This is a genomic window from Mechercharimyces mesophilus, from assembly GCF_059818345.1.
Genome location: NZ_JCBAPH010000003.1, coordinates 240,880 through 298,550, shown reverse-complemented (window position 1 = coordinate 298,550; position 57,671 = coordinate 240,880). Strand labels below are relative to the sequence as shown.

Annotated in this window: 50 protein-coding genes and 1 riboswitch (2 of these 51 only partly in view); of the genes, 15 read left to right on the top strand and 35 right to left on the bottom strand. The window is 44.9% G+C overall.

Annotated elements, in window-relative coordinates; all coding sequences use genetic code 11:
• The 5 genes from AC6RGY_RS11250 to AC6RGY_RS11230 form a co-directional block, all read right to left on the bottom strand.
• Nucleotides 1-85 carry the 5' portion of a hypothetical protein gene (locus AC6RGY_RS11250; RefSeq protein ID WP_499863049.1) on the bottom strand. Its footprint begins 125 nt before the window's first position, so 85 of the gene's 210 nt are visible here — the first part of the coding sequence; it begins with the start codon at nucleotides 83-85; its stop codon lies beyond the left edge, outside the window.
• A complete protein-coding gene (locus AC6RGY_RS11245; protein ID WP_499863045.1) occupies nucleotides 42-314 on the bottom strand; it encodes a hypothetical protein in 273 nt (90 codons plus the stop codon). Before AC6RGY_RS11245 ends, AC6RGY_RS11250 begins: the two co-directional genes overlap by 44 nt.
• Nucleotides 311-1,123 (bottom strand): hypothetical protein, encoded by an 813-nt coding sequence (locus AC6RGY_RS11240; protein WP_499863043.1) that lies wholly within the window; start codon nucleotides 1,121-1,123, stop codon nucleotides 311-313. Before AC6RGY_RS11240 ends, AC6RGY_RS11245 begins: the two co-directional genes overlap by 4 nt.
• Before the next feature lie 139 nt (nucleotides 1,124-1,262).
• Entirely contained in the window at nucleotides 1,263-1,520 is a 258-nt protein-coding gene (locus AC6RGY_RS11235) for a hypothetical protein (protein ID WP_499863040.1), read from the bottom strand.
• Complete coding sequence (locus tag AC6RGY_RS11230) at nucleotides 1,517-1,771, bottom strand: hypothetical protein (protein WP_499863038.1); 255 nt, start codon at nucleotides 1,769-1,771, stop codon at nucleotides 1,517-1,519. Before AC6RGY_RS11230 ends, AC6RGY_RS11235 begins: the two co-directional genes overlap by 4 nt.
• Nucleotides 1,772-1,851: 80 nt before the next feature.
• Here AC6RGY_RS11230 and AC6RGY_RS11225 point away from each other — a divergent pair, with 80 nt between their 5' ends.
• On the top strand, nucleotides 1,852-2,208 hold the full coding sequence (locus tag AC6RGY_RS11225; protein ID WP_499863036.1) for a hypothetical protein: 357 nt from the start codon (nucleotides 1,852-1,854) through the stop codon (nucleotides 2,206-2,208).
• Between the two features lie 93 nt (nucleotides 2,209-2,301).
• Here the strand turns inward: AC6RGY_RS11225 and AC6RGY_RS11220 are convergent, their stop codons facing one another.
• The 7 genes from AC6RGY_RS11220 to AC6RGY_RS11190 form a co-directional block, all read right to left on the bottom strand.
• Nucleotides 2,302-2,469, bottom strand: coding sequence for a hypothetical protein (locus tag AC6RGY_RS11220; protein ID WP_499863034.1), 168 nt, complete (start codon nucleotides 2,467-2,469; stop codon nucleotides 2,302-2,304).
• A gap of 15 nt (nucleotides 2,470-2,484) precedes the next feature.
• Nucleotides 2,485-2,748, bottom strand: a complete 264-nt coding sequence (locus tag AC6RGY_RS11215; protein WP_499863032.1) for a hypothetical protein — start codon at nucleotides 2,746-2,748, stop codon at nucleotides 2,485-2,487.
• An 11-nt stretch (nucleotides 2,749-2,759) separates the two neighbouring features.
• Entirely contained in the window at nucleotides 2,760-3,515 is a 756-nt protein-coding gene (locus tag AC6RGY_RS11210) for an antA/AntB antirepressor family protein (RefSeq protein WP_499863030.1), read from the bottom strand.
• Between the two features lie 15 nt (nucleotides 3,516-3,530).
• Complete coding sequence (locus AC6RGY_RS11205) at nucleotides 3,531-3,839, bottom strand: hypothetical protein (RefSeq protein ID WP_499863028.1); 309 nt, start codon at nucleotides 3,837-3,839, stop codon at nucleotides 3,531-3,533.
• A gap of 57 nt (nucleotides 3,840-3,896) precedes the next feature.
• Nucleotides 3,897-4,109, bottom strand: a complete 213-nt coding sequence (locus AC6RGY_RS11200) for a hypothetical protein (RefSeq protein WP_499863026.1) — start codon at nucleotides 4,107-4,109, stop codon at nucleotides 3,897-3,899.
• Nucleotides 4,110-4,124: 15 nt separating this feature from the next.
• Nucleotides 4,125-4,430: a helix-turn-helix domain-containing protein gene (locus tag AC6RGY_RS11195; RefSeq protein WP_499863024.1), complete on the bottom strand. Its 306-nt coding sequence runs from the start codon at nucleotides 4,428-4,430 to the stop codon at nucleotides 4,125-4,127.
• Nucleotides 4,431-4,494: 64 nt separating this feature from the next.
• On the bottom strand, nucleotides 4,495-4,779 hold the full coding sequence (locus tag AC6RGY_RS11190; RefSeq protein ID WP_499863022.1) for a helix-turn-helix domain-containing protein: 285 nt from the start codon (nucleotides 4,777-4,779) through the stop codon (nucleotides 4,495-4,497).
• A 199-nt stretch (nucleotides 4,780-4,978) separates the two neighbouring features.
• On the opposite strand from AC6RGY_RS11190, the gene AC6RGY_RS11185 reads away from it, so the two are divergent.
• Complete coding sequence (locus AC6RGY_RS11185) at nucleotides 4,979-5,359, top strand: helix-turn-helix domain-containing protein (protein WP_499863019.1); 381 nt, start codon at nucleotides 4,979-4,981, stop codon at nucleotides 5,357-5,359.
• Here AC6RGY_RS11185 and AC6RGY_RS11180 read toward each other — a convergent pair.
• The gene (locus AC6RGY_RS11180) at nucleotides 5,354-5,542 is read right to left on the bottom strand and encodes a hypothetical protein (RefSeq protein WP_499863017.1); all 189 of its coding nucleotides are present in this window, start codon (nucleotides 5,540-5,542) and stop codon (nucleotides 5,354-5,356) included. The two genes, AC6RGY_RS11185 and AC6RGY_RS11180, sit on opposite strands and share 6 nt — an antisense overlap.
• A 352-nt stretch (nucleotides 5,543-5,894) precedes the next feature.
• Here AC6RGY_RS11180 and AC6RGY_RS11175 point away from each other — a divergent pair, with 352 nt between their 5' ends.
• The 3 genes from AC6RGY_RS11175 (at nucleotide 5,895) to AC6RGY_RS11165 (ending at nucleotide 8,929) form a co-directional block, all read left to right on the top strand.
• On the top strand, nucleotides 5,895-7,211 hold the full coding sequence (locus AC6RGY_RS11175) for a tetratricopeptide repeat protein (RefSeq protein ID WP_499863016.1): 1,317 nt from the start codon (nucleotides 5,895-5,897) through the stop codon (nucleotides 7,209-7,211).
• 213 nt (nucleotides 7,212-7,424) lie between these two features.
• Complete coding sequence (locus AC6RGY_RS11170) at nucleotides 7,425-8,567, top strand: site-specific integrase (protein WP_499863014.1); 1,143 nt, start codon at nucleotides 7,425-7,427, stop codon at nucleotides 8,565-8,567.
• An 89-nt stretch (nucleotides 8,568-8,656) separates the two neighbouring features.
• Nucleotides 8,657-8,929 (top strand): four-helix bundle copper-binding protein, encoded by a 273-nt coding sequence (locus AC6RGY_RS11165; RefSeq protein ID WP_499863012.1) that lies wholly within the window; start codon nucleotides 8,657-8,659, stop codon nucleotides 8,927-8,929.
• A gap of 175 nt (nucleotides 8,930-9,104) precedes the next feature.
• Here AC6RGY_RS11165 and AC6RGY_RS11160 read toward each other — a convergent pair whose 3' ends face one another.
• From AC6RGY_RS11160 to AC6RGY_RS11150, 3 genes are all read right to left on the bottom strand, one after another.
• Complete coding sequence (locus AC6RGY_RS11160; RefSeq protein WP_499863009.1) at nucleotides 9,105-9,746, bottom strand: response regulator; 642 nt, start codon at nucleotides 9,744-9,746, stop codon at nucleotides 9,105-9,107.
• Nucleotides 9,747-9,839: 93 nt separating this feature from the next.
• Nucleotides 9,840-11,468, bottom strand: coding sequence for a GAF domain-containing sensor histidine kinase (locus tag AC6RGY_RS11155; RefSeq protein WP_499863006.1), 1,629 nt, complete (start codon nucleotides 11,466-11,468; stop codon nucleotides 9,840-9,842).
• Between the two features lie 150 nt (nucleotides 11,469-11,618).
• Nucleotides 11,619-12,536, bottom strand: a complete 918-nt coding sequence (locus AC6RGY_RS11150) for a DUF4349 domain-containing protein (protein ID WP_499863004.1) — start codon at nucleotides 12,534-12,536, stop codon at nucleotides 11,619-11,621.
• A 165-nt stretch (nucleotides 12,537-12,701) separates the two neighbouring features.
• Nucleotides 12,702-12,878, top strand: a riboswitch (Lysine riboswitch).
• A gap of 104 nt (nucleotides 12,879-12,982) precedes the next feature.
• Here AC6RGY_RS11150 and lysA point away from each other — a divergent pair.
• Together lysA and cshA are read left to right on the top strand one after the other, a co-directional pair.
• The gene (gene lysA / locus AC6RGY_RS11145; protein WP_499863002.1) at nucleotides 12,983-14,320 is read left to right on the top strand and encodes a diaminopimelate decarboxylase; all 1,338 of its coding nucleotides are present in this window, start codon (nucleotides 12,983-12,985) and stop codon (nucleotides 14,318-14,320) included.
• Between the two features lie 725 nt (nucleotides 14,321-15,045).
• Nucleotides 15,046-16,509 carry a degradosome RNA helicase CshA gene (gene cshA / locus AC6RGY_RS11140; RefSeq protein ID WP_499863000.1) on the top strand — a complete coding sequence of 488 codons (1,464 nt, stop codon included), beginning with the start codon at nucleotides 15,046-15,048 and terminating at the stop codon, nucleotides 16,507-16,509.
• 101 nt (nucleotides 16,510-16,610) lie between these two features.
• On the opposite strand, the gene AC6RGY_RS11135 is transcribed toward cshA, so the two are convergent.
• The 5 genes from AC6RGY_RS11135 to AC6RGY_RS11115 form a co-directional block, all read right to left on the bottom strand.
• On the bottom strand, nucleotides 16,611-18,737 hold the full coding sequence (locus AC6RGY_RS11135; protein ID WP_499862997.1) for a CocE/NonD family hydrolase: 2,127 nt from the start codon (nucleotides 18,735-18,737) through the stop codon (nucleotides 16,611-16,613).
• Nucleotides 18,738-18,777: 40 nt separating this feature from the next.
• Nucleotides 18,778-19,941: a dipeptidase gene (locus AC6RGY_RS11130; protein WP_499862995.1), complete on the bottom strand. Its 1,164-nt coding sequence runs from the start codon at nucleotides 19,939-19,941 to the stop codon at nucleotides 18,778-18,780.
• 25 nt (nucleotides 19,942-19,966) lie between these two features.
• Nucleotides 19,967-20,923, bottom strand: a complete 957-nt coding sequence (locus AC6RGY_RS11125; RefSeq protein ID WP_499862993.1) for an ornithine cyclodeaminase family protein — start codon at nucleotides 20,921-20,923, stop codon at nucleotides 19,967-19,969.
• A gap of 176 nt (nucleotides 20,924-21,099) precedes the next feature.
• Nucleotides 21,100-24,117, bottom strand: a complete 3,018-nt coding sequence (locus AC6RGY_RS11120) for an efflux RND transporter permease subunit (RefSeq protein ID WP_499862991.1) — start codon at nucleotides 24,115-24,117, stop codon at nucleotides 21,100-21,102.
• A gap of 167 nt (nucleotides 24,118-24,284) precedes the next feature.
• Nucleotides 24,285-25,103, bottom strand: a complete 819-nt coding sequence (locus tag AC6RGY_RS11115) for an MBL fold metallo-hydrolase (protein ID WP_499862989.1) — start codon at nucleotides 25,101-25,103, stop codon at nucleotides 24,285-24,287.
• 342 nt (nucleotides 25,104-25,445) lie between these two features.
• On the opposite strand from AC6RGY_RS11115, the gene AC6RGY_RS11110 reads away from it, so the two are divergent.
• The gene (locus AC6RGY_RS11110) at nucleotides 25,446-26,765 is read left to right on the top strand and encodes a DUF2254 domain-containing protein (protein ID WP_499862987.1); all 1,320 of its coding nucleotides are present in this window, start codon (nucleotides 25,446-25,448) and stop codon (nucleotides 26,763-26,765) included.
• Nucleotides 26,766-26,817: 52 nt separating this feature from the next.
• On the opposite strand, the gene AC6RGY_RS11105 is transcribed toward AC6RGY_RS11110, so the two are convergent.
• The 4 genes from AC6RGY_RS11105 to AC6RGY_RS11090 all read right to left on the bottom strand — a co-directional run bounded on the left by AC6RGY_RS11105 (nucleotide 26,818) and on the right by AC6RGY_RS11090 (nucleotide 36,454).
• A complete protein-coding gene (locus AC6RGY_RS11105) occupies nucleotides 26,818-27,135 on the bottom strand; it encodes an antibiotic biosynthesis monooxygenase family protein (protein WP_499862985.1) in 318 nt (105 codons plus the stop codon).
• Nucleotides 27,136-27,187: 52 nt separating this feature from the next.
• Nucleotides 27,188-27,628: a hypothetical protein gene (locus AC6RGY_RS11100; protein ID WP_499862984.1), complete on the bottom strand. Its 441-nt coding sequence runs from the start codon at nucleotides 27,626-27,628 to the stop codon at nucleotides 27,188-27,190.
• Nucleotides 27,629-27,633: 5 nt separating this feature from the next.
• Nucleotides 27,634-28,137, bottom strand: coding sequence for a hypothetical protein (locus tag AC6RGY_RS11095; RefSeq protein ID WP_499862982.1), 504 nt, complete (start codon nucleotides 28,135-28,137; stop codon nucleotides 27,634-27,636).
• A 103-nt stretch (nucleotides 28,138-28,240) separates the two neighbouring features.
• Nucleotides 28,241-36,454 (bottom strand): DNRLRE domain-containing protein, encoded by an 8,214-nt coding sequence (locus AC6RGY_RS11090; protein ID WP_499862980.1) that lies wholly within the window; start codon nucleotides 36,452-36,454, stop codon nucleotides 28,241-28,243.
• Between the two features lie 273 nt (nucleotides 36,455-36,727).
• Here AC6RGY_RS11090 and AC6RGY_RS11085 point away from each other — a divergent pair, with 273 nt between their 5' ends.
• A complete protein-coding gene (locus AC6RGY_RS11085; protein WP_499862978.1) occupies nucleotides 36,728-37,201 on the top strand; it encodes a hypothetical protein in 474 nt (157 codons plus the stop codon).
• 73 nt (nucleotides 37,202-37,274) lie between these two features.
• On the opposite strand, the gene AC6RGY_RS11080 is transcribed toward AC6RGY_RS11085, so the two are convergent.
• Nucleotides 37,275-37,703, bottom strand: coding sequence for a hypothetical protein (locus AC6RGY_RS11080; protein WP_499862976.1), 429 nt, complete (start codon nucleotides 37,701-37,703; stop codon nucleotides 37,275-37,277).
• Between the two features lie 21 nt (nucleotides 37,704-37,724).
• Entirely contained in the window at nucleotides 37,725-38,060 is a 336-nt protein-coding gene (locus AC6RGY_RS11075; RefSeq protein ID WP_499862974.1) for a deaminase domain-containing protein, read from the bottom strand.
• A gap of 662 nt (nucleotides 38,061-38,722) precedes the next feature.
• Between AC6RGY_RS11075 and dapD the strand changes: the two genes are divergently transcribed.
• Both dapD and AC6RGY_RS11065 read left to right on the top strand, forming a co-directional pair.
• Nucleotides 38,723-39,433, top strand: coding sequence for a 2,3,4,5-tetrahydropyridine-2,6-dicarboxylate N-acetyltransferase (dapD, locus tag AC6RGY_RS11070; protein ID WP_499862972.1), 711 nt, complete (start codon nucleotides 38,723-38,725; stop codon nucleotides 39,431-39,433).
• Between the two features lie 87 nt (nucleotides 39,434-39,520).
• Nucleotides 39,521-40,651: an N-acetyldiaminopimelate deacetylase gene (locus tag AC6RGY_RS11065; RefSeq protein WP_499862970.1), complete on the top strand. Its 1,131-nt coding sequence runs from the start codon at nucleotides 39,521-39,523 to the stop codon at nucleotides 40,649-40,651.
• Nucleotides 40,652-40,728: 77 nt separating this feature from the next.
• On the opposite strand, the gene AC6RGY_RS11060 is transcribed toward AC6RGY_RS11065, so the two are convergent.
• A complete protein-coding gene (locus tag AC6RGY_RS11060; protein ID WP_499862968.1) occupies nucleotides 40,729-41,190 on the bottom strand; it encodes a GyrI-like domain-containing protein in 462 nt (153 codons plus the stop codon).
• A 413-nt stretch (nucleotides 41,191-41,603) separates the two neighbouring features.
• On the opposite strand from AC6RGY_RS11060, the gene AC6RGY_RS11055 reads away from it, so the two are divergent.
• The 3 genes from AC6RGY_RS11055 (at nucleotide 41,604) to AC6RGY_RS11045 (ending at nucleotide 48,702) form a co-directional block, all read left to right on the top strand.
• A complete protein-coding gene (locus tag AC6RGY_RS11055) occupies nucleotides 41,604-43,859 on the top strand; it encodes an immune inhibitor A domain-containing protein (RefSeq protein WP_499862965.1) in 2,256 nt (751 codons plus the stop codon).
• 173 nt (nucleotides 43,860-44,032) lie between these two features.
• Nucleotides 44,033-46,282: an immune inhibitor A domain-containing protein gene (locus AC6RGY_RS11050; protein WP_499862963.1), complete on the top strand. Its 2,250-nt coding sequence runs from the start codon at nucleotides 44,033-44,035 to the stop codon at nucleotides 46,280-46,282.
• A 173-nt stretch (nucleotides 46,283-46,455) separates the two neighbouring features.
• Nucleotides 46,456-48,702 (top strand): immune inhibitor A domain-containing protein, encoded by a 2,247-nt coding sequence (locus AC6RGY_RS11045; protein ID WP_499862960.1) that lies wholly within the window; start codon nucleotides 46,456-46,458, stop codon nucleotides 48,700-48,702.
• A gap of 137 nt (nucleotides 48,703-48,839) precedes the next feature.
• Here the strand turns inward: AC6RGY_RS11045 and sufB are convergent, their stop codons facing one another.
• Genes sufB through sufC form a run of 5 tightly spaced genes read right to left on the bottom strand, consistent with a single transcriptional unit; the run spans nucleotide 48,840 to nucleotide 54,038 of the window.
• Entirely contained in the window at nucleotides 48,840-50,264 is a 1,425-nt protein-coding gene (sufB, locus tag AC6RGY_RS11040; RefSeq protein WP_499862956.1) for a Fe-S cluster assembly protein SufB, read from the bottom strand.
• 25 nt (nucleotides 50,265-50,289) lie between these two features.
• Nucleotides 50,290-50,727 carry a Fe-S cluster assembly sulfur transfer protein SufU gene (sufU, locus tag AC6RGY_RS11035; protein ID WP_499862954.1) on the bottom strand — a complete coding sequence of 146 codons (438 nt, stop codon included), beginning with the start codon at nucleotides 50,725-50,727 and terminating at the stop codon, nucleotides 50,290-50,292.
• Entirely contained in the window at nucleotides 50,714-51,934 is a 1,221-nt protein-coding gene (locus AC6RGY_RS11030) for a cysteine desulfurase (RefSeq protein WP_499862952.1), read from the bottom strand. Before AC6RGY_RS11030 ends, sufU begins: the two co-directional genes overlap by 14 nt.
• Nucleotides 51,934-53,235: a Fe-S cluster assembly protein SufD gene (sufD, locus tag AC6RGY_RS11025; RefSeq protein ID WP_499862950.1), complete on the bottom strand. Its 1,302-nt coding sequence runs from the start codon at nucleotides 53,233-53,235 to the stop codon at nucleotides 51,934-51,936. The genes AC6RGY_RS11030 and sufD overlap by 1 nt, the downstream gene beginning before the upstream one ends.
• 14 nt (nucleotides 53,236-53,249) lie before the next feature.
• On the bottom strand, nucleotides 53,250-54,038 hold the full coding sequence (sufC, locus tag AC6RGY_RS11020) for a Fe-S cluster assembly ATPase SufC (RefSeq protein WP_499862948.1): 789 nt from the start codon (nucleotides 54,036-54,038) through the stop codon (nucleotides 53,250-53,252).
• A gap of 254 nt (nucleotides 54,039-54,292) precedes the next feature.
• Between sufC and AC6RGY_RS11015 the strand changes: the two genes are divergently transcribed.
• Nucleotides 54,293-54,817 carry a type 1 glutamine amidotransferase domain-containing protein gene (locus tag AC6RGY_RS11015; protein WP_499862946.1) on the top strand — a complete coding sequence of 175 codons (525 nt, stop codon included), beginning with the start codon at nucleotides 54,293-54,295 and terminating at the stop codon, nucleotides 54,815-54,817.
• Nucleotides 54,818-55,100: 283 nt separating this feature from the next.
• On the opposite strand, the gene AC6RGY_RS11010 is transcribed toward AC6RGY_RS11015, so the two are convergent.
• Nucleotides 55,101-56,612 (bottom strand): glycine betaine uptake BCCT transporter, encoded by a 1,512-nt coding sequence (locus tag AC6RGY_RS11010; protein ID WP_499862944.1) that lies wholly within the window; start codon nucleotides 56,610-56,612, stop codon nucleotides 55,101-55,103.
• 264 nt (nucleotides 56,613-56,876) lie between these two features.
• Nucleotides 56,877-57,671 carry the 3' portion of a M3 family oligoendopeptidase gene (locus tag AC6RGY_RS11005; RefSeq protein ID WP_499862942.1) on the bottom strand. The gene runs 999 nt beyond the window's last position, so the window shows 795 of its 1,794 coding nt (coding positions 1,000-1,794); its start codon lies off the right edge, out of view — the gene reads right to left on this strand; the stop codon is at nucleotides 56,877-56,879.

Genomic DNA, 57,671 nt, shown 5'->3' with positions numbered 1-57,671 from the left:
CGAAGTCTTGCTTTAAACTCCGATAGTAGTGCTCTCTCCGTTCATCCCGTGGTGTAGGCTCCAATACGGTTGTCTTCGCATTCAAGTTGTCCCACCTCCCATAACGTCTCTCTCGCTGCCTTCATGGCTTCTTTCCGTTTCATGCCTTTGTACAAGAGCCGATACTTGCCTTGATAGTGGTTGTGCACCTCCCACCGATCCTTCCCTTCGCGGATCATGGTCATGTTCTCAACCTGTTCGCCCTCAATCAGTTGATAGAAAAGCATCAGTCCATCCATCGTGCTGTGCACCTCATGGGTTCGAATCCGCTTCACCTGATCCCCAGCTCCTTTTCTAACTTGTCATCTTCAGGATCACTCACGTTCACTACCTCGGCTTCCTTCGCTTCTGTTTCATCCTCTTCTTCGGGCGGTGGCTCAATTAGCTCCGTCAGCTCTTCTTTTGTGTTGTCTCTGATATATTTGATTAGCTCGTCCATCTCTGCTACAGTCGGCTCTCTATCTCCAGGATCTATGATCACTTTCAGAAGCTGAACGATCTGTTCATCTGTGAGCCCCTTTTTGCGACCAGCTTGGAGCACTTCTTTTTTCTTCAGGATGTATGGATCTTGTTTCGGCTGTTGTTGTGGTCTCTGCTGTTGGTGCTGATACTCTTGATGGTTGATCTCCTCGGCGGATACTTCACCGAATCCCACTAGATCGAGAATGGCGCGGTTCTTTGCCCTTGTGATAGCGTGGGCTCTTATGTTGTGAATGGTTTGTTGCTTCTTCCCTTTCTCATCAAATCCACACGACCCGTCAGCTTCCTGGTACGCCCCTGTCGCTTGATGAATCGCTCTCACTTTCGCCAGCCACGCCACCGTTTTGCCGTCCTCTTTCAAAGGTTCGTCTTGAACAATCTCGCATGACAGGTTGAAAAACCTCTGAACTTTACGGACGAATGACTTCATGGGATGGTATTTTTCTCCGATCTTTTGAAAGTCCTCAGGTTGCCCAATACGTTTCTTCAGATCTTGGTAGAGCTTGAACTGGAGCATCGTCTCTTCAACTGAGCCCGCCGGAGTAATCATTCCAGCGGATTGTTGCTGTTGCTCAACGACTTGGAGATTGTTCCTCTCGCTCATTTGACCTCGCCTCCAGTGGCTTTGCACAATAGTTCGTCCAAACAATCGTCACAAATGAAAAGCACCTCACCGACTTGCAACAGATTCCGGTCATCTTCGCAGAAATGACATCCGTTCATACTTGCCACCCCTCCCATGATTAATCGCACGTCTCCCATGACCGCCACGTGACGATGTATTGGTCATCCTTCACCCTCTCAACAACCACACACCACTGTCCGTAGCCACACGGATCATGGATGGTTACGCACGCTACGTCATACGCGAAATCATCTATGGACTGCTTGTCCTCTCCAATGTCTTCATGCGTCTTCGCATGTGCTACGTGTTGTAGGAACCCACCGTGTCTAGCAGGTTTCTTCTCATGATGGGTGACTTCGAATGTGACTGTTTTCATGAGAGAATCCCCTCCGCTGTGTAACAGCCTTCAATCATCCATGCGACCACTTCATCAAAGGAATTGAACTCCTCTGTATAAATCGGGTCTGACCCAATGTATCGATGGATGCAATACCATCCGTCATGAATGACCTCGATATCAGTGCTCTCGTCAAATCGTTCAAATGGACGAAGAATCGTGATCTCCTGTTCCCCCTGAGCGATAAGCCGTTTCAACTTGTCGTGGATCTCTTTGCTCTCTCTGTTCATTTGTGATTCCTCCCATTCTCTTACTTCCGACCCACAGAATATGATTGATATACTAGATACTAGAAAAGGAGTTGATATAATTGCTGGACAGACAGTCGGAAAAGATATTGAAAAAGTTGTGCAAGTTGAACAAACAAGGAGAAGGATACTTCCAAAACACCGAAGAGTTATACAAGAAGCACTTCCCCAAAATGGAGTTTGATGACGTCGAAGGTTCTCTCTCTAAGCTGAATGAACAGGGTTACATCAGTGGTCAGTGGGCTGATGATACTCTCGTAGACATCTCCCTCACTTATGAAGGGAAGACATACAAGGAGAAGAATCAGAAAAGATCCAAAAGGTTCATCTATGAAAAATTGTTTATCCCCATTGTTCTTGTTATACTAAGTGCGATTATCACATCGTATGTGAAAGACTGGATCAACGGCTGTCTCTAAGCCACTGGACCAGCACTAACAGCGCAAACGCAATAACCATGTTGAGTCCGATGAAATCCCATCCACATCCCATGAGTTGAGCCTCCTCTTGTCCTACCACTTCCTATGTGGTAGGCTATTGGTAGCTGATATATGAAAGCCCAAGTTTCCGCTACCGCTGACTCGGTGGCGGTTTTTCATTTGTTCGAAGCTCTTTCGACGGAGCAGTTGCATTTGTTGACTCCAATTGAGCTTGCGCCACTCGCCCACTTTGATGTTCATGCTTGTCACCTCCCTTCACGGTTGATATAGAATCGAATGTTCGTTCCACTGCTGCTTCGACTGCTCCAGTTCCGCAATTTCCTTTCGATTCTTTTCAATCTTCCGCTTCGCACAGTCATCGCTACACAAATGGTAAGCCTCCTGATACGTTCCATAGTCGTCCCAACACACAGCCTCCATAGAGACCTCTAACCAAGGCTTTGGTTTCCTTTCACTCTGACCATAAAATTTGTATAATTCTCCACACATGTCGCATTCGTAATACGTCCCCATTGCCATGTGATAACCTCCTATTTGATTTTTTCGATTGCATTCATTGATAGATCCAACCGCTTGCAAATGTAGTTCTCTCCCTTAGCTGTCACCAGTGTGGTTCCTTTGTTGACCACCTTGTCGCCCATCGTCACTGGTGTTTCCTTCACTTTGAAGTAGCCTTGCTCGATGTAATTCTGATATGGGAGGTTGCGACGATCGCCACTAGACATAAGTATTTTCTCTTCCCTCAATCTTCGGAATAGAATATTCGGTCCGATCCCCAATGCCTTCGCTACAGAGCTGACCGACTTTGCGTTTGATCCACTTAGGAAGGTGTCATACGACTGTGCTTTCGGAAGCATTATTTTGTTTTCTGCTGACAGTTGGTCGTTTTTCTCGGCCAGGTCTGCTGCCAAGCGAAGTGCATCGGGTAGAGATTGAGGTATGTTGAATTGCGTTTGCTGTGCTTTGTGTCGCTTCTCAATGTCAATGAAGTATAACCTTGCTTCTCGTCCTCGTTCGTTGTTCTCAACCATTGCTATTTCCTTTGCTGTGTCGAGCTTCAAGTAAAATTCCGTGGATGGTCTGCCACCTGTACTTTTTGATAAAGTTGTCATAAAGTCCGTTCCCTCTACAAAGCGGTACTTTTTAATCCGATTTTTGATCCAGTGAGCGAATTCTTGCCCACTCTCCAGAAATTCGTGTAGCTCCCTCGCATTCACCAACCGATCCTCACTGTCACTTTCGTATACCGGAACTAATTGATTCTCGATCACTTTGAGCTTGTCCATTTCATTCATCCTTCCTTAGCCGAAGATGTAATCTTGAAATTCGTATCCGATCTGTTCAAGAATCGCTAGTGCAACTGATAGAGATATAGGCAAGCTGTGGATAAGAGAATAAATGCTTTTTATATCGATAACACTGGGTGGCAACTCGTCTATGGGCTTATGACGACTTAGATAGTAACTTACACGATCAATTACATAGATCAGATCTTCAAAGTTGTCCGCCTTGGAGATAACTGCCTCACGCACCTTCCAGTACTCCTCCTGATACAACCACTCCCCTTGGATCGTCTTCAAAGTCTTTGATTGGTCGGTGTAGGTTCTCATTTACATAACGCCCCCTTGTAAGGTAAAGCTCGTCCACTCTGCCGGGACTAAGCCCGGTCATACTGCTCTGCTGCATGACACTTTCTCATACAACTCCATCACCTCTGAAGAGATGCGCTCGTTCTTCTCAGGAAACATCACCGAGATGCGAAACGTCTGCTCCATGTCGGTCATGAGGTTTGCGAGGGCAATGTCACGGTGGCTAGTGTCGAAGTAGGCTCTGTTCATGATCGTGTGATACTGTTGCTCGAACGTTGTTGTGGTGTTCATTTTGGGTCGGCTCCTTTATGGTTGGTCGCTTTCCAAGGCAGTGCTGTTTAGCCAGTTCTCAAAGGCTTTTCGTGGAATACACCAGACATGACCAACACGAATCTTCGGAAAATCTTTTCTATGCAGAATGTGAGCCCTAAAACTCGACTCGCTGATCTTCAACATCTCCACCACCTCATGTATTCGGTATGTAACCGGTTGGTTACGGACTTCCTTCGCTTCGTCGACCAATTCAGCGACATCAGTCAGTAGACGCATCAGTTGTGTAAACTGCTCATCATTTTCTGACACTGAATGGATGTTTCTGACCTTATCATTCATTTGATCACCCCTATTGATCATGCTATGCAAGTGGGACTGTAGTACAGGCTAGTAAATAAATGATTCATTTTGATTCTTTTTTATCATTATATGAATCATTAGGAATCTTGTCAACGTTAATTTTCATATTGTTCAATATTAGATTCAAATCGAATCTTTCTTGAGTAAAAAAAAGAACCCAATCAAATCCTAAAACTGCTGCAATACGCTTGGCAACTTTGACACTGGGATTGCGGTTTCCGTTTTCGATACTTCTTAAAGATTCAGGTCGGATACCTACCCGCTCTGCTACATCTCGATACTTAAGACCCTTCCCTTTTCTCATTTGCCTCAACCACATGCGCTCCATAGTACCAACTCCTTTATGAAGTGAAAAGTTTTCATATTTTAATAATATGATTCATTACGATTCTTGTCAACACAATTATCACTCAAGAACATAATTTCCCTTTACCTGAATCAATTTGAATCATATAATTGATTACAGTGCAATGATAAGTGCCAAATACAAAATATTGTAAAGCAAATAACACTGGAGGTAGTATTAGATGGAGTTGCACAAAAGACTAAAAGAACTGAGGACTCAAAAAGGTTGGTCACAAGAGGAGGTCGCTGGTAAGATAGGTGTTCATCGAGTTACCTATGGTCAATACGAAAGAGGAGTACGGAAGCCTGATTATAAGCAGTTAGTTAAAATTACTGACCTATACGATATTTCTCTAGACTCCCTACATGGGAGGAACAGTGAGGAAAGAAATGTACGAGAAATGATAAATCAAAATGACCTTCATTGGGATGGGGTCCCTCTTACAGGTGAGGATCTACGAAAACTAGAAGACTTTTTATCATGGGTCATACGGGAGAGGCTTCCCCAATGGGAAGAAATACAAAAAGAAAAAAAACCATCCAATGATAAAAAGGACCTATAGCAGTTTATTGAGGTCTGAAGCTGAAATCAAACCAACATTCACCATATGCTCGCATAATGTATGTACGTTCTTATTTTGTTTTTTAACGCCAATGGAAGTCGCTATCTCTTCAAAATGCTTTATGGCTTCTTCCTTGTGGAATTTTTCATCGTCACTATTCTTCGGACTCAATCCTTTACTCAATTGTGAACTCCCCTTACCATATATTTTTATATTATATTAAATCATCATTGAATAAACCTCAGACTTTGTTATACATTCAGAAAAAATGAGAGACAGCGTATTGATGTTTCACTATTGATACTATTAGTTTATGTCTCATATAACAGCGAATCAATACCCAATTATTCACGATAGGAAATGAACATCCACTAATAGGAAATAAGCGGATCATTTAAATTTATACTATTTGATAATTCTAAGTTGTTGATTGTTCATATTTTTTTTAATAAACACTTGAACAAACCTAGTATGGAATGTATTATTGATAATGAAGTGAACTATTTAACAAATTTGTTAGGATGGTGAAATCAAGATGGTCAAATCTATTTTGGATAACCTCTCCCCTCGCGAAGCCGGCGAAATTGTGAAAGTTCATCGAAAAAGGAATGGTCTATCAATGGATAACCTCAAAAGGCCGAACCTTTCAAAAGGGACAATACATAACATTGAAGCTGGACTCCCAAGCCATCGGACTCATGAATACTATGACGCATTAGAGAAAGAAACCAACCTAACAGCTAACGATATAGCCTTATTACAAGCAGAAAGAGCGTGTGTAAGAAGCAAAATCATGGTCATTGAATCTATGATCGATTCATCCCTGTTACCGGATGCATTTGGAATGCTTTCATCCATTGAGGGCGAATTTTACGAAGACAAAGTAATATTCTTAAAAGGGAAGTGCTTTCATGGGATGAAGAAGTATAATGATGCTGAAAAAGCCTTTAGGAAAGTAGAAGCCGCGAATAGTTCCAGTCAAGATTTAAAAGCCCTCTGCCTAAATTACCTGTGTCTTGGAAGTTATGCAAAGAACGATTTAAGACAAGCTTTAGTTTTTTTGGATTCAGCAATCGAGTACTTTAATGGACAAGAATACCCAGATTACGATCTTAAATTATTTCGTAACAAAGCCGTTCTATTAAACAGATTGAATAGACAACATGAAGCCATGAGAATTATACTGAGTGTGTGGGATAGAGCCTCTAAATGCAAATTCATCGACACACTCCTCAATTTGTATGAGCTTCGAGTGGACATATTGATAAGCAGAGGCGATTTTAGTGAAGCAATAAGAATTGCGGAGGAAGGCATTGAAATTTCTAAGGAGAACAGAAATATAGATCGGTTAATCGGTCTACTTTCCGATATCGGTCTCATTTCTCTAAAATCAAATGATCATGCTCAAGCAGAACTTTTCCTCTCCACTGCTCTGAACCTGGAGGAACAATCAATAGAACGTCGCGTGCTCGTTCAAACGTACATCTATTTGTCACTTCTTTCCTCTAAACAAAACAAGCGCAAGGAGGAAATTTCCTATCTTGATCGAGCAGTTGAAATAGGAGAGAATGAAGGGGACTTATTCAGACTCTGTGATGCATTGGTTGCAAAAGGTGACCAGACAATAAAAGATGATCCCAACCAAGCAATAAACTTATACAAGAGAGCCCAACAAATCGCATTTGAGAATCGGTACACCGACAAAGAGCGCAATGCAATAATTCGTTTGTCTGCCACTGCTAAAAAGTCGGGAAAAACAAATGATTACCATTCGTTCACTTCTCGACTGTTTGAACTTTCCAGAGAAACTGATAATGAAATGGAGGAAATTCTATGCGAAAATGGATTATAGTCATAATCTGTATTTTTGCTGTATTGATCTCTGATACCGCTACTATCGATTTTAGTTCACCCGATTCTTACAGCGCAGTCAAGACTCCTCCTATCCAAAAAGATCCCCAACCCGGAGGATAAAATGGACTATCTCTCCCACCTAATGGGTGGGGTTTCTTATTGCCCCCATCCTATTTATAGTATATGGTTATACTAATTAGGAGGTGATTTCATGAAAGGGCACGTTCGCAAAAGAGGAAAAAAATGGTGTTTTGTCCTTGATGTTGGACAAGATCCTGAAACAGGAAAGAGAAAACAAAAGTGGTTCAGTGGTTTCGCAACAAAAAAAGAAGCTGAACGTGGTATGATAGACAAGATTGCAGAGATCAACAAAGGCGATTATGTTGAGCCCTCAAAAATGAGTTGTAAAGAGCTTTTCGAAGCATGGTTAGATGGTTATGCAAAGCACCAAGTAACACCGAAGGCTTTTATCAACTATAAACAAGCTCTTCATTCTTATATCATTCCACGAATTGGTAACGTTGAGATTGAAAAGATTACTTCTATACAATTACAAACATTATTTTCTGACCTACTTGAAAACGGGAGACTTAATGGAAATGGAGGATTGTCCCCTAGCTATGTCCAGACAATATTCCACCCTTGTCGGGCCGCCTTCACTTGGGCTATTAAAATGAAAATCCTGAGCAAAAATCCCTTCGATTCCGTTGTTCCACCTAAGAAGCGAAAAAAAGAAATAACAACATGGTCAAAAGAAGAGGTCGATCAGTTCCTTGCAGGAATTAAAGACCATCGGCTATATGCTTTCTTTTATCTCGCAATAAGTACAGGTATGAGAAAAGGGGAGCTATTAGGTATAAAATGGGGAGATATAGACTTCAGTCAAAGAAATCTAAGCATCAGACGCACTGTCCAACGAAGGACAGGACATTCGATTGAAGTAAAAGAAGGAGGAAAAACAGCCTCCAGCATCAGATCCATTCGATTATCAGAAGGAACTATTCAAGTGTTGAAAACTCATCGTACAAAACTGGTACAAGACATGTTCATGCTGGGAATTCGAGATATTGAATGGGTTTTCCCAAACTCTCTAGGGAAGCTCCTTGAACCGGTAAGTGTAAACAGTCAATTTGAAAGAATGATTAAGAGGACAGGAGTTCCGAAAATTAGATTCCATGATCTACGCCATACACACGCAACACTTCTCCTCCAGCAAGGTGTCCATCCAAAAATAGTTAGTGACCGGCTTGGTCACTCTAAAATAAGCATGACACTGGACACTTACTCTCATGTCATCCCCAACATGCAACAAGAAGCCGCAGATATGTTTGATGCCATGTTCAAAACGACTTGATTATATTCGTTTGCATTTCGTTTGCAAAAGTGTCAGGGAAATATATAAAAACCTTTTATTATCAACGATCGTAGCTTTCTATTGAACAAATGAGTTATATGATCTATCAGATGCCCGATCTGGATCACCGACGCACACAAGCCCGTTTCGTACGAGATTGCGCGGATATATGTTCACTTATGGTCCAGTTCGTCGCACGCTGCAGTTACTTCTCTCGTCAGTTAGCCGAGTGCTGTGCCTATATATGCGACCAGTGTGCTCAAGAATGTATGAAATTCCCTGACTCTGCCTCTCAACATTGTGCAGCGATCTGTTGCCAATGTGCGCAGGAATGCCGTCAATTCGCCCATTACTACCGATAAAAATAAAAAGAGGATAGACGGAAATCCTTGAGGAAGGACAAAAACCCCACCCCCTACTCCGTTGTGGAGTTGTGGAGCCGTCAAGATCCCTTCCTCATCCCATCTTCTTCAAAGAACAGGTCAGAAAAGATTCCTAACGAAAACAACGAGGTACTTGTTAGAAAGAAAACTTCTCTTAAAACCACCCTTGCTTCATCGCATAAATGGCCGCTTGGGTCCGATCATGTACGTTTAGTTTGCTAAGAATGTTGCTTACATGCGTTTTTACCGTCTTCTCCGTAATATGTAACTCCGCCGCAATCTCCTTGTTGCTCTGCCCTTCCGTAATCTTCTTTAGCACCTCTTGCTCACGCGGGGTGAGGGCTTCGTGGCCTTCTGTCTTGTCCTCCGTAGCCTTGCTATCCGTCACATGGGTGAGAAGATGACTCATCGCCTGCGGGTGAATGGATGACTCACCACGATGTGCTGCATGAATGGCCCGTACCAGCTCTTCCGATTCCACATCTTTAATCTGATACCCCACAGCGCCTGCCCGAATGGCAGGCAATACCTTCTCCTGATCAGCAAAACTGGTCAAGATAATGACCGCAATTTGTGGATGAAGTTCTTTTAACCGTTTCGTCGTTTCGATTCCATCCATTTCTGGCATCATAATATCCATGAGAACCACATCAGGCTGAAGAGCCGTTACTTGCTCCAATGCTTCCTTGCCATTCCCCGCTTCTCCTACTACCTGTATGTCTGATTGTGTCTTCAAAACAAAGGACAAGCCCTTTAGAACCATGGGGTGATCATCCACCAGGAGTACCTTTATCATCTAAGCCTCTCCCTTTCTATATCTATTACCAGCTTGCACGCTACCTTGAGGATCTCTATGCGAAAAGAGAGAAACCTCGTCCCACTTCCTTCCCTAACCTTCCTTCCATGGAACCTGCACGTAAATTGTGGTTCCTTCTCCTTTTCGACTAGAGATCTCACACGTTCCTCCCATCAAACCCGCTCGCTCTCTCATATTGGAGAGCCCATACGATCCTTTTTCAGAAAAAGAAACGTGGTAATCAAAGCCAGTCCCGCCATCACAAATTTTAAGTTGAACATACTCCGGGAGGGAATAGTCCAATTCGATATCAACATTTTTCGTGTTCGCATGTTTGGCAACATTATTAAGAGCCTCTTGTCCCACTTTCCATAACCCTTCTTCGACCGAGCGGGGCAAACAGCGTCTCCCTTTCACTTGAAATGATAGGTGCAAACCTAGGTATTTTCCGTATTTATCTAATGAGGAGACGATGTCCTCTTCTATCTTATGCGGGTGCAGCTCCCATATCAACTCACGCATCTCATTCAGCGCTTCCCGTGCCATGGCTTGCATATCCATCAGGGCTTCTGTCAGATCTGATTCTTCTGTGGTCACGATCGATTTTGCCCCTTGCGCAGTAAGTAATAAGGAAAACAGTTTTTGATTTACAGAGTCGTGTAAATCACGAGCCAAGCGATTACGTTCTGCCGTCACGACCAAGTCTTTTTGTTTCTGTGCCAGCCGAGCGTTTTGGATAGCGAGACGCACATGATCCGCTAGCGCCTGTAATACCTTTTTTTCCGCTTCATCAAAGTGGTGCTGTTCTTCGGAGGCTATAAAAAGAACACCAATCTGCTCGACTCCTGGGATCGCAAGTGGAAGAGAAATGGAGGAGGAGTAGTCAGGAAGGAGCGCAGATAGCCTCCCAGATGAAGGAGTCCGCTTTTCTACCAATCGTTGTTCGATAAAAGCCTCACTCACCTCTTGCAACTGGTCGACTTTCACTCCCGCCTCAATGGTTTGCACTTCACCTCTCGCATATAACGTTTCAAAAAATAGCTTTTGCTCCCGATAGAGAAAAAGTGCCACCAATGGCCATGAGAACGTTTCCCCCACACTTTTCACCACTTGTTGTGGCAAACGATGCAGATCTGGCTCATTCCAGATAACCCGGCTCATCTGGTCCAACTGAGCATAGCTATCTGCTCGTTTCTGCTCTGCTAAATACAATTGCACCCTCTTGATTGCCGTACCAATTTGAAAAGCGACCGACTGCAACAACGTCAGCTCATCTTCTTGGAAGCGCTTTTTTCCCGGAGCAGCCACATTGAGAATACCAAACTTTTCATCCCCTGCCCAAATAGGAACGGAAGCATGGTGGGTAATCCCTTGGGTATCCCCCCAATGGTTTTTGGTTGCGTCTTCTAGTCGCTTACAAGACATGATATTGACTGCATGATGCAGGCGCCCATCCCAGTATTTGTCCAGGCACCAACACGATCCCGTACACATTGGGAAGCATTTGTCCCAAGTGAGGGCAGGCGGAAGGTTGTAACTCGTCACAAACTGATACTGATCTGCTTCATTGATTAAGAATATCCATCCCGTCGTCAATCCTGTCACTTGTAGCAACTCTTTCAAGACAGAAGAAAGCATCTGATCCAGGTCGTTGGATGCATTCAACGTTTCTGCAATCGCTTTTAGCGTCATAAGTTCCGTTTCCCGTATATGCTGACTCATCCACCTGATTCTCCTTTAAATGATGAAGAAGAGGGGCTCCTTTTCCCTCTTCTTGACCATCGACCCTGGTGATTTTATACTACCTTGTCAGAACAGATGATGCAACGAAACGAAAAGGAATTAGAGTGACTCAGTCCCCAATTATTGTGCCTACTCCTCCTCTTTAGAAAAGGACTCTCTATTCTTTCTTCGCTTCCGCCACCACCAGACAAACGGCAAACCAATTACGCTCAAGAATAGCAGTACCGGTACCGCTCCTACAAGAAAGACGGCCAACCCATGCAACACACGGCCGATTCCATTGATCGATTGAATGAAGGACCCTTCCAAATCGTCACCCAAATCCGTGCGGGGATCTTCTGGCTGTGGCGGGATCACTTCCGTCAATTGCAGCGTGATCGTAGACAAATCCACTTGATTATCTAGATAGCGAAGCCGTCCTGCTATTTGTTCGATCTCTACCTGTACTTTCCCTAGTTGTTCTGCTACTTTTAACGTGGCTTCCGTATCTTCTGCTTGCTCCATCAACTCAAGTAGACGCTTTTCTACCGCTTCTTTTGCCTTGAGCCGCGATGTTAAATCGACATACTCTTCAGAAACATCTTCTCCACGAACCGTCTGTCTCTCTACTTGGCCAATCTCCTCTAACTGTTTGAAAACATCCTCAAACTTGGCTTGTGGGATCCGCAACACCAGCGTGGCTTCAATGTTCTCTTCATTATGTGAAACGACACTATTCACCATGTACCCTTCGCTTGCCGCCGTTATCTGTTCAATCCGCTGTCGACTTTCCACAAAATCCTTTACGATGACGGACATATCCGCATGATAAATCACTTTATCTGGAGTCGCAGTAGCATTGGCTTCTTCGTTCGTCGTAGCGGTTCTCTCCCCTTCTACGCTCTTTTCTTCGCCGGAAACCTCTTCCTCGACTACGGCATCATCCAATTCTTCTACTTGGGCTATTTTCACCTGTTCTTCCATCTGCATCGACTGACTTTCTTCACCGTTGCTACAACCGGTAACCATTAGTGCTAGCAACAAACCGAAAATCCACCAGCGTTTCATCTCTCTTTCGCCTCCTGTGCATTCTTTACTCTTTAGACCCCTCTCTCTCCGTAAAAGTTGCAGTAAGGGTTGGTTTCTCCATTTTTCAGGAAAGGACTGCGGTTTTTTTGGATCTTGCCAAGGTCGGAGATGGGTGTTATGATAGTCGAAACTTAATAGTCTTTCTGAGTGTGAAGAGGCGCGAACGAGCATCAGTACCTTTTTCTGAGATGGCATCGAAGACGAAAAAGGGAAAGGGCCGTTTGCCGAAGTGAGTAGAGTGGTGCCCCCCTCTCTTGCTGGGTCGCTTTCTGAATAAGAAGCGGACTGCCACAGATCAATTACGTGGAGCGCTCGCATCAGGAAGAATACGTGAAAGAGCAAAGGACTCGAATAATCGTATTCATCCTTTGCTCTTTTTGTATTTATTTGGTGTGGGAAGCCCATGAATCATGGGAGGAAAAAAGATGTATTTGCACGGTAGCAGTCGTATTAATGAACAAGGACATTTAGAAATCGGAGGATGTGATGCCCTCGATCTCGCCAATCAGTATGGAACCCCGCTCTATGTTATGGATGAAGCGTTCATTCGCCAACGCATGCGCACATTCACGGAGGCCGCTCATCAAACAGGCCTTCCCTTTCAAGTTGCCTACGCAAGCAAAGCGTTTTCGACCATGGCGATTTATCAAATTGCGGAGGAGGAAGGACTTTGTTTGGATGTAGTCTCACAAGGAGAGCTCTACACGGCCCTGCAATCTGGATTCCCCGCTGAGCGCATCTATTTTCATGGTAACAATAAATCGCTTCGTGAACTGCAGATGGGGATCGACGCAAATATTGGTCGCTTTGTCGTCGATAATGAGGTCGAGTTGCGTACCCTTCAGCTCTTGGCTCAAAATAGCAGAAAGCAAGTAAAGGTGTGGTTGCGCGTTACTCCCGGAGTTACTGCCCACACCCATGAATACATTCAGACCGGACAAGAGGATTCTAAGTTTGGTTTTGACTTGGCTAGTGGACAAGCATACCAAGCTGCTCGCGAAGTAGACCGTGCCAGTCACTTGCTACTGGAAGGATTCCATTGCCATATTGGCTCACAAATGTTTGAAACGGAGGGCATGACGCTAGCTATATCACGGATGGCGGAATTAATGACCACTTGCCGCGAACGAGATGGCATCCAAACAAGCGTGTTAAATGTGGGTGGAGGATTTGGCGTTCGTTATACCGATCAGGACCAACCTCAGTCCATCCATTCTTATGTAGAAGCTATCGCCACTGCCGTCTATCATCATTTCCCCGCTGATCACAGACCACAGATATGGATCGAGCCAGGACGTAGCATCGTCGCAGAAGCTGGTACCACTCTATATACAGTAGGCACCATGAAAGAGGTTCCACAAGTCTGCAAATATGTAACAGTCGATGGTGGCATGACTGATAACCTCCGCCCCGCCCTCTATGGAGCCAGCTACGAGGCAATCGTGGCCAATCGCGCACTCGCAGAAAAGGAAGAAATCGTCACGATCGCTGGTAATTGTTGTGAAAGTGGAGATATCCTCATTAAAGACATTCAACTTCCCCCCATTCAACCAGGCGACATTATTGCGATTGGATGCACAGGGGCTTACCATTATTCCATGGCTAATAACTATAATCGTCAGTTACGTCCCGCCGTTGTTTTTGTCAGTGAAGGCAGATCGCGCTTAGCTGTGAAGCGAGAGTCGTTGGAAGATCTTTTGCGATTGGAGTGCCCACCTCAGAGGAAGGACAGCCCTACGAAGGAAGCGATCCGAGCAGGTTAGTAACCGCGCCTCCCTGTCTAGAGAATGATTTTACTGCAGTGGTCATTTCGATAAAAATCTCCAATTGATGAAACTTAATTTCATTAGATGTAAAATACACCGTTGAAGATAAGGGTGAAAGGTCACACTAAGAGTGTTTGGAAGATGGACGAGCGGTTTCTCCTTGAGAGACTCTGAGCCGTGGATCAGGCAGCGATAGGGAGAGATCGCCACCCATCAACCACGCTTCGATAGAACCTGAAGCTCCTATGCTGGTTGCTTTCATCCGGGGCGTGTGGCATCAACCATGTGGGTTTTCTATAAAGAATGTGTTTCAAATGAATATAAACGTATCTATTTGTCGCTAAAACAGCTATAATGGAGAAATCAACACTACTTTGTTACGCTCTCGTACGAAGAAGAGGTGGAATTTCGTCTTTTCTTCTGTTTTAGAAGCTCACTTATGACGAGGATATCCTCTGTTAACAAGTGAATAACTTTAGTACTCAAAACCGAGCACCTGGAACATTCCAGTTACCGCTCGACTAGGATAAAGGAACTTGATATGAACACGCCTTCAATCGTTCTTCCTTTTGGTTATTCACAAACAGTAGCTTCTACAACCTGCACAGGAGTTAATGCACTCCTGCTTTTTTATGAGATAGAGGAAAATAGGAAATGAATAAATAAGCAGGTGTTGGTAAGAAGTAATGGTTGATGAATATATTTGAAGGAGAACGATAACTTTGTCTACATCTACTTTATTTACTGAATTTGGCTTACAAGAAAATACGGTTCGTGCCCTGAGTAAAATGGGTTTTGAAGAGGCGACTCCCATTCAACAAGAGACGGTTCCGGTTGCATTGGAAGGAAAAGATCTGATCGGGCAAGCCCAAACCGGAACAGGAAAAACGGCAGCTTTTGGCATTCCGCTCATTGAAAAGATGGACACCATGAGTGGAGATGTGCAAGCACTCATCTTAACGCCAACCCGTGAATTGGCAATGCAAGTGGCAGAAGAGCTGAATCGCATTGGACAGTTTAGCAATGTACGCTCGCTTCCGATTTATGGAGGACAAGAGATCGGAAGACAGATTAAGTCTCTGAAAAAACGTCCACAAATCATTGTAGGAACTCCCGGCCGTCTAATGGATCATATGAGAAGACGGACGATTCGCCTGCATGCCATTGAGCAGGTCGTCCTCGATGAAGCGGATGAAATGCTCAACATGGGCTTCTTGGAGGATATCGAAACCATCCTAAAAGAAGTTCCAGAAGAGAGACAAACGCTCCTTTTCTCCGCTACCATGCCTAAGAGCATTCAGGAGCTCGCCACGAAGTTTATGCACGAACCGCAAAAAATCCGTGTCAAAGCAAAAGAAGTAACCATGCCCAAGATTGAACAGCATTACATGGAGGTTCGTCCCAAAGAAAAATTTGATGTCCTCTGTCGCCTGCTGGATATTCACTCCCCTGAACTGGCTATTATCTTTGCCCGTACCAAAAAGCGGGTGGATGAAGTAACAGAAGGCTTGATCAGCCGTGGCTATTCAGCAGAAGGAACCCATGGGGACCTTACTCAATCGAAGCGGGATCGCGTCTTGCGCCAATTCCGTGAAGGCAACATTGATTTCCTCGTTGCAACGGATGTGGCTGCGCGTGGACTCGACATCAGTGGCGTTACCCATGTCTACAACTTCGATCTTCCACAAGATCCAGAGAGCTATGTGCACCGGATCGGGCGCACCGGACGTGCGGGTAACATCGGGCTAGCTACTTCTTTTGTCACCCCACGCGAAATCGATCACTTGCATCTAATCGAACGCACGACCAAGCGTAAAATTGATCGCAAGTCCGTTCCTACGTTTGCAGCTGCAGTCGAAGGACAACAACAAGTAACTGTGGAAAAGCTGATGTCTACCATCGAGAAAAACGACTTCCACACATACAGTGCACTCGCCAAGGATCTCTTGGAAGAAACAGACGCAGCCAGCTTGTTGGCAGCAGCCTTGAAATTATTAACAAAAGAACCTGACGCGACACCGATACAATTGACCGAAGAACCGCTCCGTAGCAAACGTTCTTCCTTCTCCAAAGGAAAAGGCCGGGGTGGCGGTGGACGAGGCAAATCAGGCCATCATCGTTCGCGTCCCCCTCAAAAACGGGGACAAGGCCGCGGACAAAATCGCAATCGGAAACGGCAAGCTTAATCACTCCATCGTGACACTCTTTACTTGCGCGAAAGCGAGGACCCTAGGGTCCTCGCTTTTTAATATGGAACACATAAATCAGAGAAGAGTAGCCACCCGGGCTACTCTTCTTCACTTTCCATAATCGGTAGACGAACATGACTCGGATACTGATCACTGTGATAGATCGTTTGCTCGACCGACACCGCTTCCTCATCTTCGTATGGGTTTTCTCCTGTATTCAGGTTGGGAAAAGCAACAAATTTGCTTGAAGAAGTAAGCATACAGCGTATGCGGTGCCCCTTCGCAAAGGTATGAGCCACATTCTGCATATACATCTCGTATTTCTCTACTTTTCCTGGTGTTAATAACTGTGGCTGATCAAACCCTTGCCGATACTTTGCACGCAGAATATAGTCCGAAAGACGAATGGAATGACCCTCTTCGTCCACATCACACAACGTTACCACCCAGTCGGTATCCCGTCCTGTACTGGCTGCATAAAAGACTGCCTCCAACTCTCCCGTCACGACCATTTTTTTTGCTAAGGGCTCACTTGTATAGACGAGCGTATCATGACGCAACTCGTGCCTTGCCATATTCTCCGGTTCCCGTTCACCACTAAAGGTCATGGGTTGTTTCGGGTCATACGGAAAAGTATCCTTATCCGATGTGCCTTTCCTATTGACACCTAATATCCCATCACCAAAGCTGGAGTTGGCCCCACCATTACTTCCTAAATAAAACGGTGTCACCGTCGCTTCATGTGGCGTCCAATCGGATGACGTACGCCATTTATTTTCCCCAACCACGTAGTAGGTCGCACGTGGTTCTTCATCGATTCCATTTTCTTTTCCTTTTAAATACCGATCAAACCAGCGAAGAATCTGCCGATCATAATCATAAACAACTGCATCGTTACTAAATTTCATTCCCGCGTAATCCCTTGCTCGATTGGGGCGATGCTCCCACGGGCCTAACCAAATTTTCCTGCCTGGAACATCGTGTTCAGTCAGCATCCGCCATGTTTCCGAAACACCTGGGGTATCGCCATCATACCAACCCGAAATGACAAACACAGGGGCCGTCACCTGATCCCCTCTCTCAGTCAAGGTGCAATTTCTCCAGAAATCATCATACTCGGGGTGTTGACTCCATATGTCCCACGGACCTGAGTCTTTCCCAATCACTTGCTTCGGGATTTCCTTAATGGGACGTGTATCGACCACTTCCTCTACATCCACTGCCTCGCCAGCAAAGATGCTAAAATCCGTCCGCGGTCCCACCGACTGGGCTAAGGTCCAACTAAGTAAGGGCCAGGAGCATACCGTTCCGCCACGACGAACGGTATCAATAAAGGGAGAACCTACGTTTACTTCATCCACGACCGCTTTCAAATTGGGGTGACCACTCGTCGCCGCCGCCACAGCCGTATAACCTAGATAGGAAGCCCCCCAGATCCCTACATTTCCATCCGACCATACCTGAGAAACAATCCAATCAATCGTCTCCCGACCATCTTCTCTTTCATAATAGAAGGGGACCAATTCTCCCTCAGAGTCGGCTCTTCCTCTCACGTCTTGATTAACAACAGCGTAACCTTTATTTACCCAGTGAAGGTAGAAATCCTTCTTGTCATTGCGATCATAGCATGTCCGAATTAAAATAGTGGGAACCTGTTCCTCGATTCCTTCCGGAAGATAAACATCTGTAGCTAAACGAGTTCCATCACTCATCGGCACCATAAAGGTACCCAAGTCATTGATACCGTAGCTCGGTTGTGACAATTCCAGGTCATCGTATTCAGACAGAGGGGTTAGACTTTCCATTCCCTCCTGCACCAAGACTTCCATTCCCGAGCGACTCGGACAAACAAAGGCGATGATGCGTCCATCCAACGTCACCACATCGAGTGCGGTTTCCATACGATGCGCCCACACCTGTGACTGAAGTGGCTTCCCTTGTACTTCTGCTCGATAGTGGAGATGCTTCTCATAATGATCTCCACTCTCCAAAGTGACTTGCTCCCCGTACCAAGACGCCGTCGTATAGTCGTTTAAGTCCCGCTGAATCTTCTCAAAGGGGATGGTTGAGTTCAGTGTTGACGGCAATGCATCTTCCTTCATTTGTGTCCGTTGCCGTGGTTCCATACGTGCATAAAAAATGTTCTCCTTCGTAAAACGCACCTTTCCTCGATAAACACCTGCAAAGTAATAACAAAACGAAAGAGATGGTTTCTCTGTCTTCATTCCCCTTTCCCTCCTACTCACCTTTTTGTTTAGCTTTTCCTCACCCACACACTTGTTCAAACACACGCAGCCAATTTCCACCTACTATTTTCTGAACCTGCTCATCCGTATATCCTCGATGGATAAGACCACGAGTCAGATTAATAAAACGGCTATAGGTTTCCAATCCTTTCACGGTCTCTGTTGAGGGCCCGTCCCCCTTGGCAAAACCCAATGTATGAGCTACATGTTCTTTAAAGTATATCAGGGACCACGTCACATCACTCATCGGCCAATCCGTGCCAATACCAACATGGTCCACACCCACAAGTTGGACCAAGTAATCGATATGGTCCAGTACATGATTTACCGTCGTCTCTTGCGGATCGTGATGAACAAACCAGGGCATAGCAAACACCCCGATAACACCGCCGGTATCCGCTATCGCACGGAATTCCTGATCACTTTTACAGCGCATATGGGGATAAATGTTCTCTACTCCCGTATGGGAAGCGATTACTGGCTCCGTCGAGTAGTGGCAGGCATCCAGCGTCGTCTGTTTGCCACAATGACCTGTATCTACTAATATTCCCAGTTGATTTAGGCGTTGGACAAACTGAATACCAAAATTCGTCAAACCCGCATGGGAGTGCTCCGCACAGCCAGCCCCGACAAAATCTTGTTGATTATAAGTTAGTTGCAAGATGCGAAGTCCGAAATCATAGAGAGAGTTGAGCAAAGAGAGATCTTCTCCTAGGCCAACCGTCTCTTGGGCTGTTATAATCCCCACATGCATTTGCTTCCCTTTAGCCAGACGTATATCTTCCGCTCTCCTTGCTTTCATTAACCAAGGGAAGGCGTCAAACTGAGCTTGGACCTCCGCCATGCTTTTGATGATAGCCTGGGGGTTCTTCATATCCAACTCGCGGTTCCCCGCAGTAATCCCTGACTTTGCCCATTCTTCATGGAATTGTGGTAGCTCCCCGGTACGAGCCATTTGCAGAAGCATTTTTTGTGGCATGCTGCTATAAGTAAGTGGATCATGAAGATAAGGCTCACAAGCCTTCTTTATTTGTTCCGAAACGGCTTCGGGAATTGCCGCTGGAGAGAGCGGGCCTTGGAATAAAAGATCAATGATCGTACTTTCTTCATGAAGCGCTTGCGCTCGTTTTTCTTCTTGTTCACTTAAACCAAAAGGAAAGAGACATTTACCTCGATCATTCATATTTACCCTCCAACATATCTCATGCTCATCCATTCGCCTGTTCTAACTGCTTATAAATATAATGTGCGACACTCAAGTCTTGGACAGCCAAGCCCAATGACTTAAATAGTGTCGTCTCTTCTGAAGAGGCTCTTCCTTTCATTTTTCCTATGATCAGATCCCCCAACTCACCCAATAGATGATCTTGCGTAATGACGCCTTCCGTTAGTGGATAAAGGTAATCTCCTGATTCGTTAACGGCGGATTCCACGCGGTCAACAATCAACTGCGCCCGCTTCACCAAGGAAGATTCTAGCTCTCGATCCTGTGCTTGGCACGCTCCCACCGCATTGATGTGTGCTCCTCGCTTCACCCACGCCTCCTTTAAGATCGGCTCTCTGGAAGCTGTCACTGTACAGATAATATCTGCGGGCTCAACGGTTTCTTGGATGGAAGCAAAGAGGTGAATGGGTACATTGACCCGGCTTTGCATCTCCTCTTGCAAGCTTTGTGCGTTGGTCCGGTTTCGTCCCCACACTCGAATTTCTTTAATCGGCCTCACTTGTAAAATCGCCTCGATATGGCTTCGTGCTTGTGTTCCTGTGCCTAAGATACTAAGTACGCTAGCCTGCTCACTCGCTAGGTAGCGGGTCGCCACAGCACTGACAGCCGCCGTTCGTATCGTTGTGATCTCTTCGGCATCTACCATGGCTTTGCGCTCCCCCGTCTCGGCATCAAATAATAGAATCATGCCTTGATGAGATGGCCTTCCTTTCGCATGATTTTCTGGGAAAACGGTGATGATCTTCGTTCCCACCACTTGCTCTTCCTGCAGAAAGGCAGGCATCAATCCCATCACATTGCGTTCATGAATGGGAAAGACCGAACGCAACGACTGCCTCGCTTTTCCTGTTGCTAAATCTGCCAGCACCTTCTCCATTAAAGGAATGCATGCCTCCATTGACAAGAGACGTTTCACTTCCGATTGCTCAACCATTCTCATACGTTTGTCACCAGCTTCTATCAATATTTCGATTTACGAATTATTTTAAACCATTTCTGTAGCACAAGTCTAGACTCGTATACCCCAAAAGATAAAGAGAGGCCTCTCGGCCTCTCCACAAATCAAGTCTACCTTATCCTATCATCTACTTTTTATTCTCTTCAATAAAACCCCACTTATGCCGATATCGTTTCTTGCTGATCTTTATTTAGTCGCTGCTTCTTGGCCTTACGGAAATGGAATAGCTCATACACTACAGGGATAACGATCAATGTAAGGAGTGTCGCAACCGACAACCCACTAATTACAACCATCGCTAATCCTTTGGAAACCAAGCTACCTACCGCTTCATCCATAAAGAGGAGAGGGAGCAAAGCACAGATGGTCGCCAAGGCCGTCATCAAAATCGGGCGAAGACGAATCGCTCCTGCTTCCAACAAAGCTTCACGAATGTTCATCGTTTCTTCGTTCTGCTTCACTTTATCGATAAAGACAATCGCATTGGTCACAACAATTCCAATGAGCATCAATGCCCCAATCATCGCGCCAATGTCCACGGAGATTTGCGCAATAACCAGACCAGCGACAGCACCCACCAACGCCAGTGGTAAGGTAAACAAGATAACCAACGGTGCACGGAAGGTACGGAAGGTCATCACCATCAAGAGGTAGACAATCGCAATGGAGACGAGCATCACTTGAAACAACTCGGTGAACTGTTCACTCTGTTCATCTGTCGCCCCACCGGTGCTCAGTTCCACACCCTCTGGCAGATCAAACTCCTTTTTCTTCTGCTCTAGTGCTAATGCCACCTCTGACAGCCGTTCGCCATCCGCCTTCACGCTAACACGAACATACTCTTCTCCATCTTTTCGCAGGATAGAACTCGGTTCGTCGGCTTGCGTGATATCGGCTATCTCAGACAATTTGCTGATGCCTGTAGCGGTAGCAATGGGTAGTTCCGCCAAGTCAGACTCTTTCTTCAGATCGGAAGTAAGGTCAAGCATCACACTTGTCTCTTTCCCCTCTATTTGCATGGTCCCAATCGGGAAAGGTTGAAGCAACGCTTGAACTTGTGCTGCAATCTCTTGTGGGTTCGCCTGATTCACATCTACTTCCACGGAATATGTCGGCTTGCGTTCACCTACATTGCTACTCACCTTCTCCACACCATCTATTTCTGCTACTTCTTTTTCAATTGTTTGGGCTGCCTCTACTAACTCATCTGCATCGCCACCAGACAAATCCAGGTCAATGGTACTATTTCCTCCCCCGGTCATGGAAATCAAGAAAATCTGAAACTCACCCTCGGGGAATTGTTCCGTTTCTTTTTCTAACGCTTGCTGGATTTTCTCCGTGTCCGCTCCATCTTCCATCGTAATAAAGTATTCCACAGCATTTTTTTCTTTGACCATGCCCCATTGCGCATCTTCCGGATTGGAACCGATCAAAAGGTTGACATGCTCAACCCCTTCTTGGTCTTGCAAAAATTCCTCCAACTGAAACGATTCCTCTTTTACTTCTTCAAAAGGCTTGATGTTGGGGTACTCCACCATTACCGACAAGTCATTATCCGACGCTTCTTGTACCCCTTGCGGAATTTGCGTATACATGAACAGCGAACCGATAAAGAGAGCGATCGCAATCGTTAGCGGAAGCCATTTGTGATTGAGGCTCCAGGTAAGTATCTTTTTGTAGCGAACAGGTTGCATCTTCTTCTGCTTTTTTCCTTTACGTAAAAGCCCCTTGCTCATCAGAGGGACCACGATAATGGCTACCAACAGTGAGGAGATGAGGGAGTAAGTAATCGTCAAGGAAAAGGGAAGTAAGAACTCTTGCATCGACTTCACCAAGCCAATTGGCAAGAATACCACAACGGTCGCTAATGTAGACGATGTGATGGCGGAAGCCACTTCTTTGGTGGCATCAATCACCATTTCTTTCGTAATGTCTTCTGTTTGCGCTCGCCGATAGATATTCTCGATGACCACAATCGAATCATCCACCAATCGACCCACGGCAACAGCCACTGCTCCCAGCGTCAAAATATTAAGCGTAATCCCTGATAAGCTGAGCAGGAACAGCGTCATACCGATCGAAAGTGGAATACTGAGAATAGAGATTAACGTCATCCGTATATTTCTTAAGAATAAAAAGATGATGATAGTAGCGAAGAGTGCTCCTAGTAACACTTCTTTCATCATGCTATTCACCGAGTTCACAATAAAATCGGAGAAGTTAATCAGGGTGGTCATCGTCAGCTCTGAACCAAACTCATCATTGATGGTGTCCATCGCCTTTACCACTTCATCACCCGTAGCCACTGCATTGGCACTGGCCTCTTTCTGCATGATGAGCGTGATGGCATCTTTTCCATCGATGCGAGTAATAAATTCTTGCTCCTCGCCTTGTGAAATGACCTTTATTTCAGCGATATCTTTCAGCTTCGCTTGTTCCGTCACATTCAGGTTTTTTAAATCTTCTACTCCATCTAATTCGCCTACTACCTTGATATTGGCGGTTTGGTTATCAATCGTATCACTACCCACTGCAACCGCTAGATTCTTTCCTGCCAACAAAGCCTGCAGTGCTTCCACTGGTACTTGATACTGTGCTAATTTCTCTTTATCAACATTGATTTGTACCTGTGTAGTTTGTTTACCATACACCCCGACATTGGCCACGCCATTGATCTCCTCAAAGCGAGGAATCACTTCTTTTTCAACCGTTTCCATCCCCTCACGCGTAATCTCACCAGGGAAAGAAACACCCAACTGCCACAGGGGAATCATGTCGGTATTCAGCTGCGAAACAGCTGGCTTTGAATATCCTTCTGGTAAAGATAGCGCCCCCACCGCTTTCTCCACCTCACGGGTAACTTCGGATATATCGGCATCACTTTCCACGTAAATATCGATTTTCGAATAGCCGTCCGCTGAGGTTGACAAGACATTGGTCTTTCCCTTCACGGTATTAACGGCCTCTTCTAACGGATCAGTCACTTGACTGGCCATGGAATCGGAATCCGCCCCTGCTCCAAACACAACCACATTAATCAGCGGTTGATTCGCCGAAGGAAGAAATTCACGTGGTAAAGTAGCATAACTCATCGCCCCCAATACAAGAGCAATCACAACCATGACAATGACAGCCGCACGATTTCTAAAAGCCCATTTCGTCAACCAAGTAATCATGTAAACGTTCTCCTTTTCATTGAGTAGTACCATTCGCTTGGTTTACCGACAACACACTTCACTGCCCACCACTCCATCGTATCAGTAGGCAACCCATCTTACCATCACTTTTTTCTTAAATATTCCTTAACAAAAAATATTTACAATCTAGATGAAATAACATAATCTCATCTTTGAATAAGCTTCCCTTGAAGGGCATCAATATAGCGCTCAGCAGAAAGGCGTACCCGTTCTTTTGCTCCTTCTGGAACAACCTTATCGAACCATGCCGCATACAGGCGATGGAAAGTAAGGGGGGCGACGATTCCAGCAATGCGCTCCACTTCCTGCTGTGGCAAGGGAACCATAATCGGGTAGCTATACATGAAGGAAACCCACTGTGGATCTGCGGTTACATAAATCGTATCCCCTGTGAGGAGAGCTCCCTCTCCTTCTGCTCCATCTCGCCAATGCAAAATCGTGCTCCCAGCAAAATGGCCTCCTACACGATAGACCGTAACACCCTCCAGCAAAGAAAGTTCTTCACCAGACCAAAAATGAATGCGCTCGCTCTGTTGCATCACCCACTCTCGGTCTGCAACATGTAAGTAAATGGGACAATCAAATACTTCGGCCCACTCCACCATCGCACTGTAGTAATGCGGATGAGAAATCGTGATCGCTTCTAATCCGCCAAGGGCTTTCACCTTCTCGATGGTGTCTCGATCTAGATAGGAAACACAGTCCCATAAAATATTGCCGTGATCCGTCTGAATGAGGAGAGCACGCTGTCCGATGGCGAATCTGGGCTCGATCCCAATACCATAAAGGTTGGGCTCATGTTGACGCCAGACATTGCGATACCCCTCTCTCTTAAGCTCGTCTTGACTGGTCCACGCTTGCCCCTCTATCCGTACATATTGCCTTTCATCTTCGCAGATGGGGCAGTTCTTCCGCTTACGCTCGTAATGTGTTCCACAGGTGACACAGATGGTGCTGTAATTCATCTTCCTTCTCTCCTTCCTTTTCAGCTCGAATCATTCTTCTTTCATCATTGTATCGCGGACGAGAGCAAAGATCATGATCTCTCAGTAGGAAAGAACCTTACAACCAGAGAAGGGAAGAACCTACGACTTCCGGCGGAGAGTCGTGGATCAGGTAGCGAAAAGTGATGCCGCCACCCATCCACCAAGAGAGCCTAACACTCTCAAGCTGTCTAGTGGCTCATGCCTTCCTCATGAATCATCTGTAACGTTTTCATTCGCCAACCTCAGGGAATGAAAGTAAGATAAACACGAAAAAGAAGATTAAGCATACACTAACTGCGACCTATCAAAGGGGGCTTACAATTGAATCGAACAAAAATATGGATGAACATGCGGGATAGCTTCTGGTTTCTCCCCGCCTTATACGGTGTTTGCTCCATCATAGCGGTACTTCTTGCCAGTTCGATTGACTTCTGGATCGTGCCAAAGCTAGAAGACTTTCTACCGTCCTTCTTTTTAACAGAAAAAAGCGTTGCGCAAACCTTATATGGCTCACTCATTACATCCATTCTCACGATGACCACCATCAGCTTTTCCACCATTATGGTCGTACTAACAACCTACACCACTCAGTTTTCCCCTCGTACTTTGCAAGATTTCATGAGAAGTCGGGTGACGCAACATGTGTTAGGTGTTTACTCTTTTGGCTTTATTTTTGCCTTAATCAATCTTTTCTTGTTGGGAGGAGATCAGAATGGACTCCTTAGCCCAACCATCACCGTTATCGTCTCCATCGTCTGTCTGGCTTTCTTCATCATCTTTATCCACCACTCTGCACGATTTGTTCAGGTAAATAATTTGATCAGTCAGATCCGACAAAGTACATCTGCCGTTATCGAAAAGACATTTGATGAGAAGGAGTACCATCAAGCTACCCAATGGAATCAACAAGAAATTCGGATGTACCAAAAAAGGAAAAAGAACCGGATACTAGCTGATGAATCTGGTTATCTCCAGGGAGTGCGTATTGATTCACTAATAGACTGGGCGAGTCGAAATGATTTATTACTTCAAGCTAATTTTCATATTGGCGATTACATTCAAAAAGATATGCCTATCTTCTTCTATTGGTCAAAGAACAAGCGTGAAGTCAAACCAGAGGAGTGTACCTCGTTCATTATGGTAGGAAATGAGCGAAGTGACATTCAAGATATCGAATTTTCCATTCAGAAGTTAGTAGAAGTCGCAGTAAAAGCGATCTCGCCAAGCATCAATGATCCTCATACGGCCGTCAATTGCATCAATCGTATCGGCTCTCTACTGGCTGAGCTGGCTTCCGTCTACCAACCCATCCGTTACTATTCCGACAATGACCAACAATTACGTTTCATCATGGAGCCGAAAAAATTTGAAGACTACCTATACAAAAGTTTTTATCAAATTCGCATCTATGCAAGTCACGATATCTCCGTAATGAATGGTGTCCTGGATGCCTTATATCGTGTTGCGGTTACCCATGATAGAGCGATCAAGAAGGATGTTTGGCAATTCGGTCGATACATTATGAAGTCTGTCGATAGCGAACACCTCGATGCACTGGACTTCAGACGCTACAATGCACACGTTCAAAAACTGGCTTCCGCCTGTAACCAATCCGTCCAATTAACGCACAAGCCCTCATGACTACAGACATGAGGGCTTGTTCCCTATTAGCTATTATGAGTAACGATGATCTCTACCTCTTTCCATACTCTCGTTCCACTCGACAAACCTGCACATGATAATCCTCGTACCAAGTAGATTTTCCTTTTTCTTGTGCGACCAGATGAGCCGCATGTTCCTTCCACTTCTGTATCGCCTCTTCACTTTCCCAATAGGAGATCGTGATTCCTTTCCCAGTAGCATCACGCACACTCTCAACGTCAATAAAACCAGGCTGGGAGGAAGCCAGTTCCACCATTTTCGTTGCCATGGTATCGTAGCCTTGACCCTCTGCGGTGCGGGTAGAGGAAAAGATAACGGCATAATAGGAAGGTGAGGTAGAGTGAGACATGGTTTGGTACTCCTCTCATGTAGTTCGATTTTAGATTAGGCATCAGTGGGTGTTACCGCTCGAGATAAGGTTCTGTTTTGATGAGGATGCTCTCGAGATCGGTGTTGTGCTTTTTTAGGATACGCTGCAGGGCGGTGTCTTTTTGATCGATGACGTTTTCAAATTTATGATTCTCTGGATATTCTTCACCCTGTACCTCCTCCAAAATTGGAGCCCAAAACTCCATCCGAGATTTTACTTCTTTCTTTAATTCATCTTCACATCGAACAATGAGCCATAAGCCGATGTCTCGAATAATTTCACAGTTAACTACCATAAAAGATCGATGTTCGTCAGAGCATAATCCATAAATACTTTTATCAGACCCATTTCCAGCAGACCAAGCTGCCTTCAACTCTTCTACATTAATTTTTAAATTTAGTAGGTGTGAAAAGTCAGCTACAACAATTGCTATCTCTTCATATGGAACAATCATCTCATACTGATTAAACATCCCCCTCACTCTCCTCTTATTTCTTTTAAATTAATCAGATCTGCTTTCGTTAGTTCCTCATTATTATTTTTTGAATAAATCTCCACGTTTACAGAATCCGAACCATATAGTTCACTAGAGCAAATCAATCCCTCACGAAGGTAACTTTCTATACAGTCTCTTCCTGAACCTAGTTCATTAGCCGGTATATAATGTTGATCCACCTTGCACTGTACGGAATGAAGCCCTCTATTCATGGATTCAATTAAACTGCGCACTTCCATATGAACCTCTTTATGACAACGTACAGAGATAGCTGTATAAAGATCATAACAAGCAACGACAATAAAAACATTTTTATCTTGAGAGCTTTTACAGATATAAAATGTTGGATTCATTCCTGATGAAGAAAATTGAATTTCCTTTAGTTTTTTTATATCAAACTTTAAACCTAATAATCTACATAATGCCGCAACACTTAGTTCAGTCTCTGCGTCTTCAAGCTGAATACTATATTGAAAATAATCCATTTTACCACTCCAGATTAGATCATATACTATTTTTATCCATTATATTAGACTAAGCACCGATAGAAGATGTAATAACATCGACTATCGGTGCCAATCATTTTAGTCACTTCTTTTTTTTATACTTATTATCCCAGAGTTTCTGAACTTCTTTAAGTCGAGTCCACTCTCTCCAGTCTTTACTGCCATTCTTTTCTCTCCGATGAATTTGATTTGAATATATTTCAAAATTAACATTGGGATAGTGCCACTTGAACTGCTTCATTACAAGGTCACAGCTATCACAAGGTTCTCTTTCTGTAAAAATACGAATTTTCCCTTGTACGCTTGTATCCTTTTTTCCTTTCTTCATTCCTAGTTCACGAGCTACACGCTCTAGAAGTCTAACTTCCGAATCTTTATGTCTTTCTATCCCATTTCCTGAACAATGTCCTGTACTTCTCTCACACTTTTTAGTTGCAAAAAGAGCATCATCATTCTCGTAAAATCTTTCCCAATCCTTCATATTACTAGAAGCTTCATCGTTATTAATTTTCGAATGTGCTTTTAGTTTATTAGGAATTTGACGATTCAATTCTGCTTCGAGGAAAGCAATATTGCCTTGCTCCCTTTTTTTCTTACCCTCCATACTCGCCCTTGTATGCAACACATCCTCCGTCAGTGTGTTGAATTTCTCATAATCTTTTCCTTCAGAGTAAGCGCGAGAAAGATTCCGAATCCGTACCCCATCTGTTTCTTCATCTAAGGAAACAAGATCTTCTAGATCCCACTCTTTCCAATCGTCTTCTTTCTTTTGGTCACTTCCTTCTAGTGGTTCATCACAATCATCACGTTTTCCTGTCCTATTTGGGGCAAGGTCTGCTTTGAGGACAGAGTTCATCTGCAATTGGCACTCAAGAATTCTCTGAATTCGTTTCTTCCGTGCTTCTTCCTGCTTCTTATAATTCACTCGTGGCGCTTTCCGATGCATCGTCTGCTTATTATAAGAGCTCTTATACCCCTTCTTCACCTTGCGGCTTCCACGTGAGGAGGAATATTTACTAGAGTACTTCGTACGCTTGCCGGAGTACTTACTTCGCTTGTACGAGTACTTTCTTTTTACACTGGATCGTGTCTTCGATTTGTACTTCTTCCCTGAGCTGTAGCGTCGTTGGCTACTCTTCTTCACCTTCTTGGTAGAGCTGTACTTCTTCGTCTTTTTCTTCGATGGCTTTTTCTTTACTCGCTTCTTATACTTCTTTGCGTACTTGTAACCCTTTTTGCCCGCTTTATATAGGTACTTACCCGCTTTAAACACTCGACCGATCGGAATTGCATCCATGACGGCTTGCTTTGTACCTGCCCAGGCGGCTTTCTTCAAGCTACCTGTCTTTTTATAGGTCTTATACCCTTTGTAGGCACCGGAAGCGACACCAATGACAACGTTGAGCCAATGCCCATCTGGGTCCGTATATTTAATCGGGTTGTTGTGCGCATAGAGATAAACATTTTGCGATTGCGGATCGTCCTCATCACCTGGATCAGGATCTACTGAGAGAAAGACACCTTCTTCTGGCTGGTAATAACGTGCCATCAAATAGTAGAGATTCGTTTCTTCATCGTAACGATAGCCCGCATAGCGATACGGGTTTTCGCTCGCCATCGTACCCCACTGTGTCAAGATATTGCCCCATGCATCGTAGGTGTAGGAGGCGACAACCTGCTCCTCCTGATTGGTCACGGCGATGACATCTCCATGTGCATTAACATGGTAATAGAACGTTTCGCCGTCACGTTTGGTCATACTAAGGATTTGTCCTGCTTCATTATAGGTGTAGGAACGGGTTACTTTATCATTCCCATCCGTCTCATACAGCACTTCAATCCCGGCACCGTCATAATGGTAATGGGTTACTTCTCCGTTAACGGTGGAGCGAATCCGACGACCGTCTTCATCGTAATCATAAGTGGCAACCACTTTGTCGGTCTCTTTCTCTTTCACCTCAATCAGGCGATTTCCTGCATCCCATTGATAGAGATATTGACCATCTTCCGTCCGATTGCCATTTTCATCGTATTTATAGTCGACACCATTTACTTGAGTCAGTTGGTTCCCTCGATTGTGGCTGTAAGTGATGCGATCAACCACTTGTCCGTCCTTGTCAGAAACAACTTTCTCCGTTCGATTGCCCACGGGATCATACGTATAGCTCATTGTGTGTCCCGTAACAGGGTCCACTTCAGAAGTTAGTTGATCCAAGGCATCATACGTGTAGCTTAGATCTAGACCCGCAGTAAACTCCTGAATGCGAGTGGTGTTGCCATTGGCATCGTACCCATACTCATACTGGGCAATGGAAGTTCCATCACTTTTTCCAATTGCCACTTCAGTGACGTTGTTATTGTCATCATAATCGGCGGAAAGACCCACGCCATTTGCATAGATAGCTGTGCGAACACTGCCTGTCTCATCGTAGTCAAAACGATACACATTGCCATTCTGATCTTTTACTTCCGTGTTCTGCTCCGATTCATTGTAAACATAGTCAATCGTCGCTTCTTTGTCTCCATGCGCCCATTTGACTTGTGTCAATTCATCATTGTCGTTATAAACCCAGTTCGTGCTTCCTTGGCCTTGTGTCATCTGGGTTAATCGATCACTATCGTCAAAGGTATGAGCTTTTGAGGACTCCACTAACAAATCTTCAATTTTAACCTCATTGCCGTTCTCATCATAGTGAATCCGGTAGCGGGCTTGTCCATCATAAGCGACATCGATGCTGGTACCCTCGTCTCCCGCCTCATGGGTAACCGTTTTTCCATTGGGGTGGGTAATCGAGGTGACATCGCCTTCTCCATCATATTGATAGTTGGTTGTATTCCCTAGTTCGTCCGTCGATGACACCATGAGATCATTCTCATAAGTATACGTTACGTTATTAATAACCGTCTGCCCATCGCCACTCATCACTTTCTTCTCGACTACATTGCCATGCTCATCATGGATATATTCCACTTTTAGCTTGTCATCGGGAAGGGTGATGGTTTTTAACTGGTTGGACTCGTCGTAAGTATACTCGGTCTTCAAACCTCTTGCATCGGTAATCGCCGTTTCATTTCCGTAGGCATCATATTGGATGGATTCGGTCTCACCTGTCGGATCGGTTACTTGGGTAATGTAGTTACCCGTCTCATCATACGTATACTTCTCAATGGCGCTTCCTTCTTTAACACGGATGTTATCAAACCAGACCGTACCCGTGTTATTTCCACGGAAAATTACGTAGACACGCAATCCCATTAAGGGCTTGTCCGGATCAATGGTAACAGCCGCCCTCTGCCATTCATGCGTCCCTAGCTGAAACTCGGCTTCATAAGTATCGTATCCCTCATTATGAATCGCCTTCACATAAATAGCGTAGTCTTTGTTAGCTTTGTTTTCTACTTTGTTTTCTACTCCAATTGCACGACTCAACCCTGTCACCGTAATCGGAGACGCTTTTTCCTGATTGAGAGAAATAGCCTGCACGTAATGGATGCTATCATCCGAAGTCGATTGACGTTCCATTTTCATCGATTGACTACCATCGAAGGAGACCTTCTGATCAATCATTCCCTCTCCCGCAGACGATCGTTGCCAATAACTCAATCCTTCTTCGAAACTGCTGTTTTCAATTGGATTGTAATCGGTGGAGAAATCGCCTTCCTCCAGTTGAATCTCGTCAAACCAAGCCGTCCCAAAACCAGCTTGATCTGTGTGATCCACCTCTAAATAAAGTAAGACCTTTGCGGTATCGGACCCTGTTTCAAAAGTAAATTGCCTCCGCGTCCACTCTTGCGTGCCACTCAGTTCGCTATAGCGGTTATCACTCCAACCTCCGTTTGCCGTTTTCCCGGAAGAGGTAAGTTGCTTTACATTTAAAAAGGCATTGGCAGCTTGTAGATTACTTGTTTTCACCATAGCACTAAGCGTATAAGTAGTATTGGGGGCCACGTATAACTCCTGTGTGCCAGCTGCATATCCAAGCTTCTCGGAAGTGGATTTCGATACTACCTTTAGCGAATGGTCTCCACTATACGTAATCGTTGAGTCTACTTGCGCGAATCCATCATCATGATAGGTCTTCGGTGTCCAACTAGAAGGAATGATCCCGTCTTCAAACCCACTGTTTTTTAGAAGGGTCGGTTCATGGATCAATTGAACATCACTAAACCATGCTGTTCCAGCACCCTTGGCGCTTCGGTGATCCACTTCGAGAAAAACTTTCACCTTCTTCGCGTCGGATCGTGTAGGAATGGTTATTTGCTTTTTCGTCCAGTCGGTGGTTCCTTGAGCCGGGTCCAGACGTGTATCCAGCCAACTGCCCGATATCTCTTTTCCTTTTGCATCTAGTTGAACAACATTGAGGAAGGCATTCGCTTCTTTCAGCTCTTTCGTTTTTACCATCGCTGAAAGCGTGTAGATGCTATCTGGCTGTACATCCAGTTCTTGCTCTCCTGCAATTAGTCCAAACTCATCCGTGCGGGCGGCGGATTCAACTCGGACAGAAGAATTTTCTTTATACTTCACTTCATTATCTAGATCAATCGAGCCACCGTCTTGGTAGACTGTAGGCGTCCAATTTAAGGGAACACTCGCACCGATCCCTTTCTGTTGGAACTTAACCTCGTCAAACCAAGCCGCCCCGGAGGTATGTTCACTTCGATGGTCCACTTCCAAGTAGATCCGAACTTTTTGTGCGTTATCATGCGCGGTAATCGTCAGCTGGTGTTTTGTCCAATCCGTTGTTCCGCTGATTTCGCTCCCGCGAGTATCTTGCCACGCTCCCGCAATGTCTTCCCCTTTTTCATCCAATTGAACAACATTCAAGAAAGCATTTGCTCCTTTTAAGTCCTCTGTTTTCAAAAGGGCAGAAAGGGTATATGTTTTTTTAGGAACAATGGCGACTTCTTGCGCCGATGAAACATAGCCAAAGCTAGCCGATGTCGAACGTGGAGACAATTTGAGGGCGTATTCGCCTTTCTTTTGCTCCTTGCTATCGACAACAACCGTACCTTCATCGCGGCTAGTCATGGTTACCCAATTATCCGGTTCGGATAAATCCACACGTTCTAGCCCAGGATTGAGAATAAGATTCTCTGATATCCCCATTTCATCTGTCGCTTCTGTAATATTTCCGTTTTCATCGAGTACTTGTGCTTCGGTGACACGGTCTGGGTCAATCTCAGCAACTTCGTTCCCTTTTTCGTCAAAAATATATTGGAAGGCATCTCCGTCTGCATCTTTATATTCAACGAGGTTGTTGTCTTCATCGTATTTAAACGATTCACTTCCTGTTGCATCTTCTGCTCGAATCATGTTTCCATTTTCGTCATAGCGATACGATTCGGTCGGCTCCACACACCCATTCAGATTAGCCTCAGGGTCACATACTGTGGTCAGGTTATTTCGATCATAAGTGTAAGTCGTGGTGAGATTAAGTCCCTCGGGGTCTTCTACCTCTTTGATCAAGTTTCCTGCCTCATTATAGTGGTACTCTGTTGTGTTGGTGTTGGCGTCATACACCGTGGTTGTGCTATTTTCCGCATCGTAGACAATATCCGTATAAGCTTCTTCCGGATCAATTACTTCAATTAATTTTTTAAAGATATCATACGTATACCAGGTTTCTCCTCCATCCGGATCGACAATGATCCCCATGGTTCCATTAGAGAAATACCCATATTTGGTCGTTGAACCTGTTTCATCAGTAACAGCGATCAGGTTGTGATCGTCATTATACTTATAAGTCCAGGCTCGCTCCTCTGGCCCAGTCACTTTTGTTATTTGATCACCCGTGTAGGTAAGGGCAAAGGATCGATCACTCGGATCCATTAACTTTACGAGTTGACCTTTATCATTGTAGGTGAGTGTCAGTTGATTTTTATTCGCATCCTCGATCAAGGTCAACTTCCCATTTGTATTAAAGGTATAGACGGTCTGGTCTTTATCTGTCAGTGTCCATCCTTTTTCTTTCGAACCCTTCAGCGCGAGATGAACACCGAGTGGACGCGCATAAGAACCATCTTGTTTCTTTTGGAAATAGTGGCGTCCCCCGTCCATATCATAAAGAAGAACGTTCTGCTTTGTGTCTTCCTCTACGGACATCTCATAATTAAAGCTCCAACCTTGTCCAAATGAGCCTACCTTATCAGATTGGCTATTAAAGGTACGGATGATTTCCATATCTGGCTCACGGCCGGGAAGTTCTAGATCCATTTCCGTAATGATCATATTTCCCGTCACGGCGTTGATATCTCCACCAGGAACCTCGCCAAATGCCCAAAACTCTTCCGTTCCAAAGTCAGCCACTCGATCGGGAACCTTCAGTTTTAGGTAGTCTGAACGCTCCGACTCGCCTGCAGGTGTCTTAGCACTAACACGGAAATAATAGTACTCGCTGTATTTGGAACCTGAATTCTGGTAGGTTGGGGTAGGGTCCTTCGGTAGCTCCGCACCCTTCCCATCCAATTTACCGGAAGAATCGACATGAAGTTGATAGCGTCCTGCCTCAATCTCTTCTTCCGTCGGCCAAATCTTTTTCTTATTGGTAGAAAAGTGAGTCGCTTTTCCTACATCAATCTTTTGATATTCCTTCCCATTAAAAATCCAAAGGTAGTATCCAGAAGCATATTCTACTGGTTGCCATTTTATATCAATAAATCCACTTCCGCTTCCCTGCCAATTGGAATAAGCTAAACCAGTCGGTTTTCCCGGTTGTGGAGAACTATAAGTGATGGATAGGTATGGTTTATTTTTCGATCCTTCAGAAGAAGTTATTTTCTTCCAATACTCTTGATCGTTTCCATTGGTATGAAACTTAAAACCATGGTTATCTTTTTTACCGCTTACCCATGATTGCACGGTTTGCGTTACATTAAACGAAACATGATCCCCACGTGCAACGTTTTTCATCCCGATATTTTTCGATTTTATCTTTTGGTCCTGTTGCTTTTTCCATGTGAGGCTGGATTCGCTCCAATTACCTGTCACTTCATCCAACCATAAGCCCGTTTTCGTAGGAGCATTAAAATAACTGTGATACACATGGACATTCAGTGTAGCAGATTGAATCACCATTCCTTTAAGGCCACTTACATCTTGCTTTAGATAGGAGTAATTTCGTCCCGTCGTACCATCGTAATAGCCAACTTTCAATTGATCGCTCGATCCATAATTAGCTGTTGTATACTTGCTCGATACATAAGTATCACCAGCTGTTGATTTGCTTGTTGATGGATCGATGTAGACTGGATAAATCCGTTCCGGATCACGTAGCCATTCCTTGTCTGCTTTAACCGAAATGGTCGTTTTCCCGTCCTTCTCAGTTACGATATACTCCACTTGATCCGATTGAGCCGGTTCATCCGATTTCGGATCAATGTTGGAGTCCACCATATAAGGCTTATTGAGCGTAAAGAAAACTTTCCCTTCTTCATCTTCAAAAGTTACCCTGCCATCTTCATTCTTCTTCACTTGAAGATCTGTATCTACTGCAAAGTGAAAGGTATCGTAGCCGGTATACTTATCTAGGATGATGTCTTCTTTTACTTTGGTGTTAAATACTTTGTTACGCAGTTGAACATGAGGAAGTACATCTTTGTATGTAATCTCATTCTCGTCGTAGCTAGCTTTAACATCCTCTCCTGCATCTTCTTTTTTCTCGGCGACACTCTGTTCAGATTCTGAAGCGATGCTTTCTGTATTATTATCCCCTTCTTGTTCGGAAGCAGGTTTTTGTGGCGCCGCCGCTTGTGGTTGATCTTTACTGTCTACAGGCTTCTCAGAAGATGATTCCTCTTCTAAGACGGTCTCTTTCTCAGAGGCAGTTTCCTCTTCAGGAATGGCTTCTTCTTCTACAGGTTGCGGCTTCTCACCTTCAGCTCCGATAAACGAGTAGGTAAGGTCATGAACCCCGGAAGTTACCGTTGCATACTCCCCATTGTGCGTTTCTGACTGAAAGACCACATCAATGGAAGTATTCTGCGGTTTCACCATTCCATCTTTTTTTACCAACTCAGTAGATATTTCTTCCCATTCCGACCCTTCTTTCGTATGAATCGGTTCGAAATAAACTTCTTTGGTAAAAGTACCATCTCCGTTATCAATAACCTTCGAATCTTCTGTCCTCTCTTTAATCAATTCTTTCTTTTGTGAAACCTCTTGTACGATCGGTTCATCACTTGTCGCAAGAACTTGATTCTCTTGCATAGGCCATAGAGTAATCAACAGTGCAAACATAAGTAAGATAGATACTCCCTGGCGCAACGGTTTATACTTACGTTGATACAAAATTCGCAAAGCCCATCCCCCACTAACTTTTATTTTTCTCTCTTTTCAAAAAAATGCTCAAACTGATGGCATCGACCGATTCTCCCCCTATTCAGTTGATCGACTATGGGCATCCTTAATCTCTCTTTAAACGAAAAGTTTCTCAGAGTAAATAGCCCCTATATATAATACTTAATTTTATCCACTTTGCAATAGTGTTTTTCCTATTTTCATGGTAATATTTTTTCATATTCAAAGGATAAACTTTGTTAAATCAATAGTTATTTGGAGATGAGAATTTTTATGAAGAAGGTCCTTATTCTAGTCGGGTTATCTCTACTGCTTCTTATTGCTGGATGTGGAGCACCTGAAACGCTTCATGAATCAGAAAACAAAGCACTGGAGTATACCATTGAAATGTTTACAGAAAACAAGCGAAATCTCGATAAACTATCACAATTAACTGGACGAAATAAAACAGCGGAGGGAATTCAATCTATTACTCCTTTTTTACAGGAAACCGGTGAAGTCTGGGTAGGCTCTAAAAAAGCAGAACAAAAAAACCGCAAAGAGGTATATATTTATTTCTCTCCAGATATGACCTCAGGCCCTATTCTTTATGGAGTCAAGATGGAAAAACGCGGAGATCAGTGGATCTTCCAAGGAGAAATCCCCCTCAAAGAAAACTTCCCTGAGGTTTCATTTTCTGACGCGAAAAATGGAGGACATTTACAAAAACTTGGTATCAGTCAATGGACGAAAATAGACATCGAGTAATTAAGAAGAGGAGAGATCTCTTATGGATTCTCTCCCCCTTCACTATCCTTTTATTATTGATTCCTTCAGCACATCATGCTCCCACCTGATGTTTACGAAATACCTGCTTTAAGAGAGGATTCTCCTCCGTCCGTTTGTTCGATAACTGATATCCCTTTGGCCTTGGCTGTTGATACTCCTTGCGACATAAGAGATCCCACTCCGTTAGCTGTTTATATACAGGTGGATGGAGCCTTTCATCATACAGAATACAAAGGGTATATAGCCAATCCGTATTACAGCAGTCTAGAAGCACCATCGCCCGTTTTTGCTCATCTTCCTCAATATATAAGCTCTCGACGCCCAATTCGCCTTCATTATTCAGCTTCTGTAGCAATCGCTCCTTATCGTAAGTGATCCCTAATGCATCACTGATCTCTTGCACAATGGCTTCCGTATACTCACTTGGGAAGCAAATCTCATAAAGCCCTAGTCGTTCATCCTTTAAATTAATCCAACCCATTCACCATACTCCTTTCTTAATCTACTTAGATGGGGTCGGGTCCCCTGTAAGAGAGAGGATCATTTTCTCTCCTTCTACATCCATCACTTGTAAAGATAGATGGGGATACTTCTGATGAAATTGACAGATCACCCATTGACAACTGATGGACGGCGGAAATTTGACGCGAATTTTCAACGTCCCGTTCACCGTGTCATCTTCCCCCACTTGATCAGCCACCTGCTCTAGTAATTTGGGGATGGGCTCAACGGCTCGATCATATCCTTCCTCGGTATTCACATTTCCTTGCCCATCTACTTTAAGTGTTTGAAAATGGCGTAAGTGCGCTGGTTTTAATGGGACTTGTCCTTCCGACACGAGTCTTCACTCCTTCTATTCATATCATTTCTATCATAAGATAGCATACTGAATGGGTACAATCCATCTCCTCCTAGTATACTGGTGATAAAAATTCATAGTTAAGTTGTTCGTACCCACATTGGTACGATATTCAATGGATGAGTATACCCCCACACCAAAATCCCTAGATAGAACCCCACTTCCGTCCGGTATACCTTTCATCGTCCTAAGAGCAGAGAAGGAATCAATGAGACTGCTCCGACCACTCCAATGATGACTCCATGTACAGAAATCCCTTATGGAAAATTCTTCTTTATCAGATGTAGGAGTGCCACTCGCCAGTATTAACAACAATAGCCACCACTGAACTTATCATCATGAGCAATAGGGTTTTTTTCTAATAGAGAACGGAAAGACCGGAACGTACCTCTTGCCATCCTGAGCGCCGCCTTTTCCCTTTGTTCGAAGTCTTTTTTTCTGGTCTAAGCGATCCATCAACGTGGTACGCGCACCCAATGATAATGCGCAACAACAGCCTGCCACTGTAAATAAGTGAACATCGGCAAACCACTGCGGAATCCGACTTTAGTCCCAGAAAAGAGACTCAATTCCCTTCCATCCACCCCATGTGATATACTCACTTGAGAAACGTAATTTATACATAGAAGGGACGGGCTAACATGGACATGATGGATGCGAATCAAATCATCTCGTTCATCCAAAACAGCGAGAAAAAGACCCCGGTAAAAGTACACCTTAAAGGAGACTTGGATGGGGTAGATTTCGGAAGTAATATACAATCCTTTATCAGCGGTAATGTGGGTGTACTATTTGGAGACTGGAAAGAAATCCAGCCCATGCTCTCTCAATACAAGGATCGGATCGAGGACTACGTGCTGGAGCAGGATCGGAGAAACTCCGCCATCCCCCTCTTAGATATGAAAGATATTGAGGCCCGTATTGAGCCAGGTGCGATCATCCGTGAACAGGTAACGATCGGTAAAGGAGCCGTTATCATGATGGGCGCCTCCATCAACATCGGTGCAGTCATCGGCGCAGGCACCATGGTCGATATGAATGTCGTCATCGGAGGACGTGGTACCATCGGGGACAATTGCCATATCGGTGCGGGCAGTGTGATTGCGGGAGTCATTGAACCGCCATCGGCAACGCCTGTCATCATCGAAGATGATGTCGTCATTGGAGCCAATGCGGTCATCCTGGAAGGTGTCCGCGTTGGAAAAGGCGCCGTCGTAGCTGCTGGTGCGATTGTGACGAATGATGTCCCTTCTAACACCGTGGTAGCGGGCACTCCTGCTCGGGTTATTAAGGAGATCGATGAACAAACTCGCTCCAAGACAGAGATCAAACAAGAACTACGTCAGCTTTAATTGTCGTGACCCAAAAAATCAGGACCTGTCCAACGATACAGGTCCTGATTTTCTCTATAAAATAACGAGAAGAGGAGGTAGAATCCAATGTCCAGCTCTTATGAACGCTTCATTCCCATTCGGCGCGACTTGCATCAAATTCCTGAAGGTGGGTTTAAAGAGTTCAAAACGCAAGCCTACTTATTAGATTATATTAATTCTCTTCCACAAGAACGACTCCAAGTAAAAACATGGCGCACGGGCATCCTCGCTTACGTCCAAGGAACTCAACCCACTAAATGCATCGGCTATCGTGCTGATATGGACGGACTCCCAATAGAAGAAGAAACCGACTATCACTTTCCTTCTCAACACACTGGTTACATGCATGCCTGCGGTCACGATCTACATATGACCATCGGACTCGGTGTATTAACGCATTTCGTCCATACACCCATGAAGGAAAACCTCCTGCTCATCTTTCAGCCGGCAGAAGAAGGACCTGGTGGCGCGCTCCCCATGCTCGAAAGCGAAGAATTCCAAGAATGGAGACCTGATGAGATTTATGCGCTCCATGTTGCACCTGAATATCCAGTGGGCACCATCGCTACCTGCCCGGGGACTTTCTTCGCCAACACCTCTGAACTTTTCATTGGTCTCAAAGGGACAAGTGGACACGCTGCTCGTCCTCACGAAGCCAACGACATGGTTATTGCTTGTTCACAACTAGCGATTCAACTACAAACCATCCTCTCCCGAAACCTTAATCCCCAAGAGGCCGCTGTTCTTACTATTGGGAAAATGGAAGCTGGTACCAAGCAAAACATCATCGCGGGAACTGCACGCTTAGAAGGAACCATTCGTTCCCTAACGATGGACTCCATGCAGATGATCAAAGAAAGGGTACAGGAAATGGTCCACGGTATTGAAGTTACCTATCAATGTGAAGCTACGATCGACTGGGGTTCCAACTACTGTCAAGTGTACAATAATGAACGTCTCACTCATTCGTTTATGGATTGGGCACGCTCAACTCAACCGGTAGAAGTGGTTCAATGTGCACCTGCGATGACAGGAGAAGACTTTGGCTATTTCCTACGCTCCATTCCAGGAATGATGTTCTGGCTAGGAGTAGATACTCCCTTCGGTCTCCATCATCCCAAGATTGAGCCTAACGAGGAAGCGATCAGCGTGGCTATCCAGTTGATGACCAATTATATAGAGTGGGTATCAGATTAATAGGGGCATCCCTTCATTATGATCTTTAAGCATAGTAGTTCTAATGAAGGGATGCCTCTCTCAAGTGGAAATCGATCCTAAATGGGGATATACAGATCGACGGTTTGGCTGTCTTTTTCCTCATCCATCTCCGGCGTATACATGGTGTGATAAACTTCGAAACCAAGCACCGCCGGGTCTTTCTGTAATCCATTGCTCTCCAACCATTCCCATGCCGCACGATAAGAAGATGCCATCTCCTTTAGCGCTCCTCTATGAGTAAAAGCTGCATATTTCTGCGGAGGAACTTGTAGGGAAACCATCCCCTCTGGCACCCTCACCACATCCTCAACTTCTACTCCCACATAGTAGGTGAAATCGGTTTTGCGATCTTGAAAGGGGCAAATGAATTCTTCTCGATTCAAACGAAAATCGATTTCCCCTTCACGTTTGGCCAATTCTACCCACATTCCTTTTATGTCATCTGTTCTCGAGTAGGGACCTGTCCAAGCAAACCCTATGATCATAAATCCATCACGTGCAATCACGTTTCCTTCCATAATAATGCCCCCTTTAGATCACGCTATCTCTGAAAGCGAAACAAACATACATTCCCCTTTTGCCTTAACTTATTCTACTAGTAATCTATTGTTTCCTTCTTCAAGCTTCTCATTTTTACAGGGCGCTTCATCTAACATTTAATCCCATCTATCTAATTAACAATATTATCTTATAATTGAATCTATCATCTTTATTGGTATAATAATTGCTCTTTTCGCTGAATTAATACATATTTATTGGATATTAATCTATTAAATTCATGGAAACTTTTTTATATTAAATCTCATATTTATAGAGGAATATCATTTATTCATGTAGAATTAGTATAGTGGGATTTTAAATCGGGATGAAATCTCGTTCCTCCCTGAAATTATATCCCTCTATTTTTCTTAATAGAAAGGATGAAGGTAGTTTGAAGAAGACCCTAACAGCTTTACTTTCTTCTGCTCTCGTGCTGACAACAGCCGTGGGCGCTCCGTCAGTTTCTGCTGAATCGAAACTGAACGAAGGAAAAAACAAGTCTCACGTTGACTGGTCAATTGTCAATGAAGAGCGATTGGCTAGTGCGCTTGAAGAGAAAGGCCTCCTCAAGGAAGGCGCTACTCCAGCTGAGGTAGAGAAAGCCATTGAGAAGTATGTGGGTGACCGCGAAATTCCACATGGTATTGACACCTCCAGCAAAGAAGGACAGCAAGCGGCCGACGGACTTAAGAAAGTCCAAGAACGTGCGGAAGAACTGATCAACAGCGGTCTCTTCGATTGGGGTAAGAAAGAGCAAAAAGATGTCTACACAGACAATATCGTCTTGGGATTAATTGAATTCCCAGACTATGCTCACAACCAGTTGAAGGAAGAAGAAGGTTCGATGTACATCAAAGATGCTACACCTGAACACTTCGAAAAGATGATGTTCAAAAAGGATGGTTACACCACTCCTGGTGGCATCGAACTAACTTCGGTTAACCAATTCTACCAAAAGCAATCCGGTGGAACTTGGGCCATCGATGGAGAAGCCACCGATTGGATCCAAGCTGAGAACGAAGCAGCTTACTACGGTGGTAACAACGCACAAGATAATGATAGTGCGCCTCGTGAACTCGTCATCGAAACCCTTGAAACAGTAGGAAAACAAATTCAAGGTAACGAAGAGAAATTTGATCAGCGCGATCCGTACGACATTGACGGAGACGGAGAAATCATGGAAGCTGATGGTCTCTTGGATAACTTGATGATCGTTCACTCCGGTATGGGTGAAGAAGCCGGTGGTGGAGATCTCGGAGATGACGCTATCTGGTCTCATCGTTGGTCGCTTAGCCAACCAACCGAAATCCCAGGTACTTCTCTCAGAGCATTTGATTACATGATTCAACCAGAAGACGGAGCCTCTGGGGTATTCGCACATGAATACGCACATAACCTTGGTCTTCCAGATTTGTATGATACCTCTTATGCAGGTCTTGGTTCTCCTGTTGGTTACTGGTCCCTGATGTCTGGTGGTAGCTGGACAGGTGACGTTGCAGGTGCACGTCCGACCGGTATGGATGCATGGTCCCGCCTCTATATGCAAGTAACCTTTGGCGGTAACTGGGTCGATCCTATCGAGATCGATGCAGAAGATCTAGGCAGTGGTATCTTCAACAGCAAATACTACTGGCTACGCGAAGCTTCTTCTACCAAGTCTAGCAATAAGATGGTGAAGATTAATCTACCCGATCTCTTGCAAGATCCGCCAGCCCAACCAAAGGAAGGCGAATCTTACTTCTCTACCAAAGGAGACAACCTCAACACCAAGTTGACTTCTCCTGTTATCGACCTAACGGGTAAAACCGAAGTGAAACTCAGCTTTGACAGCTGGCGTGACATCGAAGCTGGTTACGACTACCTCTACATCAATGTGATTGACCAAGCAACAGGTGAGGCAACACAAGTAAAAGCTTACGATGATACCACTGAAGGTAAATGGACCACTGAAGAACTCGATCTGTCCGCCTTTGCTGGCAAAGAAGTTCAAGTTCAATTCAACTATGTTACCGATGGTGGATTGGCTCTCGATGCATTCTATGTCGATAACATTGTCATTTCTGCTGACGGAGAAACCCTCATCGAAGACAATGCGGATGACAAGACCGCTTTCGAACTAGAAGGTTTTGAGAAGTTCGACGGTAGTGGCATTCCTTATCCAAACTACTATCTCGTTGAGTACCGTACCCATAATGGCATGGACCAAGGGTTAGGAGAAATCCGTCGTGGTGATGAACTCATCAGCTATGACCCAGGTCTATTGGTTTGGTACTATGATGGACGTTACGGTGAAGATAACCGTACCGCTGAACATCCAGGTGAAGGCTTCCTCGGTGTAGTCGATGCCCATCAGCGTGTCCATTACTGGAACGACGATACCAGTACCCCTGCTGATTCCCGTTACCAAATGGTTGATGCTGCATTCGGCAAAGAAAAAACCAATGGTATCGAGATCAATGATTTCGCCACCTTAGGTAGTATGAAATACGACGGTCTAAAAGGTGTTTCTTCTTTCTATGACTATCGTGATTACACCCTTCCAGGTGCCGAAGATGCAGGTAAAATCTTACCTCGTCTAGGATTAAAGATTGAAGTTCTTGCAGACTTCAATAAATCCGCTATGATCAAGGTATCCAAACAAAAATAATGATCTCCATTTTAGAAGCCCTGCTCATACGAGCAGGGCTTCTTTTTATTTAACTCGATTTATATTTAAATATTTTTTACTACTCATGAAGGAAATGGCTTACTTATACCGAAGTGTTATCTACAGTAATTTTTGAGTATTAAAAAACAAATATCAAAGAAAGGATGACTCTGATGAAGAAAACCATGATCTCTTTACTTTCATCAGCACTTGTTTTAACCTCTACTATCGCTATCCCCACTGTATCCGCAGAACCCAAAGACAGCAAAAACTCTCACACAACCATTGACTGGGGCACGGTTAATCAAGAACGGTTAACACGCGTCCTCGAAGAATCAGGACAGATTGATGCCAATGCTTCGCAAGAAGAAGTGCAAAAGGCCATCGAAGAATACGTTGGAGAACGTGAGATTCCCCATGGAATTGATACTTCTTCTGAATCCGGACAAAAAGCGGCAGCGGGTCTGAAGAAAGTGCAAGAAAATGCAGAAAAAAAAGTTAATCAGGATGTCCTCCAATCAGATAAAAAGAAAAAAAAGAAAGAGGACAAGCCTCATACAGACAATATCATTCTAGCCTTGATCGAGTTTCCTGACTATCCACACAACACGCTAAAAGAAGAGCCATGGAGTATGTATACCAACGATTTTACTCCGGAGCACTATGAAGAAATGATGTTCTCTAACAGCGACTACTCCACTTCTGAAGGCCTGGCCATGACAAGTGTCAATCAATTCTATCAAGAGCAGTCTGGCGGAAGCTGGTCCATCACAGGAGAAGCGACAAAATGGATTCAGGCCGAAAGCAATGCGTCAAACTATGGGATGAACTTACATCGTCAAGATGTAGATCCGCGAAGACTAGTAAAAGAAACTCTCTCAGAAGTAGGTAGCACCATCGGAGAAAATGAAGAGAAATATGATCAACGTGACCCCTATGATTTTGACGGTGACGGCAACGTCATGGAGCCAGATGGTCTCTTAGATAACTTAATGGTTATTCACTCTGGCGTAGGCGAGGAAGCAGGTGGTGGCGAACTGGGAGACGATGCGATCTGGTCCCATCGCTGGACATTAAGTGAACCGACACAAATTCCCGGATCCTCTCTCCTTGCCTATGATTATATGATTCAACCAGAGGACGGAGCTCCTGGTGTCTTTGCTCATGAATACGGACACAACCTTGGTCTACCTGACTTATATAATACCAGTGGACTAGGGCTCGGTTCTCCTGTCGCTTATTGGTCTTTGATGTCATCCGGTAGCTGGGCTGGTGATACCTTGGGTGCAAGGCCAACCGGCTTTGATGCCTGGTCTCGCCTCTTTTTGCAAACCACCTTTGGGGGAAATTGGGTAGAATCTCTTGAAGTTGATCTCGAGGATCTTGGTAGTCAAATGTCTGATAGCCGATACTATTGGTTACGCCAAGCCTCTGATAAAGAAGCAAACAGCAAGTTGGTAAAAATCAATCTGCCTGATTACAAAGAAGAACTCGCCACCGAACCAAAGGAAGGAAGCTCTTACGTTGCCACCCAAGAGGATAACTTCTATTCTCTCTTCTCATCCCCTAGTATTGACCTCAGAGGGAAAAAGAGTGCTCAATTAACCTTTGACAACTTCCGTGGGATTGACACAAAACTAGATTACCTCACGATCCACGTGCTAGATGAGGAGACTTTTGAGTCATTTGATGTCAAAGGCTATCGGGACTCGACAAACGGGAAGTGGGTAACCGAAGAAATCGACTTGTCTCGCTTTACGGGTAAATCGATCAGAATAGATATCAATTCTTACGAGGAGTTCTATATCGATAATATAAAGATATCCGCCGATGGGGAAGTTCTTGTCGAAGACAATGCGGATGACAAAGTGGCATTTGGTATTTACGGAGCAAAAGCGTTTGATAGCAAAGTTATAACGTACCCGAGCTATTATCTCACGGAATACCGCACACATAGCGGGATGGACCAAGGTCTTGGTGAAATCCGCTTCGGTGAGAACCTCCTGACTTATGATCCTGGGCTATTGGTCTGGTACTATGACGGCCGTTATGCAAACTCCTATTACCCAGACAATCGTACAAACGAACACCCCGGGGAAGGTTTTATCGGCGTTGTCGATGCCCATCAACGTGTTCATTACTGGAATGGGGATACGCAAAGCCCTGGTGGAGATCGAACTCAGTTGATAGATGCTGCTTTTGGAAAAGAGAAAACATCCGGATTGAAAATTGACGACTATCTTATCTTCGGGGATATGCACTATGAAGGTTTAGAAGGTGTCTCTTCTTTCTATGACTATCGAGACTATACTCTACCTGGAGCAGAAGAAGTGGGCAAGATCCTTCCACGTCATGGATTAAAAATTCAGGTACTAGATGACTTCGCGGAATCCGCAATGATCAAAGTCTCTAGAGAACAATAACAACAACATTGGTAAATAAATGCCCTGCTATTGATAGCAGGGCATTCTTTCAATTAAACCTATTAATCTAATATATCGGATAATTTTAGAGGAAATTTTATTTTCTTGTTGAATTGATAGAGTGGAGAAAATATGATTACCACCTTCTAACTAGAGAAAGGATGAGAAATGTTTTGAAGAAAACTTTAACAGCACTACTCTCTTCTGCACTCGTTCTGACGACCGCCGTCGGTGCTCCATCGGTATCCGCTGAGTCAAAAGCTGATGGAAAAGCCCATGCACAAGTTGACTGGTCCATTGTTAACGAAGAACGGCTAAGTGACGCACTTGAAAAACAAGGACTCATAAACCAAGATTCCTCACAAAAAGAGATTGAAAAGGCTATAGAAGATTATGTGGGCGAGCGAAAAATCCCACATGGAATCGATACTTCGACAGAAGAAGGACAGAAAGCAGCCGACGGATTAAAGAGAGTACAAGATCAAGCAAAGGAACGCATCGAGAACAACCTCATCGATTGGGGAAAAGATGAGCAAGCGAGTCATACCGATAATATCCTGCTCGCATTGATTGAGTTCCCAGACTATACACACAATACCCTCAAAGAAGAAGAAGGGTATATGTATACGGAAGACTTTACACCGGAACACTTTGAAAGCATGCTATTTTCTAAAGAGGGTTACACCACTCCCGAAGGGATTAATATGACCTCCGTCAATCAGTTCTATCAAGAACAGTCTGGCGGAACATGGGATATCGATGGGGAAGCAACGGCATGGACCCAAGCGGCTAACGATGCGGCTTATTATGGTGGAAACAATCAATTCGGGGACCAAAACCCACGTGCGCTCGTAGAGGAAACCCTTCAATCCGTTGGACAAAAGATTGAAGGAAACGAAGAGAAATACGACCAACGTGACCCTTACGATATTGATGGAGACGGGGAAGTAATGGAAGCAGACGGCCTTTTAGATAACCTGATGATCGTTCACTCTGGTGTGGGCGAAGAAGCAGGCGGTGGTGAATTAGGGGAAGATGCTATTTGGTCACACCGGTGGACGCTCAGCCAACCAACTGAAATCCCGGGTACTTCCCTGCTTGCATTCGATTACATGATTCAACCGGAAGACGGTGCCCCTGGTGTATTTGCTCACGAATATGGGCATAACCTGGGCTTGCCTGACCTATACAATACCAGCGGACAAGGTCTAGGTTCTCCTGTCGCCTACTGGTCACTCATGGCCTCTGGTGGTTGGGCAGGAGAAACAGCCGGTGCACGTCCAACTGGATTTGACGCATGGTCTCGTCTCTTTATGCAAGTCACTTTTGGTGGCAATTGGGTTGATCCAATGGAGGTCGATTTAGAAGACCTCGGAAGCGGGATCTTTAACAGCAAGTATTACTGGCTACGTCAATCCTCTTCCACCAAGTCTGACAACAAAATGGTGAAAATCAACTTACCCGATGTATTACAAGATCCACCCACACAACCGAAGGAAGGAGAATCCTACTTCTCCACCAAAGGAAATAGCCTGAGTACCAGCATGACCTCACCCGTAATGAATCTAACGAATAAGACGGAGGCAACACTCACTTTCGACAGTTGGCGTGAAATCGAGCAAGGATACGACTACCTCTATATCAACGTGATTGATCAAGAAACTGGCGAAAATACCCAGTTGAAAGCCTACGATGATACCACCAATGGCGAATGGACCACGGAAGAAATCGATCTATCCGCTTTTGCTGGAAAACAGATTCAAGTTCAATTCAACTACGTGACCGACGTGGGATTGGCACTTGAAGCATTCTATGTGGACAACATCATTCTTTCTGCCGATGGCGAAACGCTACTAGAAGACAACGCAGATGATAAAACAGCATTTGAATTGGACGGATTTGAAAAGTTTGATGGTAGTGGCATTCCTTATCCAAACTACTACCTTGTCGAGTACCGCACACACAATGGAATGGATCAGGGTCTTGGCGAAATTCGCCGTGGCGACAACCTCATCGCCTATGATCCAGGCCTACTTGTCTGGTACTATGACGGACGATACGGCGAAGACAATCGTACCAATGAGCATCCTGGTGAAGGCTTTATCGGAGCCGTTGACGCACATCAACGCGTTCATTACTGGAACGAAGATACCAGTACACCAGGTAGCGAACGTTATCAAATGATCGATGCTGCCTTTGGAAAAGAAAAGACAGGCGGAATCCATATTGATGACTTCCGCACACTTGGAGATATGCACTATGATGGGCTAAAAGGTGTCTCTACTTTCTACGACTACCGTGATTACACCCTTCCAGGTGCTGAAGATGTAGGGAAAATCCTACCACGCTTCGGCCTGAAGATCGAAGTATTGGGAGACTATAATCAGTCAGCTATGATTAAGGTTTCGCGCAATCAATAAACGAGCGACTCCATGTGTTCTAAAAGCCCCGCTCCTTGAGCGGGGCTTTTACTATTTACATCTGATGATCTTGGAAAGTGCTTAGATAACGAAAAAGGACAGCCCTATAAGAGCCATCCTTTCTCTAACAATATAACCTAACCGATTGAGCCTTCCATCTCCAATTTAATCAGACGGTTCATCTCAACCGCATATTCCATCGGCAACTCTTTCGTAAATGGTTCGATAAAGCCCATTACGATCATCTGTGTTGCTTCTTCTTCGTTTAAGCCACGGCTCATCAGGTAGAAGAGCTGTTCTTCACTCACCTTACTCACCGTTGCTTCGTGTTCCAAGGTAATATCTTCGTTCTTGATTTCGTTATACGGAATCGTATCGGAAGTAGATTGATCGTCAAGGATCAAGGTATCGCACTCTACTTTGGACTTGGAGCCCTGCGACTTGGGACCAAAGCTAGAAAGTCCGCGATACGTTACTTTCCCGCCATGTTTACTGATCGACTTGGAAACAATGGTGGAAGTACAGTTAGGGGCAAGAGCGGTTACTTTCGCACCTGCGTCTTGATGCTGACCTTTACCAGCAACAGCGATCGAGAGCACATCCGCCTTCGCTCCCTCACCTTTCATGACGACGGCTGGATATTTCATCGTCAGCTTACTGCCGATGTTTCCATCCACCCACTCCATGTGCGCCCCTTTTTCTGCTACTGCCCGCTTCGTCACGAGGTTGTAGATATTGGGTGCCCAGTTTTGGATCGTTGTATAACGTGTGCGAGCATGATCTTTTACAATAATCTCGACAACCGCGCTGTGCAAGGAATCAGTGCTGTAGATCGGAGCCGTACAGCCCTCTACGTAGTGCACAAAGCTCTCTTCATCTGCAATGATCAAAGTCCGCTCAAATTGTCCCATGTTTTCAGAGTTAATGCGGAAGTAGGCTTGCAGTGGAACTTCACACTTCACGCCTTTCGGTACATAGATAAAGCTACCGCCACTCCATACTGCCGTATTCAGTGCGGCAAACTTATTGTCTGTTGCAGGAATCACTTTACCAAAGTACTCTTTGACGAGTTCAGGATACTCTTTCACAGCAGTATCGGTATCGCAGAAGATCACACCTTGATCTTCCAACTCTTTTTGCATATTGTGGTAAACCACTTCCGACTCATACTGCGCGGATACACCTGCCAAGAATTTTTGCTCAGCTTCTGGAATTCCCAGGCGATCAAAGGTGTACTTAATCTCTTCTGGTACTTCATCCCATGTCTTCCCTTGTCTCTCTGATGGTTTCACGTAGTAAGTGATGTTATCAAAGTCAAGTTCACTTAGGTCCCCTGGCAAGAGAGAGAACCACTTACTGTTTTCAGAGCTTGGCATCGGCATCTTATAAAACTGCTCCAATGCTTTGAGCCGAATGTCCAACATCCATTGTGGCTCATCTTTCATACGTGAGATCTCTTCGACGATTTGACGATTTAAGCCACGCTTCGAACGATAGACGGAAACGTCTTTGTCACGAAATCCATATTGATAATCGGAAATATCGGGCATTTGCTTGGCCATCTCTAATCCCCTCCTTCAGGGTGGTTTAAGAATCGTTGTTTGCTTGTGAAGACGCTTGCTCCAACGCCTTCCAAGCTAAAGTGGCGCATTTGATGCGAGCGGGAAAACGAGATACCCCGCTTAGTGCTTCAATATCCTCTAATGGAAATTGGTCTACATCCACTTCTTCTCCTTGCATCATACGTGAAAATATATCAACCAACGCCACAGCGTCGTCCAGTTTCATTCCCTTAACAGCTTGCGTCATCATGGAAGCGGAGGCAAGGCTGATGGAACAGCCTTCTCCTATAAACTTCGCTTCTTCAATTGTACCATCTACCAGCCGCATTTGCACAGAGATGCGATCCCCACAAGTCGGATTGTTAAGATCAACGGTCACTGCATCCTCTTCGATTTGTCCACGGTTACGTGGATTCTGGTAGTGATCCATGATGACGCGGCGATATAGATCATCCAAGGACATTGGTAAAAAACTCCTTCGCTTTGCGAATCCCTTGTACCAACTGGTCTACATCTTTTTCCGAATTATAGAGGTAGAAGCTAGCGCGAGCAGTAGCCGATACCTTTAACCAGCGCATTAAGGGTTGGGCACAGTGATGGCCTGCGCGAATAGCAATCCCATGTGTGTCCAAAATAGTCGCCAGATCATGAGGGTGTAGTCCGTCCACGTTAAACGTTACGACTCCCATCCGATCTGAATCCGGACCATAAACCGTCAATCCAGGAACTTCTTTCATTGCCTTCAGCGCATAGTCAGTTAGGTTTCGATCATGCTCTTCCACCCAATCCATCCCTACCTCTTCGAGATAGTCGATGGCTGCTCCCAACCCGATAGCACCAGCAATAATGGGTGTTCCGCCTTCAAACTTCCAGGGAAGCTCCTTCCATGTGGATTCGGTCAAATCCACATGATCAATCATCTCTCCCCCGAACTCGATAGGCTCCATCTCATTCAAAAATGTTTCTTTCCCATATAATACTCCGATCCCTGTTGGCCCGAGCATCTTATGGCTAGAAAAGGCAAAAAAGTCACAATCCAACTCTTGAACATCTACTTTCATGTGAGGAACACTTTGCGCTCCATCCACCACGATCACACCGCCCTGCGCATGCACCAACTGTGCTAGCTCCTTAATGGGGTGCACCGTTCCCAGCACATTGGATACATGAGCGATTGCAATCAGTTTCGTCCTTTCATTGATCTGCTTTCTGGCATGTTCCATATCCAGCCTGCCATCATCCGTCAGTTCAAAGAAGGTTAGTTTGGCTCCGGTCGTTTTTGCTACCTGTTGCCAAGGAATCAAATTACTATGGTGTTCTGCAAGTGGGAGAAGGATTTCGTCTCCTTCTTTTAAGTTTGCCCGTGCATAACTGGAAGCAACCAAATTCAGCGCTGTCGTCGTTCCTCGTGTAAAGATGATTTCTTTGGTCGAACCCGCATGGATGAAGCGACGCACTTTTTCACGCGCCCCTTCATATCCATCCGTCGCTCTCGTACCAAGGGTATGCACACCACGGTGCACATTGGAGTTGATCGTATGATAGTAGGATTCCAGGGCCTCAATGACCGACTGCGGCTTTTGTGACGTAGCCGCACTGTCCAAGTAAACGATCGCATGATCATTTACTTCTTGCTTAAGAATAGGGAAATCCTGCTTATACGATCGCATTAGCTCAGCTTCCTTTCGATAACGCTCACCATTTGCTTACGCAGAGATTCAAAAGGAATGGCATCCAATACCGGCCCAAGGAAGCCGAAGATAACCAGCTTCTCTGCTTCGCGCTTGGTAACACCACGTGACATCAAGTAGTACATCTGCATCGGATCAATCTGACCCACACTGGCAGCATGACCTGCCTTTACGTCGTTTTCATCGATGAGCAGGATCGGGTTGGCATCTCCTCGCGCCCCGCGATCCAACATCAATACTTTCTCTGCTTGCACCCCGTTCGCACGTTTTGCTCCTCTTTCAATCTTGGTGATTCCGTTGAGAATCGATTGTGCTTTATCTTTCATCACGCCACGCACATTCATATCACTCTCGGTATCCGTTCCCCAGTGATAAACAGCGGAAGTCAGATTGGAACGCTGTTCACCAGAACCGAGCGCAATGGAGTGTACGTCTGTCTTTCCACCTGCTCCTTTGAGCTCAGTGGTGTTATCAGAAAGCGTGCGTCCTTGGTTTAATTCGCCGACGATCCACTCCATATAGCCGTCGCGTGCAACCACTGCACGGCGATACGCCACATCAACCGTCTCTTCACCTAAATTATGAAGGGTAGCCACACTTACCTTACTACCATCGCCAACAAACGTTTCCACGACACTGTTTTGCACCGCTTTGGTTTGTTCGGACTCACTTACATAGTTACATACCAGGTTCACTTGGCTATTGGCTTCCGTTACCACCAGAACGTGAGGGAAAAGACCTACATCATCGCCTGCTGCATAGAATATGCTCTGCAGGGGTTCCTTTACTTCTACGTTTTTCGGTACATAAAGGAATAGACCGCCATTCCACATCGCTGCATGTAAAGCAGTAAGTTGGTGTTCATCGTGTGCCACTGCATCTGTCATAAAGTACTTTTTCACGAGTTCAGGATGTTCACGTACCGCTGTCGCAAGATCGGTAAAGATAACGCCTTGCTTCTCCAGATCCTTGCTTCCCGTTTGATAAATAACACTAGCATTTTTCTGTACGAGCAAGCTGGCATCCTCTTCTTCACTCAATAAAGATTGAACGACTTTCGGAAGCTCTTGCCGGCTTGCCACCTTCTCTTCCATGCGAACAGCAAACTGGGTAAAGTTCCAGTTATCAATACGTGTCTTTTCCACACGAGGAAGAGAAAGAGCTTTAGCAGCTTCCAAGGCTTTTAGACGAAATTGGAGCATCCACTCCGGTTCTTGCTGGCTTTGTGAGAGGTTCGTTACGGCTTCAGGGTTGATTTGTTTTTCTAATTCTGTTGTCATCTTTTTCACCGCCCTTACGCCTGTTGTCCAACGGTTTCATCATCGATACCCAGTTCCTCTTTGATCCAATCGTACCCCTCAGCCTCGAGTCGTTCAGCCAATTCGGGTCCTCCGGAACGAACAATCCGACCCTGCATCATAACATGAACATAGTCCGGTTTAATATAGTTAAGCAGACGCTGATAGTGTGTAATGATCAAGACACCCAGTTCTGGTTTACGCATCTCGTTAACCCCATCGGCAACCACTTTTAAGGCATCGATATCTAAACCAGAATCAATCTCGTCCAAGATCGCTATACGCGGATCCAGCATCATCATCTGCATGATTTCGTTTCTCTTCTTCTCTCCCCCCGAAAATCCTTCATTTAGATAACGGGAAGCAAAAGATTCATCCATATGAAGTTTCTCCATCGTTTTATCCAATTGCTTGATAAATTTCATGATGGAGATTTCATCGCCTTCTTCACGCTTCGCGTTCATCGCACTGCGCAGGAAGTCGGAGTTGGTCACACCGCTTACTTCACTTGGATATTGCATCGCGAGGAACAAACCTTTGCGTGCCCGTTCGTCCACTTCCATCTCCAACAGGTCCTCGCCATCTAAGAACGCTTTTCCGTCCGTTACTTCGTACGTTGGATGCCCCATAAGAGCGGAAGCAAGTGTACTTTTCCCTGTTCCGTTGGGACCCATAATCGCATGAACTTCGCCACCTTTGATCTCAAGGTTGACCCCTTTGAGAATTTCTTTCTCTTCGATGGTAGCATGCAAGTTCTCTATTTTTAAACTTGGTGTATTCGACATTTGACATTCCTCCATTTGCTATCGGCTTACCTTATCTCTTGCTAGTTCTTTACCCCTCGCTATCCATCGCTTTGATCCACTAAGAAACTTTTGATACGATGAAAGCGTGAAAGGCACATTCCTTTTTTTAGAGTGATTATCATCTGATTCTCATTTCATTCTATCTCATGTGTCTCAGCATATCAAGGTGAATCCATGTACTTTTCGGATTGGAAACGCTTTTGATGTTCCACTTACTGCTCAAGGAGGTAAAGATGAGGTTAAAAGGAAAACGAGTCGCTTGTTTTGTCGAGCACGAATTTGAAGATCTTGAGCTCTGGTATCCCATCCTCCGTTTGCGTGAGGAAGGGGCGGAAGTGGATCTAGTCGGCCCCGAAGAAAACGTCGTATATAAAGGAAAATATGGAGTACCCGCAACGGCCGATCTTTCTTTCTCACAGATAAAGACCCGCACTTATGACGGCTTTCTCATTCCCGGTGGGTGGGCACCCGATAAGCTTCGTCGCTATCCGCCACTTCTCTCTGCTCTGCAAGAAGCCGACCGTAATCAAAAGCCGATCGGCCAGATCTGTCATGCCGGATGGGTCCTCATATCTGCCCGTTTACTCGAAGGAAGGCGTGTTACTTCTACTCCTGGCATTCGAGATGATATGGAGAATGCAGGAGCAACATGGGTGGATGAAGCGGTCGTCATCGATCAAAATCTCATCTCTAGTCGACGCCCTCCCGACCTGCCTGCATACGCTAAAGCTTTTGCGGATCTCCTGTCCGATTCATGAGTGAAAAACCGATCCGCTGTATTCAGTGTTTCAAGCAACGGCCCGGCGGTCGTTGTCAATTCTGTCCCCTACATGAACAAAACCAAGCGAAATATCAGCATATAGGAAATGGTTGGTATATAACTCGCTCCTCTAAATCAAAGTCAAAAAAAGATGAGCATACAAACCCAGAAAAGAACGAATAGATAGGAAAGCTCTACGTACTAAATCTTTCCCAATTCTCTAGTGGAAAAAACCAGGATCATCGTAGTGGATCCTGGTTCTTTCGTCAATGAGTATATGATCACGACTTGCTGCTTTTCTTCTTATCCAACTCACTGCTAAAAGATTTAACTAAGGAGACTGCCATACCAAGTAGGATAAAGGCGAAGGGGAAAGCTGCGATGATGGCCGCCATCTGCAACGCTTCTAGCCCGCCAGACGATAACAATACCGCTGCCGCTGCCGCCTGAATCACACCCCACGTAAACTTCACGCGATTGGGTGGGTTTAATTGTCCATTGGTCGTCTGCATGCCTAGCACAAAAGTAGCAGAGTCAGCCGATGTGATGAAGAAGGTACTAATCAAGAGAATGGCAATCACCGAAGTGACCCCACCCAGTGGTAATTGATCCAACATCGTAAAGAGGGCCATCTCTGCTCCCTCATCCAGCGCGCTCGCAATCCCTCCTTTTCCGAATAATTCGGAGTAAAGTCCGGAACCACCTAAGGTAGCAAACCAAAGCCCACTCAGAATCGTAGGAACAGCCAGTACACCAATAACAAATTCACGAATCGTTCTCCCACGAGAGACACGTGCGATGAACATCCCGACGAAAGGTGCCCAAGAAATCCACCATGCCCAATAAAAGACGGTCCAATTCTGTATCCAGCCCGCCAAATCGGACTCTGCAAATGGCGTCACACGCAAGCTCATTTTAGGTAGCTCTTGGATATAGGAGCCCAATGTCGTCGTGAAGAAATTAATAATAAAGTTGGTTGGACCAGCAAACATGACAAACATCATCAAGGCAAATGCCAGCACCATATTGGTATTACTTAAGTATTTGATCCCTTTGTCCAGTCCCGTTCCTGCTGAGATCATAAACAAGACCGTCACCACTGCAATAATCATCAACTGCGTGGTAAGATCGTTTGGAATCCCTGTCAGGAAGTGAAGTCCTCCAGAGATTTGCATTGCACCCAATCCTAATGAGGTAGCTACCCCGATCACGGTAGCGTAAACGGCAAGTACATCAATGGTCTTCCCTATGGGTCCATTCACGCGGTCACCTAAGAGCGGGGTAAAGGTGGCGCTGATTAAGCCCGGTGCTCCTTTGCGAAACTTAAAATATGCAAGCGCAAGCGCCGTAAGCGTATAGATCCCCCAAGGATGAAAGCCCCAATGAAAGAAAGAGTACTTCATCGCCATCTGTGCTGCTTCCGTTGTTCCACCCTCACCCGTCGGTGGTCCGATGAAATGATACATGGGCTCTGCTACACCCCAGAATACCAATCCAATGCCCATCCCAGCACTAAAGAGCATCGCAAACCAAGATAAATAGCTATATTCCGGTTCTTCATCATCGCTCCCTAATCGAATGTTTCCCGCACGGGTAAAGATCAGAATAATAACAAACACCAACATCGCTGTCACAGAAAGCAGGTAAAACCATCCGAATTTTACTTGTAAAAATGTCTGCACTTCTGTTGTTACACGATTAAGACTATCTGAACCAAAAACACCCCAGAGAATGAATGCCACCGTAATAAAGACGGAGACAAAAAAGACCGTCGTCCACTTTTTCTGTTGCATCGTTTCCCTCCTTTACATAAGTACAACACTCTTATCTTCCCGAAATCGTTTTAGCTAAAACACTTATTTATTGTAAACTTAGCGAAACAGCCTCTTCATTTGAGACATCACTCATCAAAATAAAGGAGACCAGAGTCGAGTAAAAGTGGTGAAAAAGTAAGATCCATCATTCACATCCACTACTTCTAGCCTCTCTGACCCCGATCTCCTTCATTCCTTTTCAAGATGAGCAGATATTTCCTGTTAAAGCTTCCACCTCAGGAATTACTTTGCACTCATCTGCAAAAACAGCTCCACATCCTCCGCATAGACATCAATCGCCCGTTGCCAGAAATCTGGTTTTGTTAGATCTACATTGAGATGCTTCTGTGCTAATTCTTCCACTTGTAGACGCCCTGTATCGCGGAGGAGATCCACATACTTCTGTGCAAAGTCTCCACCTTCTTGCATCGCTTGTGCATAGATGCCCATACTAAACAAATATCCGAAAGTATACGGGAAGTTATAGAAAGGCACATCCGTAATATAAAAGTGGAGTTTGGATACCCAGAAATATTCGTTGTGTTCCCCTAAGACTCCGCCATACCCTTCTTTTTGTGCTTCCACCATCATCTCTTTTAAGCGCTCCATGCTAACTGGACCTTGCTTCCGTTCTTCATAAAAACGAGTCTCAAACAGAAAACGGGCATGAATGTCCAAGAAGAAAGCAGCCCCGCGTTGCAATTTATCTTCCAATAACATCAGCTTTTCTTGTTCATCCGTTGCCTGCTTCACTGCGGCATCCGCAACAATCATTTCAGCAAAAGTGGAGGCGGTCTCTGCTACATTCATCGCATACGCCTGCGAAAAAGCAGGGAGGTCCTTCATAACATATTGATGATAAGCATGACCGAGCTCGTGTGCCAACGTCGATACATTGGAGGCAGTGCCTGAGTAAGTCATAAAGATGCGGGATTCCTTTGCCAGTGGAAAGTCGGTACAAAATCCACCTGGACGCTTATAGGAACGATCTTCTGCTTCAATCCAACGATTTTCAAACGCCATACGAGTAAAGGAAGC

What these genes read in the sequence shown, in the direction of transcription:
- AC6RGY_RS11010 (WP_499862944.1), bottom strand. Translation starts at nt 56,612, where the DNA reads ATGCAACAGAAAAAGTGGACGACGGTCTTTTTTGTCTCCGTCTTTATT.
- AC6RGY_RS11185 (WP_499863019.1), top strand. Translation starts at nt 4,979, where the DNA reads ATGGAGTTGCACAAAAGACTAAAAGAACTGAGGACTCAAAAAGGTTGG.
- AC6RGY_RS11150 (WP_499863004.1), bottom strand. Translation starts at nt 12,536, where the DNA reads ATGAAACGCTGGTGGATTTTCGGTTTGTTGCTAGCACTAATGGTTACC.
- AC6RGY_RS11135 (WP_499862997.1), bottom strand. Translation starts at nt 18,737, where the DNA reads ATGAAGACAGAGAAACCATCTCTTTCGTTTTGTTATTACTTTGCAGGT.
- AC6RGY_RS11130 (WP_499862995.1), bottom strand. Translation starts at nt 19,941, where the DNA reads ATGAATGATCGAGGTAAATGTCTCTTTCCTTTTGGTTTAAGTGAACAA.
- AC6RGY_RS11195 (WP_499863024.1), bottom strand. Translation starts at nt 4,430, where the DNA reads ATGAATGATAAGGTCAGAAACATCCATTCAGTGTCAGAAAATGATGAG.
- AC6RGY_RS11230 (WP_499863038.1), bottom strand. Translation starts at nt 1,771, where the DNA reads ATGAACAGAGAGAGCAAAGAGATCCACGACAAGTTGAAACGGCTTATC.
- AC6RGY_RS11170 (WP_499863014.1), top strand. Translation starts at nt 7,425, where the DNA reads ATGAAAGGGCACGTTCGCAAAAGAGGAAAAAAATGGTGTTTTGTCCTT.
- sufU (WP_499862954.1), bottom strand. Translation starts at nt 50,727, where the DNA reads ATGTCCTTGGATGATCTATATCGCCGCGTCATCATGGATCACTACCAG.
- AC6RGY_RS11080 (WP_499862976.1), bottom strand. Translation starts at nt 37,703, where the DNA reads ATGGGTTGGATTAATTTAAAGGATGAACGACTAGGGCTTTATGAGATT.
- AC6RGY_RS11095 (WP_499862982.1), bottom strand. Translation starts at nt 28,137, where the DNA reads ATGGATTATTTTCAATATAGTATTCAGCTTGAAGACGCAGAGACTGAA.
- AC6RGY_RS11220 (WP_499863034.1), bottom strand. Translation starts at nt 2,469, where the DNA reads ATGAACATCAAAGTGGGCGAGTGGCGCAAGCTCAATTGGAGTCAACAA.
- AC6RGY_RS11190 (WP_499863022.1), bottom strand. Translation starts at nt 4,779, where the DNA reads ATGGAGCGCATGTGGTTGAGGCAAATGAGAAAAGGGAAGGGTCTTAAG.
- AC6RGY_RS11125 (WP_499862993.1), bottom strand. Translation starts at nt 20,923, where the DNA reads ATGAGAATGGTTGAGCAATCGGAAGTGAAACGTCTCTTGTCAATGGAG.
- AC6RGY_RS11200 (WP_499863026.1), bottom strand. Translation starts at nt 4,109, where the DNA reads ATGAACACCACAACAACGTTCGAGCAACAGTATCACACGATCATGAAC.
- AC6RGY_RS11175 (WP_499863016.1), top strand. Translation starts at nt 5,895, where the DNA reads ATGGTCAAATCTATTTTGGATAACCTCTCCCCTCGCGAAGCCGGCGAA.
- lysA (WP_499863002.1), top strand. Translation starts at nt 12,983, where the DNA reads ATGTATTTGCACGGTAGCAGTCGTATTAATGAACAAGGACATTTAGAA.
- AC6RGY_RS11240 (WP_499863043.1), bottom strand. Translation starts at nt 1,123, where the DNA reads ATGAGCGAGAGGAACAATCTCCAAGTCGTTGAGCAACAGCAACAATCC.
- AC6RGY_RS11205 (WP_499863028.1), bottom strand. Translation starts at nt 3,839, where the DNA reads ATGAGAACCTACACCGACCAATCAAAGACTTTGAAGACGATCCAAGGG.
- sufD (WP_499862950.1), bottom strand. Translation starts at nt 53,235, where the DNA reads ATGACAACAGAATTAGAAAAACAAATCAACCCTGAAGCCGTAACGAAC.
- AC6RGY_RS11100 (WP_499862984.1), bottom strand. Translation starts at nt 27,628, where the DNA reads ATGTTTAATCAGTATGAGATGATTGTTCCATATGAAGAGATAGCAATT.
- AC6RGY_RS11015 (WP_499862946.1), top strand. Translation starts at nt 54,293, where the DNA reads ATGAGGTTAAAAGGAAAACGAGTCGCTTGTTTTGTCGAGCACGAATTT.
- AC6RGY_RS11050 (WP_499862963.1), top strand. Translation starts at nt 44,033, where the DNA reads ATGAAGAAAACCATGATCTCTTTACTTTCATCAGCACTTGTTTTAACC.
- AC6RGY_RS11120 (WP_499862991.1), bottom strand. Translation starts at nt 24,117, where the DNA reads ATGATTACTTGGTTGACGAAATGGGCTTTTAGAAATCGTGCGGCTGTC.
- AC6RGY_RS11165 (WP_499863012.1), top strand. Translation starts at nt 8,657, where the DNA reads ATGAGTTATATGATCTATCAGATGCCCGATCTGGATCACCGACGCACA.
- dapD (WP_499862972.1), top strand. Translation starts at nt 38,723, where the DNA reads ATGGACATGATGGATGCGAATCAAATCATCTCGTTCATCCAAAACAGC.
- AC6RGY_RS11030 (WP_499862952.1), bottom strand. Translation starts at nt 51,934, where the DNA reads ATGCGATCGTATAAGCAGGATTTCCCTATTCTTAAGCAAGAAGTAAAT.
- AC6RGY_RS11085 (WP_499862978.1), top strand. Translation starts at nt 36,728, where the DNA reads ATGAAGAAGGTCCTTATTCTAGTCGGGTTATCTCTACTGCTTCTTATT.
- AC6RGY_RS11235 (WP_499863040.1), bottom strand. Translation starts at nt 1,520, where the DNA reads ATGAAAACAGTCACATTCGAAGTCACCCATCATGAGAAGAAACCTGCT.
- AC6RGY_RS11105 (WP_499862985.1), bottom strand. Translation starts at nt 27,135, where the DNA reads ATGTCTCACTCTACCTCACCTTCCTATTATGCCGTTATCTTTTCCTCT.
- sufC (WP_499862948.1), bottom strand. Translation starts at nt 54,038, where the DNA reads ATGTCGAATACACCAAGTTTAAAAATAGAGAACTTGCATGCTACCATC.
- AC6RGY_RS11060 (WP_499862968.1), bottom strand. Translation starts at nt 41,190, where the DNA reads ATGGAAGGAAACGTGATTGCACGTGATGGATTTATGATCATAGGGTTT.
- AC6RGY_RS11215 (WP_499863032.1), bottom strand. Translation starts at nt 2,748, where the DNA reads ATGGCAATGGGGACGTATTACGAATGCGACATGTGTGGAGAATTATAC.
- AC6RGY_RS11210 (WP_499863030.1), bottom strand. Translation starts at nt 3,515, where the DNA reads ATGGACAAGCTCAAAGTGATCGAGAATCAATTAGTTCCGGTATACGAA.
- AC6RGY_RS11155 (WP_499863006.1), bottom strand. Translation starts at nt 11,468, where the DNA reads ATGAGTCAGCATATACGGGAAACGGAACTTATGACGCTAAAAGCGATT.
- AC6RGY_RS11115 (WP_499862989.1), bottom strand. Translation starts at nt 25,103, where the DNA reads ATGAATTACAGCACCATCTGTGTCACCTGTGGAACACATTACGAGCGT.
- AC6RGY_RS11065 (WP_499862970.1), top strand. Translation starts at nt 39,521, where the DNA reads ATGTCCAGCTCTTATGAACGCTTCATTCCCATTCGGCGCGACTTGCAT.
- AC6RGY_RS11160 (WP_499863009.1), bottom strand. Translation starts at nt 9,746, where the DNA reads ATGATAAAGGTACTCCTGGTGGATGATCACCCCATGGTTCTAAAGGGC.
- sufB (WP_499862956.1), bottom strand. Translation starts at nt 50,264, where the DNA reads ATGGCCAAGCAAATGCCCGATATTTCCGATTATCAATATGGATTTCGT.